At 61.9% G+C, this 53,485-nt stretch carries 62 protein-coding genes (1 of these 62 cut by a window edge); 28 read left to right on the top strand and 34 right to left on the bottom strand.

The annotated features are described in order from the left end of the window. Together AC1DCM_RS06230 and AC1DCM_RS06225 are read left to right on the top strand one after the other, a co-directional pair. Nucleotides 1–240, top strand: partial view of a GNAT family N-acetyltransferase gene (locus AC1DCM_RS06230; protein WP_477517680.1) — the final stretch only. The gene continues 264 nt to the left of window position 1, outside the view; the window shows 240 of its 504 coding nt (coding positions 265–504); its start codon lies off the left edge, out of view; it ends in the stop codon at nt 238–240. A gap of 84 nt (nt 241–324) precedes the next feature. Continuing rightward, nucleotides 325–759 (top strand): acyl-CoA thioesterase, encoded by a 435-nt coding sequence (locus AC1DCM_RS06225; RefSeq protein WP_224093181.1) that lies wholly within the window; start codon nt 325–327, stop codon nt 757–759. Nucleotides 760–895: 136 nt separating this feature from the next. Here AC1DCM_RS06225 and AC1DCM_RS06220 read toward each other — a convergent pair whose 3' ends face one another. The 5 genes from AC1DCM_RS06220 to AC1DCM_RS06200 all read right to left on the bottom strand — a co-directional run bounded on the left by AC1DCM_RS06220 (nt 896) and on the right by AC1DCM_RS06200 (nt 5,693). Beyond that, nucleotides 896–1,645: an SDR family oxidoreductase gene (locus tag AC1DCM_RS06220; protein WP_442019317.1), complete on the bottom strand. Its 750-nt coding sequence runs from the start codon at nt 1,643–1,645 to the stop codon at nt 896–898. Nucleotides 1,646–1,729: 84 nt separating this feature from the next. Further along, nucleotides 1,730–3,070 carry an MFS transporter gene (locus AC1DCM_RS06215; protein ID WP_442004401.1) on the bottom strand — a complete coding sequence of 447 codons (1,341 nt, stop codon included), beginning with the start codon at nt 3,068–3,070 and terminating at the stop codon, nt 1,730–1,732. 55 nt (nt 3,071–3,125) lie between these two features. Continuing rightward, nucleotides 3,126–4,139, bottom strand: coding sequence for a 5-oxoprolinase subunit C family protein (locus AC1DCM_RS06210; RefSeq protein ID WP_477517679.1), 1,014 nt, complete (start codon nt 4,137–4,139; stop codon nt 3,126–3,128). After that, nucleotides 4,136–4,903, bottom strand: coding sequence for a 5-oxoprolinase subunit B family protein (locus tag AC1DCM_RS06205; RefSeq protein ID WP_477517678.1), 768 nt, complete (start codon nt 4,901–4,903; stop codon nt 4,136–4,138). Before AC1DCM_RS06205 ends, AC1DCM_RS06210 begins: the two co-directional genes overlap by 4 nt. 1 nt (nt 4,904) lies before the next feature. Then, nucleotides 4,905–5,693 carry a LamB/YcsF family protein gene (locus tag AC1DCM_RS06200; protein ID WP_477517677.1) on the bottom strand — a complete coding sequence of 263 codons (789 nt, stop codon included), beginning with the start codon at nt 5,691–5,693 and terminating at the stop codon, nt 4,905–4,907. A gap of 298 nt (nt 5,694–5,991) precedes the next feature. Here AC1DCM_RS06200 and AC1DCM_RS06195 point away from each other — a divergent pair, with 298 nt between their 5' ends. Next, complete coding sequence (locus tag AC1DCM_RS06195) at nt 5,992–6,936, top strand: LysR substrate-binding domain-containing protein (protein WP_442019312.1); 945 nt, start codon at nt 5,992–5,994, stop codon at nt 6,934–6,936. Nucleotides 6,937–7,475: 539 nt separating this feature from the next. Here AC1DCM_RS06195 and AC1DCM_RS06190 read toward each other — a convergent pair. Continuing rightward, a complete protein-coding gene (locus tag AC1DCM_RS06190; protein ID WP_477517676.1) occupies nt 7,476–8,150 on the bottom strand; it encodes a 4-carboxy-4-hydroxy-2-oxoadipate aldolase/oxaloacetate decarboxylase in 675 nt (224 codons plus the stop codon). A gap of 11 nt (nt 8,151–8,161) precedes the next feature. Further along, nucleotides 8,162–9,370: an aspartate transaminase gene (locus AC1DCM_RS06185; RefSeq protein ID WP_477517675.1), complete on the bottom strand. Its 1,209-nt coding sequence runs from the start codon at nt 9,368–9,370 to the stop codon at nt 8,162–8,164. A 197-nt stretch (nt 9,371–9,567) separates the two neighbouring features. On the opposite strand from AC1DCM_RS06185, the gene AC1DCM_RS06180 reads away from it, so the two are divergent. Next, the gene (locus AC1DCM_RS06180) at nt 9,568–9,942 is read left to right on the top strand and encodes a nuclear transport factor 2 family protein (RefSeq protein ID WP_442019035.1); all 375 of its coding nucleotides are present in this window, start codon (nt 9,568–9,570) and stop codon (nt 9,940–9,942) included. Nucleotides 9,943–9,993: 51 nt separating this feature from the next. On the opposite strand, the gene AC1DCM_RS06175 is transcribed toward AC1DCM_RS06180, so the two are convergent. The 7 genes from AC1DCM_RS06175 to AC1DCM_RS06145 form a co-directional block, all read right to left on the bottom strand. Next, entirely contained in the window at nt 9,994–10,440 is a 447-nt protein-coding gene (locus AC1DCM_RS06175; RefSeq protein ID WP_442019034.1) for a hypothetical protein, read from the bottom strand. 51 nt (nt 10,441–10,491) lie between these two features. Next, a complete protein-coding gene (locus AC1DCM_RS06170) occupies nt 10,492–11,295 on the bottom strand; it encodes an HpcH/HpaI aldolase family protein (RefSeq protein WP_442004391.1) in 804 nt (267 codons plus the stop codon). Then, the gene (hpaH, locus tag AC1DCM_RS06165) at nt 11,280–12,065 is read right to left on the bottom strand and encodes a 2-oxo-hept-4-ene-1,7-dioate hydratase (protein ID WP_442019033.1); all 786 of its coding nucleotides are present in this window, start codon (nt 12,063–12,065) and stop codon (nt 11,280–11,282) included. The genes AC1DCM_RS06170 and hpaH overlap by 16 nt, the downstream gene beginning before the upstream one ends. A gap of 2 nt (nt 12,066–12,067) precedes the next feature. Further along, nucleotides 12,068–13,165, bottom strand: a complete 1,098-nt coding sequence (gene hpaD, locus AC1DCM_RS06160; RefSeq protein ID WP_477517674.1) for a 3,4-dihydroxyphenylacetate 2,3-dioxygenase — start codon at nt 13,163–13,165, stop codon at nt 12,068–12,070. A gap of 30 nt (nt 13,166–13,195) precedes the next feature. Further along, entirely contained in the window at nt 13,196–14,740 is a 1,545-nt protein-coding gene (gene hpaE / locus AC1DCM_RS06155) for a 5-carboxymethyl-2-hydroxymuconate semialdehyde dehydrogenase (RefSeq protein ID WP_477517673.1), read from the bottom strand. Nucleotides 14,741–14,825: 85 nt separating this feature from the next. Next, nucleotides 14,826–15,494 (bottom strand): GntR family transcriptional regulator, encoded by a 669-nt coding sequence (locus AC1DCM_RS06150; protein ID WP_442004387.1) that lies wholly within the window; start codon nt 15,492–15,494, stop codon nt 14,826–14,828. Continuing rightward, a complete protein-coding gene (locus AC1DCM_RS06145) occupies nt 15,487–16,983 on the bottom strand; it encodes a fumarylacetoacetate hydrolase family protein (protein WP_477517672.1) in 1,497 nt (498 codons plus the stop codon). Before AC1DCM_RS06145 ends, AC1DCM_RS06150 begins: the two co-directional genes overlap by 8 nt. Nucleotides 16,984–17,133: 150 nt before the next feature. Between AC1DCM_RS06145 and AC1DCM_RS06140 the strand changes: the two genes are divergently transcribed. Both AC1DCM_RS06140 and AC1DCM_RS06135 read left to right on the top strand, forming a co-directional pair. Further along, nucleotides 17,134–17,703 carry a YdeI/OmpD-associated family protein gene (locus tag AC1DCM_RS06140; RefSeq protein WP_477517671.1) on the top strand — a complete coding sequence of 190 codons (570 nt, stop codon included), beginning with the start codon at nt 17,134–17,136 and terminating at the stop codon, nt 17,701–17,703. 72 nt (nt 17,704–17,775) lie between these two features. Next, nucleotides 17,776–18,480 carry an alpha/beta fold hydrolase gene (locus AC1DCM_RS06135; protein ID WP_477517670.1) on the top strand — a complete coding sequence of 235 codons (705 nt, stop codon included), beginning with the start codon at nt 17,776–17,778 and terminating at the stop codon, nt 18,478–18,480. A 97-nt stretch (nt 18,481–18,577) separates the two neighbouring features. On the opposite strand, the gene AC1DCM_RS06130 is transcribed toward AC1DCM_RS06135, so the two are convergent. Then, a complete protein-coding gene (locus AC1DCM_RS06130) occupies nt 18,578–19,015 on the bottom strand; it encodes a hypothetical protein (protein WP_477517669.1) in 438 nt (145 codons plus the stop codon). A 185-nt stretch (nt 19,016–19,200) separates the two neighbouring features. Between AC1DCM_RS06130 and AC1DCM_RS06125 the strand changes: the two genes are divergently transcribed. The 4 genes from AC1DCM_RS06125 (at nt 19,201) to AC1DCM_RS06110 (ending at nt 21,364) form a co-directional block, all read left to right on the top strand. Then, nucleotides 19,201–19,389 carry a CsbD family protein gene (locus AC1DCM_RS06125; RefSeq protein WP_442004383.1) on the top strand — a complete coding sequence of 63 codons (189 nt, stop codon included), beginning with the start codon at nt 19,201–19,203 and terminating at the stop codon, nt 19,387–19,389. 328 nt (nt 19,390–19,717) lie between these two features. Further along, the gene (locus tag AC1DCM_RS06120; RefSeq protein ID WP_442004382.1) at nt 19,718–19,990 is read left to right on the top strand and encodes a GlsB/YeaQ/YmgE family stress response membrane protein; all 273 of its coding nucleotides are present in this window, start codon (nt 19,718–19,720) and stop codon (nt 19,988–19,990) included. Next, nucleotides 19,983–20,243 (top strand): hypothetical protein, encoded by a 261-nt coding sequence (locus AC1DCM_RS06115; RefSeq protein WP_477517668.1) that lies wholly within the window; start codon nt 19,983–19,985, stop codon nt 20,241–20,243. The genes AC1DCM_RS06120 and AC1DCM_RS06115 overlap by 8 nt, the downstream gene beginning before the upstream one ends. 218 nt (nt 20,244–20,461) lie before the next feature. Continuing rightward, entirely contained in the window at nt 20,462–21,364 is a 903-nt protein-coding gene (locus AC1DCM_RS06110) for an AraC family transcriptional regulator (protein ID WP_477517667.1), read from the top strand. Here AC1DCM_RS06110 and AC1DCM_RS06105 read toward each other — a convergent pair. The 4 genes from AC1DCM_RS06105 to AC1DCM_RS06090 form a co-directional block, all read right to left on the bottom strand. Beyond that, nucleotides 21,313–21,867 carry a cysteine hydrolase family protein gene (locus AC1DCM_RS06105; RefSeq protein ID WP_442004379.1) on the bottom strand — a complete coding sequence of 185 codons (555 nt, stop codon included), beginning with the start codon at nt 21,865–21,867 and terminating at the stop codon, nt 21,313–21,315. The genes AC1DCM_RS06110 and AC1DCM_RS06105 overlap by 52 nt on opposite strands. Before the next feature lie 26 nt (nt 21,868–21,893). Continuing rightward, the gene (locus AC1DCM_RS06100; RefSeq protein WP_442004378.1) at nt 21,894–22,823 is read right to left on the bottom strand and encodes an SDR family oxidoreductase; all 930 of its coding nucleotides are present in this window, start codon (nt 22,821–22,823) and stop codon (nt 21,894–21,896) included. A gap of 92 nt (nt 22,824–22,915) precedes the next feature. Then, nucleotides 22,916–23,719 carry a DUF1206 domain-containing protein gene (locus tag AC1DCM_RS06095; protein ID WP_477517666.1) on the bottom strand — a complete coding sequence of 268 codons (804 nt, stop codon included), beginning with the start codon at nt 23,717–23,719 and terminating at the stop codon, nt 22,916–22,918. 119 nt (nt 23,720–23,838) lie between these two features. Further along, nucleotides 23,839–24,042, bottom strand: coding sequence for a hypothetical protein (locus AC1DCM_RS06090; RefSeq protein WP_477517665.1), 204 nt, complete (start codon nt 24,040–24,042; stop codon nt 23,839–23,841). A 263-nt stretch (nt 24,043–24,305) separates the two neighbouring features. Here AC1DCM_RS06090 and AC1DCM_RS06085 point away from each other — a divergent pair, with 263 nt between their 5' ends. Then, nucleotides 24,306–24,641, top strand: a complete 336-nt coding sequence (locus AC1DCM_RS06085) for a hypothetical protein (RefSeq protein ID WP_442004375.1) — start codon at nt 24,306–24,308, stop codon at nt 24,639–24,641. Nucleotides 24,642–24,698: 57 nt separating this feature from the next. Continuing rightward, nucleotides 24,699–25,199, top strand: a complete 501-nt coding sequence (locus tag AC1DCM_RS06080) for a methyltransferase family protein (RefSeq protein ID WP_477517664.1) — start codon at nt 24,699–24,701, stop codon at nt 25,197–25,199. Nucleotides 25,200–25,275: 76 nt separating this feature from the next. On the opposite strand, the gene AC1DCM_RS06075 is transcribed toward AC1DCM_RS06080, so the two are convergent. Further along, nucleotides 25,276–25,791, bottom strand: coding sequence for a cyclophilin-like fold protein (locus tag AC1DCM_RS06075; protein WP_442004373.1), 516 nt, complete (start codon nt 25,789–25,791; stop codon nt 25,276–25,278). A gap of 148 nt (nt 25,792–25,939) precedes the next feature. Continuing rightward, the gene (locus tag AC1DCM_RS06070) at nt 25,940–26,404 is read right to left on the bottom strand and encodes a MarR family transcriptional regulator (protein WP_442004372.1); all 465 of its coding nucleotides are present in this window, start codon (nt 26,402–26,404) and stop codon (nt 25,940–25,942) included. A gap of 106 nt (nt 26,405–26,510) precedes the next feature. Here AC1DCM_RS06070 and AC1DCM_RS06065 point away from each other — a divergent pair, with 106 nt between their 5' ends. Then, the gene (locus tag AC1DCM_RS06065) at nt 26,511–27,767 is read left to right on the top strand and encodes an FAD-dependent oxidoreductase (RefSeq protein WP_477517663.1); all 1,257 of its coding nucleotides are present in this window, start codon (nt 26,511–26,513) and stop codon (nt 27,765–27,767) included. Here AC1DCM_RS06065 and AC1DCM_RS06060 read toward each other — a convergent pair. Next, nucleotides 27,716–29,092 carry an MFS transporter gene (locus AC1DCM_RS06060; protein ID WP_477517662.1) on the bottom strand — a complete coding sequence of 459 codons (1,377 nt, stop codon included), beginning with the start codon at nt 29,090–29,092 and terminating at the stop codon, nt 27,716–27,718. The two genes, AC1DCM_RS06065 and AC1DCM_RS06060, sit on opposite strands and share 52 nt — an antisense overlap. A 132-nt stretch (nt 29,093–29,224) precedes the next feature. Between AC1DCM_RS06060 and AC1DCM_RS06055 the strand changes: the two genes are divergently transcribed. Then, on the top strand, nt 29,225–30,451 hold the full coding sequence (locus AC1DCM_RS06055) for a GAF domain-containing sensor histidine kinase (protein ID WP_477517661.1): 1,227 nt from the start codon (nt 29,225–29,227) through the stop codon (nt 30,449–30,451). A gap of 66 nt (nt 30,452–30,517) precedes the next feature. Here AC1DCM_RS06055 and AC1DCM_RS06050 read toward each other — a convergent pair whose 3' ends face one another. Together AC1DCM_RS06050 and AC1DCM_RS06045 are read right to left on the bottom strand one after the other, a co-directional pair. After that, nucleotides 30,518–31,900 carry a serine/threonine-protein kinase gene (locus AC1DCM_RS06050; protein WP_477517660.1) on the bottom strand — a complete coding sequence of 461 codons (1,383 nt, stop codon included), beginning with the start codon at nt 31,898–31,900 and terminating at the stop codon, nt 30,518–30,520. 236 nt (nt 31,901–32,136) lie between these two features. After that, nucleotides 32,137–32,583 carry a MarR family winged helix-turn-helix transcriptional regulator gene (locus tag AC1DCM_RS06045; RefSeq protein WP_477517659.1) on the bottom strand — a complete coding sequence of 149 codons (447 nt, stop codon included), beginning with the start codon at nt 32,581–32,583 and terminating at the stop codon, nt 32,137–32,139. A 59-nt stretch (nt 32,584–32,642) separates the two neighbouring features. On the opposite strand from AC1DCM_RS06045, the gene AC1DCM_RS06040 reads away from it, so the two are divergent. The 4 genes from AC1DCM_RS06040 to AC1DCM_RS06025 all read left to right on the top strand — a co-directional run bounded on the left by AC1DCM_RS06040 (nt 32,643) and on the right by AC1DCM_RS06025 (nt 34,610). After that, nucleotides 32,643–33,011, top strand: coding sequence for a VOC family protein (locus AC1DCM_RS06040; RefSeq protein ID WP_477517658.1), 369 nt, complete (start codon nt 32,643–32,645; stop codon nt 33,009–33,011). 96 nt (nt 33,012–33,107) lie between these two features. Further along, the gene (locus AC1DCM_RS06035; protein WP_477517657.1) at nt 33,108–33,701 is read left to right on the top strand and encodes a histidine phosphatase family protein; all 594 of its coding nucleotides are present in this window, start codon (nt 33,108–33,110) and stop codon (nt 33,699–33,701) included. Nucleotides 33,702–33,810: 109 nt separating this feature from the next. Then, nucleotides 33,811–34,053: a hypothetical protein gene (locus AC1DCM_RS06030; protein ID WP_477517656.1), complete on the top strand. Its 243-nt coding sequence runs from the start codon at nt 33,811–33,813 to the stop codon at nt 34,051–34,053. Between the two features lie 8 nt (nt 34,054–34,061). After that, nucleotides 34,062–34,610, top strand: a complete 549-nt coding sequence (locus AC1DCM_RS06025; protein ID WP_477517655.1) for a DUF488 domain-containing protein — start codon at nt 34,062–34,064, stop codon at nt 34,608–34,610. Nucleotides 34,611–34,624: 14 nt separating this feature from the next. On the opposite strand, the gene AC1DCM_RS06020 is transcribed toward AC1DCM_RS06025, so the two are convergent. Continuing rightward, entirely contained in the window at nt 34,625–34,909 is a 285-nt protein-coding gene (locus tag AC1DCM_RS06020) for a hypothetical protein (RefSeq protein WP_477517654.1), read from the bottom strand. Between the two features lie 58 nt (nt 34,910–34,967). Between AC1DCM_RS06020 and AC1DCM_RS06015 the strand changes: the two genes are divergently transcribed. Next, nucleotides 34,968–35,579: a VOC family protein gene (locus tag AC1DCM_RS06015; RefSeq protein ID WP_477517653.1), complete on the top strand. Its 612-nt coding sequence runs from the start codon at nt 34,968–34,970 to the stop codon at nt 35,577–35,579. A 77-nt stretch (nt 35,580–35,656) separates the two neighbouring features. On the opposite strand, the gene AC1DCM_RS06010 is transcribed toward AC1DCM_RS06015, so the two are convergent. From AC1DCM_RS06010 to AC1DCM_RS06000, 3 genes are all read right to left on the bottom strand, one after another. Continuing rightward, the gene (locus AC1DCM_RS06010; protein ID WP_431117140.1) at nt 35,657–35,899 is read right to left on the bottom strand and encodes a DUF6458 family protein; all 243 of its coding nucleotides are present in this window, start codon (nt 35,897–35,899) and stop codon (nt 35,657–35,659) included. 145 nt (nt 35,900–36,044) lie between these two features. Next, entirely contained in the window at nt 36,045–36,950 is a 906-nt protein-coding gene (locus AC1DCM_RS06005; RefSeq protein ID WP_477517652.1) for an SDR family oxidoreductase, read from the bottom strand. A 153-nt stretch (nt 36,951–37,103) separates the two neighbouring features. Continuing rightward, a complete protein-coding gene (locus tag AC1DCM_RS06000) occupies nt 37,104–38,174 on the bottom strand; it encodes an NAD(P)-dependent alcohol dehydrogenase (RefSeq protein WP_477517651.1) in 1,071 nt (356 codons plus the stop codon). 94 nt (nt 38,175–38,268) lie between these two features. Here AC1DCM_RS06000 and AC1DCM_RS05995 point away from each other — a divergent pair, with 94 nt between their 5' ends. Both AC1DCM_RS05995 and AC1DCM_RS05990 read left to right on the top strand, forming a co-directional pair. Further along, entirely contained in the window at nt 38,269–38,946 is a 678-nt protein-coding gene (locus AC1DCM_RS05995) for a TetR/AcrR family transcriptional regulator C-terminal domain-containing protein (RefSeq protein ID WP_477517650.1), read from the top strand. Nucleotides 38,947–39,031: 85 nt separating this feature from the next. Next, nucleotides 39,032–40,948, top strand: coding sequence for a glycoside hydrolase family 15 protein (locus AC1DCM_RS05990; RefSeq protein WP_477517649.1), 1,917 nt, complete (start codon nt 39,032–39,034; stop codon nt 40,946–40,948). 12 nt (nt 40,949–40,960) lie between these two features. Here AC1DCM_RS05990 and AC1DCM_RS05985 read toward each other — a convergent pair whose 3' ends face one another. Continuing rightward, entirely contained in the window at nt 40,961–41,182 is a 222-nt protein-coding gene (locus AC1DCM_RS05985; RefSeq protein ID WP_442004358.1) for a hypothetical protein, read from the bottom strand. A 191-nt stretch (nt 41,183–41,373) separates the two neighbouring features. Between AC1DCM_RS05985 and AC1DCM_RS05980 the strand changes: the two genes are divergently transcribed. Together AC1DCM_RS05980 and AC1DCM_RS05975 are read left to right on the top strand one after the other, a co-directional pair. Then, nucleotides 41,374–41,811, top strand: coding sequence for a hypothetical protein (locus AC1DCM_RS05980; protein WP_477517648.1), 438 nt, complete (start codon nt 41,374–41,376; stop codon nt 41,809–41,811). Between the two features lie 92 nt (nt 41,812–41,903). Then, nucleotides 41,904–43,124, top strand: a complete 1,221-nt coding sequence (locus tag AC1DCM_RS05975) for an MFS transporter (RefSeq protein ID WP_477517647.1) — start codon at nt 41,904–41,906, stop codon at nt 43,122–43,124. Here the strand turns inward: AC1DCM_RS05975 and AC1DCM_RS05970 are convergent. After that, complete coding sequence (locus AC1DCM_RS05970) at nt 43,088–43,984, bottom strand: helix-turn-helix transcriptional regulator (RefSeq protein WP_477517646.1); 897 nt, start codon at nt 43,982–43,984, stop codon at nt 43,088–43,090. The two genes, AC1DCM_RS05975 and AC1DCM_RS05970, sit on opposite strands and share 37 nt — an antisense overlap. Before the next feature lie 192 nt (nt 43,985–44,176). On the opposite strand from AC1DCM_RS05970, the gene AC1DCM_RS05965 reads away from it, so the two are divergent. The 4 genes from AC1DCM_RS05965 to AC1DCM_RS05950 all read left to right on the top strand — a co-directional run bounded on the left by AC1DCM_RS05965 (nt 44,177) and on the right by AC1DCM_RS05950 (nt 48,272). Further along, entirely contained in the window at nt 44,177–44,641 is a 465-nt protein-coding gene (locus tag AC1DCM_RS05965) for a phage tail protein (RefSeq protein WP_477517645.1), read from the top strand. Nucleotides 44,642–44,765: 124 nt separating this feature from the next. Continuing rightward, nucleotides 44,766–45,326 carry a hypothetical protein gene (locus AC1DCM_RS05960; RefSeq protein WP_477517644.1) on the top strand — a complete coding sequence of 187 codons (561 nt, stop codon included), beginning with the start codon at nt 44,766–44,768 and terminating at the stop codon, nt 45,324–45,326. Nucleotides 45,327–45,328: 2 nt separating this feature from the next. Then, nucleotides 45,329–45,835, top strand: a complete 507-nt coding sequence (locus tag AC1DCM_RS05955) for a hypothetical protein (RefSeq protein WP_477517643.1) — start codon at nt 45,329–45,331, stop codon at nt 45,833–45,835. Between the two features lie 448 nt (nt 45,836–46,283). Continuing rightward, nucleotides 46,284–48,272, top strand: coding sequence for an HNH endonuclease signature motif containing protein (locus tag AC1DCM_RS05950; protein WP_477517642.1), 1,989 nt, complete (start codon nt 46,284–46,286; stop codon nt 48,270–48,272). A gap of 194 nt (nt 48,273–48,466) precedes the next feature. Here AC1DCM_RS05950 and AC1DCM_RS05945 read toward each other — a convergent pair whose 3' ends face one another. Then, nucleotides 48,467–49,654 carry a 4-hydroxybenzoate 3-monooxygenase gene (locus AC1DCM_RS05945; RefSeq protein WP_477517641.1) on the bottom strand — a complete coding sequence of 396 codons (1,188 nt, stop codon included), beginning with the start codon at nt 49,652–49,654 and terminating at the stop codon, nt 48,467–48,469. Between the two features lie 109 nt (nt 49,655–49,763). Further along, entirely contained in the window at nt 49,764–50,504 is a 741-nt protein-coding gene (locus AC1DCM_RS05940) for an IclR family transcriptional regulator (RefSeq protein ID WP_477517640.1), read from the bottom strand. Between the two features lie 177 nt (nt 50,505–50,681). Here AC1DCM_RS05940 and AC1DCM_RS05935 point away from each other — a divergent pair, with 177 nt between their 5' ends. Beyond that, a complete protein-coding gene (locus AC1DCM_RS05935) occupies nt 50,682–51,950 on the top strand; it encodes an MFS transporter (RefSeq protein WP_477517638.1) in 1,269 nt (422 codons plus the stop codon). 14 nt (nt 51,951–51,964) lie between these two features. Here AC1DCM_RS05935 and AC1DCM_RS05930 read toward each other — a convergent pair whose 3' ends face one another. Together AC1DCM_RS05930 and AC1DCM_RS05925 are read right to left on the bottom strand one after the other, a co-directional pair. Beyond that, nucleotides 51,965–52,387: an Hpt domain-containing protein gene (locus AC1DCM_RS05930; protein WP_477517637.1), complete on the bottom strand. Its 423-nt coding sequence runs from the start codon at nt 52,385–52,387 to the stop codon at nt 51,965–51,967. Next, a complete protein-coding gene (locus AC1DCM_RS05925; RefSeq protein WP_477517636.1) occupies nt 52,380–53,171 on the bottom strand; it encodes a signal peptidase I in 792 nt (263 codons plus the stop codon). The genes AC1DCM_RS05930 and AC1DCM_RS05925 overlap by 8 nt, the downstream gene beginning before the upstream one ends. Between the last annotated feature and the right edge of the window lie 314 nt (nt 53,172–53,485).

Raw genomic sequence — 53,485 nt, 5'->3', positions numbered from 1 at the left:
GCGCGGGGTTCAGGAGTCGCGAGCTCCATCCTGGCCGCGCTCGAAGCACAGGCCCACTCACACGGTTTCAGCGTGATAGCAGCTGAGGCAGGATCAGCCCAGTCTGATGGGCGGAGCTTCTACGTGAGTGCTGGATTCGCCGAAGTTCCCAATTTTGGACCATACATCGGTGTCAATGGGTCTTACTGCTACTCCAAGCGGATCAACTCCCACAGCGCCTCCCACACGGCGATGGCGTAGCCAACCGACAAGAAGCGTTGACAGAAACAACCAAGCGTCGCGCAACATCAAGCACACCCTGCGGTAGTCAGATAATCTCGGAAAATGGAAAAAGCAGACATCACCTTCCGCACCCGCAAATGGGTGCGGCCCGAGGACCTTAATGCCAACGGCACACTCTTCGGTGGAAGCCTGCTGAAGTGGATCGACGAAGAGGCAGCGATCTACGCCATCCTCCAGTTGGGCAATGGCCGCGCGGTCACCAAGTACATCTCCGAAATCAACTTCGTGAGCTCAGCGGTTCAGGGCGACCTCATAGAGATGGGGCTGACGGCCAAACGCTTCGGCCGCACCTCCTTGACCATGCGCGCCGAGGTCCGGAACATGATCACCCGGCAGAGCATCCTGACCATCGAGGAAATCGTGTTCGTGAACATGGGCGCCGATGGCCGCCCGCAGCCCCACGGTTACACGGAAATTACGTATGACCGGGACCGCATCCCCACGCATCACCTGACCGAAACCCTGCACGAGGACTGAACCACCCGCCGTCGGGCGTTACAGGTTAGACGAGTGTTGGCGAACGCCACGCAAACGGGTGCTGGCGGCCGCGAAAACGCGGCCGCCAGCTTGTATTTCCGGTGAGGGAGTGAATCACCGGAATCTGAGGGGCGCTTTAGCGCCGGTCGAACGTCAGGCCGCCGGGTACCTGGAACGTCGGCATGAGCTCAAGCATGCCCACGTTGACGTGGCGGGGCGTTTCGATAGCGTAGTCCAGGGCATTCACGATGTCGTCCGTGGTCAATGACTCGTAGCCCTCGTAGTACGTCTTCCAGGCTTCTTCCATGGCCTCGGGTGTGCCGCCCATATTCCGGCCGAAAATTTCTGTCTCCACGCGTCCCGGGCAAATCTCGGTGACGCGGATCCGCTTGCCGACGGTGTCGTTGCGAAGCTGGCGGGAGATCTGGTGCACGGCAGCCTTGGTGGCGTGATAAACGGTGTGGCCATAGAAGTTGTAGGTGCCGGCGATCGAGCTGATGTTGATGACGTGGCCAAGGTCCCGCTCCACCATGCCCGGCAGCACCAGGCGGGTGAGCTGAAGCAGGCCGCGGAGATTCACGTCCACGAGCTCGTCGATGTCCTCTTCGGACGAGTCCAGAATGTTCCCCGGCCGGGAAACCCCGGCGCAGTTCACCAGGACGTCCACGCTGAGGTCATTCACGACGGCGGCCAGCGCGGCTGTGTTGGTCAGGTCCACTACGTGCGGGATCGCCCCGGTGCGGTCGGCCAATTCGGCAAGGCGTTCCTCGTTGCGGGCCACGGCGTGAACCGTCAGGCCGCGCTTGGCGAGTCGTTCGGAAATGGCTGCACCCATTCCGGTTGACGCTCCGGTGACGAGAGCCGTGGTGTAGTCGGAAAAAGTCATTGGGTTCTCCAAACGTGGGGAATCGGTGGCGCTTCTGCGTCCGGCTGGGCCGGACGCAGAAGCCCAAAGGTCGGTAGGTAGTTGCTATGCGTCGCGCAGCGGCTCGTGGGCCCGGTCCTTGACCGTGCTGACGGCGATGAGCGTGCCGAGTGCCGTGATTACTGCGTAGAAGGCGGGCATGTAGATGTTGCCCGTGCTGCTGATAAGCCAGGTCATGAGAAGCGGAGCCGTGCCGCCGAAGAGTGCCGACGAGATGTTGTAACCCAGCCCGTAAGCCGAGTACCGGACCCGTGTGGGGAACAGTTCGACGATCAGGATGTGGATGACTGCGGTATGTCCAGCGAAGACGACTGCCATGATGCAGGCACCGAGGATTGCCAGGCCCATTTGGCCGGTTGCAATGAGGGCGTACGAGGGGATGCCGAGGGCTGCCATGGCGATGGCGGAACCGGCGATAACCTTCTTGCGCCCCACGCGATCCGACAGCGCACCCATGAACGGGATCGCGATGCAGATGACAACCAGGCTGCAGGCAGTCACCAGGAGCGCCTCGCCGATGGTGAAATTCAGCTGCTTGCCCTTGAGGAACGTGGGCATGTAGGAGAACAGGACGTAGTAGCCGGAGCCATTCATGAGCGGGATGAAGAGGGCCAGGAGCATGGCACGGCGGTGCTCGGCGGATTTGAAGGCTTCCTTCAGCGGGTTCTTGGAGAGTCCGCCCTCTTCCTTGAGCTTTACGAAGTTGGGGGTATCGGCGATGGCCTTGCGAATGTACCAACCAATGATGCCCATGGGGATGGCGACCAGGAATGGGATGCGCCATGCGAAGGAACCGAAGCCGCCTGCGTCAATGGCCGCCTGCGTGAGCCAGGGGGACATGGAGAACGCCACAAGCGTACCGGTGAGCAGTGCTGCGAAGGAGGCAATCTGCGCATAGGAGGTGATGATGCCGCGCTTACCCTCAGGGGCGTGCTCAGCGAGGAAGGTCATGGCACCGGCAGCCTCGCCGCCCACCGAGAAGCCCTGAAGCAGACGCAGGAGAACCAGCAGAATTGGAGCCGCAACACCAATGGCCGCGAATGGTGGCAAGAGTCCAATGCCGGCCGTGGCAACACTGATCAGGAGGATCACAAAGACCAGTAGCTTTTGCCTGCCGATCCGGTCTCCGAGGTAGCCACAAACAACAGCGCCGAGGGGCCGCACGAAGAACGAAACCGCGTATCCGGCGAACACGAAGAGCAAGGCGTTGTCCGGGTTTCCCGGGGCCAGGAAGACGAGCGCCAGCGTGCCCGCCATGAAGGCGAAAATGCCGTTGTCGTACAGTTCCACGAAGATGCCAACGCAACCGGCGGTGACAACTTTGCGGGTTTGGCGGCCCGTGAGCCGCTCATGCTGCGTGGGCGCAGCGTTGGTGCTTGCGGTCATGACTTTTCCTTACTAGATGAGCGTAGCAACGCCTACTGGTATGACGACAGGGTCTTTAGCTGCATGCCGCAACTGGTAGGTCCTGCCACTGGGGACGGCATCCGATGCCGAGGAGTCCGAAGACGGTGTTGACGGATTCGCGGAGGATTTCAAGCTGGGCCCGCGAGCGCCGATGGGCGGCAGTTGCTTCTGCCACTGTGGTTTTCCGAAAACGGACTTTGTCCCCTGGCCGTGCTTGGGCCAGGACATCCAGTCCGGCGCTGGTTACTACTGCGAGTACCGGATACCCGGCGGTGACGCCGCGTCCCCGGTGCAGTACCAGCAACTCTTCCCTTGAAGGAACCTCGACGGCGCCCACTGGCACGCCGCGGGAAAGCACCTCGCCGCTGGAGGTTCTTTCCGGAAGGTCTCCGCCAAGTCGCAGGCCGATGTGGTTGCTGCGGCCGCTGACGGTGTACTCCGAAGTGAAGAGCAGTTCACCGGATTCGCCAAACTCGGCGATGTCCGGTCCGTCGGTCACATCTACCGACAGGTCTGATCCCATCGTTGGCCGTTCAAGGCCCAACCGGAAAAGGGGGAGGTCGAAGTAAGGCTGGCGTACCGGCCCCACGCTCCGACGGATGGGAAGGCTGGTACCTTCCTTGAGCTGGAGTCCAAAGCCCACCACGGTGTCCGGGGCTACACTGCCAAGCAGCGTGTCTGCCTCGATGGAACCATGGATAGCGAGGTAGGCGCGCAGTCCGCCATGAAGTCGACGAACGGACACTGATTCTCCCGCCCTCACTGACACCGGTTCCCATTGGCTCGATGGGCGACCGGCGACGGTGAGCGTGAGAGGGGTTCCGGTGACTGCGATCAGGATGTCAGTGGTGGCTTTCATCCGAAAGTCGAGGGCCGTGATCTCCACCAACGGATCGTTGTCCAAATTGCCCACCAAAATGTTGGCCGCTCGGGCTGAGTACTGGTCCAAAGCTCCGTTAACCGGCAACCCGAAACGGGGGCCGCGTGTACGTCCGAGGTCCGTGACGACCGAGTTGCCGGGCTGCTGGATCAGGATTCCGCCGTTCATGGCCGCACTCCCGATCCCGAGGGAGCCAGCTCCAGCGGAGCCAACTCCAGCGGCTCCAATTCCAGGCCTGCGTAATTGTTGAAGTCCTCGGGACGGATCTCCCGGAAACGGAGGATGTCGCCCGGCTTGTACGGGACCAACGGTTCCCGGCGGATGTTCAGGACTGACAAGGGGGTTTGGCCAATGACACACCAGCCACCGGGGGCCACAGCCGGAGCGATGACGGCTTGGCGGCCGGCGACTGCAACAGCACCTGCCGGAACACTCAGCCTGGGATCTTTGAGGCGGGGTACGGGCTTGGGGAACGCGGGCCCGTCCATCATGGGCGAACCTGCAGGCGCACCCAGGCAACGAACCGTGTACGTCTTTTCGGTGTGGAGCCGGATGACTTCCTCGGTATCAATCCCCTGATACAGCGCAACGCACTCCAGGTCCGGCCCGTAATGGCCGCCATAGACCACGGGAACATCGAACTCGCGGGGAGCCGTTGCCGGTTCTCCCGCACGTCCAATTTCAAGCAGTCCGAGTTTCACGAATGCCCGTACCTGCCGGGCGGAAACCAGAACGGGATCGAATTCAACGAGTACCGAATCGTATGTGGGAACCGCACCGTGAAGGCCCTCGGCGCCGCAGCTTTCCAGCCAGTCTGCAAGGCGGTGAACGGTCAGCCAGTTGTCTTCACTGGCCTGCGAGATCGCGACTACACGCAGTGCGGAGTCTCCGGATTCGTAGACTTCGGTGGGGACCGCTGTAAGCACGGACATGTCAGGCCGCCTTCCTCTTGGCATCCATGACCTCGGCGAGCGGGGCGAGGCGGACACCTGCAGAGATGAGCTCCGAGCGGATCAAGCGGGCGAGTTTGACGGCACCGGGGTTGTCCCCGTGCAGGAGGACGGTGTCGACGTCGATATCCATGTCCACGCCGTTGGCGGAGCGGATCTTCCCGTCGACCACCATGCGCAGGGTCCGATCCAGGATCTCTACGGGATCATGCAATACGGCACCGGGCTGGCTGCGGGGTACCAACGTGCCGTTCTCCTGGTAGGCGCGATCCACGATACCTACGATTGCAACACCGAGTCCGGCGACACGGGCGGCGGTGGCCAGTTCACCTTCCTGCGCCACGACGATGAGTTCGCTATCCACCCGCGCTGCCGCCTCCGCAACAGCCTGGGCGTAGTCGGCGCGCACTGCCACCAGGTTGCCGAGCCGACCGTGCGGCGCGAGATGGGTGACCTTAGTGCCGTGGAACGCGGCGAAACCGTTGAGCGCACCCAACTGGTAGAGCACATCGTTCTGAACCTCGCTGGCGGAGAGGGCCATATCGCGCCGGCCGAAACCTCGCAGGTCCGGGAAGCTCGGATGCGCACCGATGCCAACCCCACGGCGAACACATTCAGCAACAGTGGTTGCCATAATGTCCGGATCACCTGCGTGGAACCCGCACGCAACATTGGCGCTTGTGACGATCTCCAGGAGGTCGGAGTCGTCGCCAATGGTGTAGGCGCCAAATCCCTCTCCGAGATCCGCTACAAGATCAATTGTCGGGTTCACGTGATTCTCTTTCCGTGATTGTCATTCGTAGGGAGAAAAGCGGGCAACTGTCTCCGCAGGGGATAAATGAATTCCAGGGAAATACCCTGCGATTTCTGCAATCAGCACCGCTGCCCTGAAGTTCTTCCAAAAGTCTCGCACCGCCCAACGACGTTGCACAAAGACCTAATAGCTATCCCGTAATAGCTCTCCGTTATGACGTGCACCACCCTGTACCGTGGCGTGGGTCCCAGTGCTGCCGGATAGAATTTCCTTATGGCATGCCACCCGGGGACGTGGCCCCTCCAGGAAGGCAGACATGGATACGCGCAAACTCGCATACTTCGTGCAAATCGTTGACTCCGGGAGCATCACCAAGGCAGCCGCTGCCCTCCATGTTGCCCAGCCGGCCCTTAGTCAGCAGGTGTCTGCGCTGGAAAACGACCTCAAGCAGCGCCTGCTGATCCGCAGCAAGCAAGGCGTTGAACCCACCGCAGCGGGACACACCCTCTACCGCCACGCCCAGTCGATTCTGCGCCTGGTTGAACAGGCCCGGCAGGACGTGGCCACCTCAGGCGCCGCACCCTCCGGCAGGGTTTCCATCGCGATCGCGCCCTACAGTATGGCGTCGAGCCTCACGCCCAGGATCATCAGCGAAGTCGGCCGACGCTACCCGGACATCGTGCTCCACCTGACCGAAATTTTCGGCGGCGTCCTGAGCGAGGCCATCAAGAACGGACGCCTCGACATGGCACTGATCTATGAGCCGGGAAAGATCCGGGGCGTGCAATTTACCACCATGATCGTCGAAGACCTCCACCTGGTGGTCCACCCTGATGTGGATGTCAACCACGGCAAGGACACAGTCACTCTTGCGGAAGCGAGCACGGTGGGCCTGTTCCTTCCGGAGAAGAACCACACTTTGCGCCAAATCATCGAGAAGGGCCTGGCAGATCACGAGCTACCGCTCCGCCTGGTGGGCGAAGTGGAGTCCGTACCCTCCTTGACCAGACTCATCCAGGCAAACCTTGGCGGCACGGTCCTGCCCAAGTCTGCAGCCGATGCCCTCTTCCCGGACCAGGACTTCAAGGTGCTGCGGATCGTTGAGCCCGGGCTGCAAAGCAAAATCGCCCTCTGCACTCCGGACCACGAGCCACTGTCCGAAGCCGCCTCGGCGGTGCTCTTGGTGGTCAAGGAGATGCTGCATCAACAACTCATCAGCAAGTACGGCGCCGACCCCGTGCAGTTGCCAGCCCATCCATAACAAACACTTATCCGGAGAGACAGCTTTGGTCTTATTCAGCAGCGTTTTAATTTCCTAGTATCGAATTAGCAAGAAATTCGAAGCAGCTCACGGATTCCGCGGGCAAGTTCAAAGGAAACAACGGTGAAAAGGATCAGCACAACCGGATGGGTTTCGAATCCAACCCGCGGAACGATGAGCGCACGAACAGGATTTCACTGCCCACGAAATGGCTTTTGGCGTCCGACCGGCGGCATTGGTGAACCACTGTTCGTCTTTGAGGGAAGCTTGATGCCCGCCCACGCCGGCAACAGCATCGAATGGCACTTGGTGGACACCCGCCCCGGACACGCCGGACTCGACTGAGCCCCTCAGGCCCAAGCCTCCCGCGAAACCCGGCCAGCCGCCGTCGTACGTCAACAAAGTCGTACATCAACCAAATCTGCAGCACCCCAAGGCGCCCTGCCACTGGCAAGGCGCCTTTCCCATGCCCGATTGCGGCGTCAAGAAGGGCCGGCCGCAACGCCTCTTACGACGCGCGACCGGCCCATTGCCGACGGTTAGTCCTCGACCAGGAGGCCCTTCTCCTTGAGCTTCTCCGCCAGGCCGCAGAGCTCAATGGTGTTGCCGCCATCGTGGTACAGCTTGATGAGTTCACGCTCATGGTCGTCGCGGGCCTGGGACAAAGCGATGACTTCCTCGGCCTCCTCACGGCGGACAACCACCACACCGTCGGCGTCACCGCGAAGGATGTCGCCCGGGTAGATGATTTCGTCGCCGAAGACGAGTGGATGATTGATCGGGCCGAGCGTTTCCTTGACTGTGCCCTTGATACTGATACTGCCCGAAAAGACGGGCAGGCCCAGCTCGATCAGGTCCTGCGTATCCCGCACACCGGAATCGGTGACCATCGCGGCAATGCCCTTGGCCTTCATGGCGTTGCCAAGAACATCGCCGAAAGTGCCGGCCTCAGCCATTTCCTTGGCACTCACAAGGACCACATCGCCGGCCTGCGCATAGTGGATGGCGACCTGGAGCATCAGGTTGTCCTGCGGTGCACAAGCGACCGTGACGGCCGGTCCGCAGAACGACATGGAGCGGTCGATCGGTTTGATCCTGGAGCTCAAAGCCCCTCGACGGCCCTGTGCCTCGTGAATGGTCGCCGAGGAAAAGGCAGCGAGGCGGCTAACGACGTCGGCGGCCGGGCGCTCAAACTTGGTCTTAACGTGGATCATTTCGGGTTCCTTCAGTTGAGGGCGTTAACGGCGTCGCGGATCGAGTCCACGCCGGCATTGATGGTCTCCAGCGAAGTCGCGAAGGAGATCCTGAAGTATGGGCCCAACCCGTAAGCCGAACCCTGAATGACAGCGACGCGGGCAGCGTCCAGCAAGTAAAGCGTGAAGTCCTGGTCGTTCTCGATGACGTTGCCGTTGGGCGTGGTCTTACCAATGACGCCCGAGCAGTTCACGTACGCGTAGAAGGCACCCTCTGCTGGAGAAACGGAAAGCCCATTGATGGCGTTCAAACCCTCGACGGCGGCGTCCCGGCGTTTGCGGTACACCTCCACACTGTCGCGGACGAAGGATTGATCACCGTTCAGCGCCGCTACGGCCGCGGCCTGGCTGATGGACGACGGGCACGAGGAGGTCTGCGATTGCAGTTTGTTCATGGCCGCGATCAAAGGGGCCGGGCCGACGCCGTAGCCAAGGCGCCAGCCGGTCATGGCGTACGCCTTGGATACGCCGTTGACCAGGAGGATCCGGTCCATGAGCGCCGGCACAGCAGTGACCAGACTGGTGACGCGGCCATCGCCGAAGTGAATTTCGTCGTAGATTTCGTCAGTGAGGATAAGGACGTGCGGGTGCTCCTCAAGGACGGCTCCGAGTGCCTGCAGTTCCTCGCGGGAATACACGGCACCGGTCGGGTTGGACGGAGCGTTGAGGATGAGCCACTTTGTTTTGGGGGTGATGGCTTTTCCCAGGGCAGCCGGGGTCAGTTTGAAGCCTGCATCCTCCCCGCACGGGACGATCACCGGGGTGCCATCGTTGGCGAGGACCATGTCTGGATAGGAAACCCAGTACGGCGCCGGCACGATCACTTCGTCGCCTGCATTGAGCGAGGCCATGAGCGCAACGTAGAGGACCTGCTTGGCACCCCCACCCACGGTCAACTGGTTCGGCTCGTAGTGGTGGCCAGTGTGACTTTCGATCTTGCGCAGGATGGCGGTCTGCAGCTCCGGCGACCCGGTCACCGAGGTGTACTTGGTCTCGCCGGCCTTGATCGCCTCGATGGCTGCGGCCTTGATGTGGTCAGGGGTGTCGAAGTCCGGCTCGCCGACGGTCAAGTCGATGATCGGGATGCCTTCAGCTTTTAGTTCGCGGACGCGGGCGGCGGCCGCAACGCTGGCTGAGGACTTGATGCGGGTGACCCTCGACGCCGGCAGGTAGTCGGACATGTCTCCTCCAGGAATGTGGAACCCAGGACGCGCGGATTCACGCATCCCCTTTTTCGAGACTAGGGATCCGCGAGCGCTGTGGATAAGACCTAATGTGCGTGGATCAATAAGGGACACTTATGACGCGCGGCCCCGACCCTGCGCTCCCGCGCAACTCAACCGTTGAGGGTCCGGCCTATAACGGGTAGAACGGAGGCATGACCGACGTGAACTCGTGGATGAGCCAATACATAAGCGCGTGGACCTCGAACGATCCCGACGACATCCGGGCATTGTTCACTGAGGACGCCATCTATTACGACAGGCCGAACACGGAATCCCCGTGGAACGGCCATGAAGAAATCGTTACAGCGTGGTTGGAGGCCGGGGATAAGCCCGATGACTGGACCTTCGAATGGACGCTCCTTGGCCAGGACGGAGATACGGCTTTTGTCCAGGCCGTGACGACGTACCTCAACGATCAGCCCACCTACGACAACCTTTGGGTCATCCGCTTTGCCGAGGACGGCCGTGCGCGCGAATTCACGGAGTGGTACATGGCCAGGAAAGACACTCCCGCGGAACCCAGCTAGTACGAAAGCAGTGCGGGTGAGGATGGCCAGCCCGCTCACCCGCCACCGGAGTCAGTAGCGGGATGGCTTGCTGATCAGGACATTCTCGTGGACCTGGGTCCAGCCCCGGTATTCCGGTCGGTTGGCGTCGACGCCGTCGTTGATGAGCTTCGCCTCTGTACCGTCCCCGCCGGAGATGGTGACGATCTGCTCGCTTGTCGCGACCGCTGCGCAACCCGCCCTCCACCGCTCCGGGAGTCCTACAGGTACCGCAATCAAGCAGACAGCCCCGGAAGTGGAACTTTTAGCTCCGAAGTACTTCACGTCGTCGAAGGTCGCCAGCAACCGGGCTGTCCCGGCCTCGACGTTCAGATCCACGCCGGTAAGGCTCACGGACTCCGGAAGCTTGTCCTCCGCCGTCGCTTCCCGGTTCAGAGCTTTCAACCCGGCCGGAGCCGAACAGCCAGTAAACGCAAGCGCGGCAACTACGGAAAACACAGCTATCGCACGACGATTCATAGCGCTGCCCCCTCAGGCTCTGGTTCGTCGAGCCTAACCCATCCGGGCAGGTCAGTAGCTGTCGCGATCCGCCGTTTCGGACACGGGAATGAACGTCGAAGCGAAACCTTCGGACGCCCGGGCCAGGACAGAAACATCGGCGCCGACCAGCACAAAGGAGGCCCCGGCGTCGAGATAGGCGCGCGCGGTGGACTCGTTGAAGGCGTTCACGCCTGCTGGCTTGCCGGCCGCTTTGGCGGCCTCGAGGCAATGCTCGACGACAGCCCTCACCAAGGGATTTTCCTGCTGTCCCAGCAAACCCATGGAAGCTGCGAGGTCCGAGGGGCCAAGGAAGATACCGTCCACGCCGTCGACGGCCAGGATCTCCTCCACCGCCGAAGCCGCTGCCTCTGATTCAATCTGAACCGTGAGGCTGATCGATTCTGAAGCCGCAGCAAGGTAGTCAGGAACGCGGTTCCAGCGCGAAGCCCTGGCCAATGCCGAACCCACACCGCGAACGCCCAGCGGCGGATAGCGGACGGCGGAAACTGCGGACGCCGCTTCGAACGCGGAATTCACCATGGGAATCAGGAGGTTCTGCACGCCGAGGTCAAGGTATTGCTTGATGACTACGGTGTCGTTGACCGGCGGCCGGACCATGGCCTGGACGGGGTAGCCACTCACGGCATGGAGCTGCGCGAGGATCGATTCCAGACCGTTGGGGCTATGCTCGGCGTCGATCAGAAGCCAGTCCAACCCGGATCCCGCACAGACCTCAGCCACCAACGGACTACCCGAACAGACCCACATGCCAGCCAACGGACGGCCGGCCTCTGAGAGTGCTGAATAGAAGGTGGGGCTCAGTCGAAATTGCATGTCACGACTCCCAAAGGTCCGTAGTCCGCGTGTACGGTATCACCTTTGTACACCCACATGGGGCGGGTAAACGAGCCCGCGAGGATAATATCTCCGGCCTTCATCGAGTCCCCGTGGGCGGCGATTTTGTTGGCCAGCCAGTGGACGCCGTTGGCCGGGTGATCCAGCACTCCGGCTGCCACTCCGGTCTCTTCCACGGTCTGGTTTTTGTACAGAATCGCGGAGACCCAGCGGAGGTCGACGGCGTCGGGACGCACTGGTCGGCCACCTATCACCATGGCCCCCATGGCGGCATTGTCCGAAATGGTGTCCACGATGGTCCGGCCCTCCATTTCGATCCTGGAGTCCAGGATTTCGAGGGCCGGAACAACGTAGTCGGTGGCGTTGAGGACGTCGAAAATGGTGCAGCCAGGGCCCTTGAGGCCGTCCTTCAGGACGAACGCGAGCTCCACCTCTACGCGAGGGTGCGTGTACTGGTCCCATTGCACGGAGCAGCCGGTTTCCAAGACCATGTCATCGAAGATCGCCCCGTAGTCCGGCTCGGTAATCCCGGTAGCGGCCTGCATTGCTTTGGACGTGAGGCCGATCTTGCGCCCCACCAACGTTCGCCCGGCTTCTTCGTTCCGTCGCCGCCACAACTGCTGGACGGCATAGGAGTCCTCCACCGTCATGTCAGGGTAGCGGGCGGTGAGGCGCGGGACCGGTTTGCGGTTCCGGCCGGCATCGAGCAGTTCGTCGGCAATGGCTTCGATCGTCTTCGCGTCCATCATGGTTAGACCTGCGCCCCCAATTTGAAACCTTCAGCGGCCTCGCCGGATGAACCTTCGGGGCGGGTGTAGGAGAAACCGTCAGCGCCTACGGTGACGGCCATTTCGGACTTCTCTTCGCGTTCGATGACGGGCTGCGGGTTGCCGTCGAGGTCCAGGACCAGGGAGGCCTCGGTGTACCAGGACGGGACCACTGGGTTGCCCCACCAGTCGCGGCGCTGGTTGTCGTGCACGTCCCAGGTGACGGTGGGGTTGTCCGGGTCGCCGGTGTAGTAGTCCTGGGTGTAGATCTCTACGCGGTGGCCGTCCGGGTCCAGGATGTAGAGGTAGAACGCGTTGGACACGCCGTGGCGTCCTGGGCCGCGTTCTATGCGGTCGGAGATGCGCAGGGCGCCCATTTTGTCGCAGATTTGGATGATGTTGTGCTTCTCGTGGGTGGAGAACGCGATGTGGTGCAGGCGCGGTCCGTTGCCGCCCGTCAACGCGGTATCGTGCACAGTCTGCTTGCGGTGCATCCACGCGGCGTACGTGACGCCGTCGGAATCCTTGATGTCTTCGGAGACGCGGAAGCCGAGGTCCTCCAGGTACTTACGGCCACGCGGGACGTCCGGGGTGACCTGGTTGAAGTGATCCAGGCGGACCAGTTCGCCGGCGGAGTAGAGGTCGTAGCGCTGGGTGAGGCGCTCCACGTGCTCCACGTCATAGAAGAACTCATACGGGAAGCCCAAGGGGTCTTCCACGCGGACGGAGTCGCCCACGCACTTGGTGAAGCCTTCCTTGCGGCGTTCAACCCGGCAGCCGAGTTCGCGGTAGTAGGCCTCGGCAGCGTCCACCTCGGCCGGGGACTTCACGCGGTAGGCGAAGGCAGCGGCGGCGGCGACGGGGCCTTTGCGGAGGACCAGGTTGTGGTGGATGAACTCCTCGAAGGAGCGCAGGTAGATGGTGTTCTCGTCTTCCTCGGTGACGTGCAGGCCGAGCAGGTCCACGTAGAACGCACGGGACTTGGCGAGGTCCGTGACCACGAGTTCAAGGTACGCACAGCGGACGATGTCCGGGGCCGGGACCGTGGGGGTGGGGATGGGGCCAGTGAAGGGGTTGCTCATGATGGTCTCTCTTCGTTGAAAGGGGAGGTGTTAGCTGTCGCCCGCGGAAGCGGAGTCGTCGATGCTGCCGAACTTGGGGGTGTGCACGGAGCCGAGGGTGATGTGGACGGCCTGCTGATCGGTGTAGAAATCGATGGAGCGGTAGCCGCCTTCGTGGCCCAAACCGGAGGCCTTGACGCCACCGAACGGGGTGCGGAGGTCGCGGACGTTGTGGCTGTTGAGCCACACCATGCCGGCTTCGACGTTCTGGGAGAAGTTGTGGGCCCGGGTCAGGTTCTGCGTCCAGATGTAGGCCGCCAGGCCGTACTTGGTGTTGTTCGCCAAGGCGAGGGCTTCGTCGTCGTTCTCAAACGGCGTGATGGCCACAACGGGCCCGAAGATTTCCTCCTGGAAGATGCGCGCATCAGGCGCGACGTCGGCAAACACCGTGGGTGCAATGTAGTTGCCTTCGGGCAGGTGGTCGGGTCGGCCGCCACCGGCAAGCAGCCGGCCTTCAGACTTGCCGATCTCCACGTACGACGCCACCTTGTCGTAGTGCTCGGGGTGGACCAGCGCACCTACCTGGGTCTTGGGATCGTGGGGATCGCCCACCACGATGTTCTTGGCACGGGCAGCGTACTTTTCGCAGAATTCGTCGTAGATGGCCCGCTCCACCAGGATGCGTGAGCCGGCGGTGCAGCGTTCGCCGTTGAGGGAAAAGACACCGAACAGGGCGGAGTCGATGGCGGCGTCCAGATCGGCATCGGCGAACACGACGCACGGGGACTTCCCACCGAGCTCCATGGACAAGCCTTTGAGGTTGGCGGCCGCATTGCGGAAAATCGTCTGGCCAGTGGTGGTCTCACCGGTGAAGGAGATCAGCGGCACGTCCGGGTGCTTTACCAGGGCATCGCCGGCTTCTTCGCCCAGGCCGTTGACCAGGTTGAACACGCCGTCGGGAAGGCCAGCATCCTTGAAGATCTGCGCCCATAGTGACGCGGACAAAGGCGTGAACTCGGCAGGCTTGAGGACCACGGTGTTGCCGGTGGCCAGTGCGGGAGCGAGCTTCCAGGACTCCAGCATGAACGGGGTGTTCCACGGCGTGATCAAGCCCGCGACGCCGATTGGCTTGCGGTTCACGTAGTTGATCTGTGAGCCGGGGACCTTCATGGCGTCATCGAACTGTGCCACGATCAGGTCCGCGAAGAAGCGGAAGTTCTCGGCTGAACGCAACGCCTGACCCTTGGATTGGGTGATCGGCAGGCCGGTATCAAAGGTCTCCAGTTCGGCCAGGCGCTCTTCCTGGGCCTCCACGGCGTCGGCGATTTTGTTCAGCACCCGGGCGCGTTCGCGCGGCTTCATCCTCGGCCACGGGCCATTGACGAACGCTTCACGGGCGGCGGCCACGGCGAGGTCGATGTCTTCCTTCTGGCCAGCGGCTGCTGTGGCGTAATTTCCGTTGGATACCGGGTCCAGGACGTCAAAAGTCTTTCCGGAAACGGAGTCTACGAACTCGCCGTTGATGAAGTGCTGGATGTGCGTGGGGAGGTTCTCCGGCACGTGATGCTTAGCTGATGTTTCTACAGGGGTCGTCATCGTTGTCTTCCTTTTTCATCCAACGCGGGGTCACTTATGGCCCATGTTGAGTGCGTTTGGGGGCCATAAGTGACCCCGCGTTGCTTTAGTTGGTAGTGGCGAGGTACGCGTCCAGTGTTGCGGCGCGGTGGCGGCGTGCGGCGTGTTCGATGGTGTCGGCGTCCGCTCCAGATTCGATGAGCTGCAGCAACGCCTCGTGTTCGCGCACCGATTCCTGCGCGCGGCCGGGAACGAAGCGGAACGTCGACGAGCGGAGCGACGCGAGCCGGTTCCAGCCCCGGTGGACCAGGTCAAGAATGTGCGGATTAGGGCAGTGTTCAAAGAGGACGCTGTGGAAGTCCTGGTTCAATGCAGTGAAACGAACGGGATCGAAGTGCTCCAGGCATTCACGCATTTCCTCGTTCACGGCGCGGGCCCGGGCAATCGCAACGGAATCAATCAACGGCGCGGACAACGCAGTGGCGGCACCCTCCACAATGCTCAGCGTCTGCATCGTGTACAGGTACTCCGTGGGGTCAATCCCGGAGACGGTGGCACCAACGTTCCGCTCGAACTTCACCAGGCCTTCGGCTTCCAAGCGGCGGATCGCTTCCCGCACGGGCACCACGCTGAAACCCAGGTCCTCAGCAATCTTTGCGAGCACCAGCCGGTAACCCGGCGTGTAGATGCCTTCCACGATCCTGGCCTTGACCGCGGTATACGCCTGCTGGGACTTGCTTTGTGCGGCGGCGCTTTCGACGGCGGTTTCAGTCACTTTGGGCTCCTTGCCGGCTCTGCCAATCAGTAAACCTGGCCTGCCACTCCTTGTTCATGGGGTACAAACCATCAACACTGTTGCCTTCCTTGACCATCTGGAAGATGAACGCTTCTTCCCTTTCCTGCTGGATGGAGTCATCCACCAGTTCCTCGGCGATGGCCGGCGGGATCACCAGGATGCCGTCGGAGTCGGCAACAATGATGTCTCCCGGCTGAACTGTTGCACCACCGCAGGCGATGGTGATGTCCGTATCCCACGGAATGTGGCGGCGGCCAAGGACTGCCGGGTGCGGATTCGCAAAGTACGTTGGCATCTCCAGATCGGCCACAGCGGAGTAGTCACGGACGCCACCGTCGGTGATGATGGCCGCTGCTCCACGGACCTGGGCACGCAGCGCGAGGATGTCGCCAACGGTGCCGGTGCCCTTCTCGCCGCGGGCCTCCATCACGAGGATTTCGCCTTCATTCACGGAGTCGATCGCGCGTTTCTGTGCATTGAATCCCCCGCCGTGGGTCTTGAACAGATCCTCGCGGTTGGGCACATAGCGCAGGGTCCGAGCCAGTCCAACCACCTTGCGGTCCGGGCGCGTGGCCTGCAGGCCGTCGATGCTCACGTTGTTCAGTCCGCGCTTGCGGAGCTGGGAAGAAAGCGTGGCTGTTGCGACGCTTTCCAGCTTCGCCTTCAGCTCTGGCGTCAGGACGGAGACGTCAGCAGGCAGGCCCGCCGCTTCACGCGATCCGAACGCCTCTTCCCGCTGGGTGTCATCAGTCTTGGGCTTGGCACCAAAGTCCGCGAACGGCGTCGTACCTTCCGTTACTTTGGTGGTCAGGCGGCCGCTGCTGAAACCGCCGCCACTGACCTCAATTTCGACGACGTCACCGGGCTTGGCAACCGACGCGCCGGCAGGGGTGCCGGTGAGGATAATGTCGCCTTCTTCGAGCGTGAGCAGCTGGGAGAGGTCCGCGACGAGTTGTGTGAACGGGAAGAGCAGGTCCTCGGTGGTGTCGTCCTGGACGAGGTCGCCGTTGTGCCAGGTGCGAATCCGCAACTGTGTGGGATCAACGGCATCGGCCGGAATGAGCGCGGGCCCCACAGGCGTGAACCCATCGCCGCCCTTGGACCGGACGTTGGAGCCCTTGTCTGCGTAGCGGAGGTCGTAGACACCCAGATCGTTCGACGCCGTGACCCATTCGACGTGGCTCCAGGCATCTTCCAAACCCACGCGGCGGGCCGACTTCCCAATGACGAGGGCGATTTCGCCTTCATAACCAAGCAGTTCGCAGCCGGCAGGGCGCTCAACGATGCCCGGAGCGTCCGTGGAACCAAGCGCCAGGGAAGATGGCGGCTTCAAGAAGTACGACGGCTGCCCTGGGGTGCGTCCACGCTGGGCAGCACGGCTAGGGTAATTGATATGGACGGCAATGACTTTGCGCGTACGGGCCAGCATGTCTTGGCTGACTTCCTCGGTCCGAAACTCCAATGTCACGGCGCCTCCTCCTGATCGAACGTCTATCGAGTACGAAATCGTATACGATAACTATTGCCCCTTGAAGAGCAAGCCGTCAACCCCTTTCCCCCAACACATTCGTCCGGCCATAGTGGTTGTTCTCAGCCCCAAAGCAGTGGAGGGAAGTACGTGCCGGAAAAGAATGAGCTCCAGCTGCTCAGGTTTGCCAACGGTTCCGAATGGGAGTCGTGGCTCGCCGCGCACCACCAAACAAGCGCCGAAGCCTGGCTCGTGATCGGCAAGAAGAACGCCGGTGCCGAACTACTCAGCATCCGGGAGGCCCTGGACGGCGCCCTGTGTTTCGGCTGGATCGACGGACAGCGCAAAGGAAATGACGAAGCGACATTCCTGCAGCGCTACTCCCGACGCCGGACACGGAGCTCATGGTCACAGGTGAACGTTGGCAAGGCGGAGGCGTTGATCAAATCGGGGCGCATGCATGCCGCAGGGTTGGCTGAGATCGAAGCAGCGAAGGCCGATGGCCGTTGGGAAGCCGCCTATGTTTCGCAGGCCAACGCGGAGGTCCCGGAAGACCTTGCAGCGGCGTTGGCCGGTAACCCAGCGGCCGGCGAGGCCTTCGAGCGCCTCGGGAAGACGGAGCGGTACCTCATCATCCTGCAGTTACTCAAGGCCCGCACTCCGGACTCACGGGCCAGGGCAATGGCACGTTCCCTTGGAAAGCTCACGGGGAAGGCGTAAATTCTGCTGGATCATCGCATGATCCAGCAAAAATGAGTGCATCCTTCCCGTGGACTCCCGTAGGGTACCGGCATGGACATCATCCTTGTACCTGGCTTCTGGTTGGACGCGTCATCGTGGGCGGGGGTCACGCCGCCGCTTGTGGCAGCTGGACACACGGTTCACCCCCTCACGCTTCCCGGACTGGAGTCCGCTGATGCCCCTCGCTCCGGGATTGGCCTTCGGACACACATCGACGCCGTCGTGGACAAGGTGGACTCCCTTGGCGGCAATGTGGTTCTGGTGGGCCATTCAGGCGGCGGCGCCATCATCCACGGCGCGGTTGACGCCCGCCCGGACCGCGTAGACAGGGCCGTCTATGTGGACAGCGGCCCGCTCGGCGAGGGCGGCGTGATCAATGACGAACTGCCCGAGGACGGCGACGAAATCCCGCTCCCACCTTGGGAAGGCTTTGAAGACGCGGACCTCATCGACCTGACCGATGAGCTCAAGGAAGCCTTCCGCGCACGGGCCATCCCGGAACCGAAGGGCGTTGCCTTCGATCAACAACACCTTCACGATGTCCGGCGCTACGATGTGCCGGCCACCATCATCGCCTGCCAGTTCCCGTCATCACTGCTTCAGGAATGGATGGACGCCGGGCACCCGTTCACGGCCGAACTCGCGCGGATTCGGGACGTGGACTACATCGACCTACCCACCGGTCACTGGCCACAGTTCACCAAGCCACGCGAACTTGGCGAAGCCATCCTGAAAGCCGTCGAGCGCACCAAATAACGCTCGACGCTCAACAAGCAACGCTCGACGGCGGGATGGGCCTTGCCGGCCAGAGGAACCGGCGGGAACGCGAACCTAGGGGCTTGCTGCCAGGGGGTCAGGGCTTGGCCGGCGTATTGGTCGCCGGCCCTTCCGGCGCTGCGCCGCCTTCGTCCGTCCAATCGCTTCCTGTGTTGTCATCGAGCGCAGGATCGGACACTACGTCCGACCTGATTGGTGGGGTTGAGGTAGAAGCAGAAGCAGAGGAGCCGGTGCTGGAGTTGGCGTGCGGCCCGGACTTCGAGTCCAGAATGCCAGGAAACATCGCCTCCGCCCTCTCCAGGAGCTTCTTGCCCGCTGCGTACAGATTGTCCAGGATGTCAGGGACTGATTCCTGGACGGTTTCAGTGGCCTGCTGGACGTTCTCTTGAACCTCCGGGTTCTTCCAGACCTTCTCGGCGCCTCCGCGAACGCGCCGATACACCTCCGGCCAGGACTTGGACCCCCATACGTAGCCAACAGCAATGCCGGCGGCGAACAATGCTTTCCCTTTCACAGGACCCACTCCTTTCGAGGTGCTTTTCCTACGACACTAGTCCGGCCTTGACCTGCTGTCACGTGCACATTCGACGCCGGATGGTTAATGGCCATTTGCTGAATTCGAAAAGAGGACTAAACTTTAATGCCAACCAGCGGAAAACCCGCAGGCACAACCACATGGCAACCCGAGGAGTGAAAACCATGGGACTGGATGACAAGATCAAGAACGCCACGGAAGAAGCAACGGGCAAGGTCAAGGAAAAGACCGGCGAAGCCACTGGCGACAGGGACCTCCAGGCCGAGGGCGCGGGCGACCAAGCGTCGGCCAATGTGAAGCAGGCTGGCGAGCACGTCAAGGACGCCGCGAAGGACGCCTTCGGCGATAAGTAGGCGGATTTCAAGGCCACACCACCCCCGTTCGAGGGGCAGGAACCCTAGACCGGCAAAATAGCAAGGTTACTTGCTGTTGTTCCCGGGACCAGCTAGCGTTGCTGTTGTAGTACTACGGTCCGACCCCTTGGACAGGAGTGCTTTTGGCTGCACTTAATAAATTCAACGACGTTTGAAACAGGCGTTTGCAAAATAACGTCCCGCCCCATATTCCACTGGGCCTCATATGGCCCTGTTACAGCACTTATCCGCTGGAACTGACAACCGATGAACGGAACCGCTTCACCGAGTTCATGGAATTTCCATCAACAAGAAAGTAGGAGCAAAAATGGGTTTCTTTGGTTTTCTTTTGCTCGGCCTTTTGGCTGGGGCTATCGCAAAGCTTATTCTTCCCGGACGCCAAGGAGGAGGCTGGTTCGTTACCTTGCTGCTCGGCGTCGTTGGCGCCCTGTTGGGCGGCTGGATCGGTGGCCTGATCTTCGGCGAGGGACTGACACAATTCTTCGCCATTCGGACGTGGCTACTGGCCATTGGCGGATCCATTGTCGTTCTGCTGATTTACGGCCTGGCCACAGGGGGACGTCGGGCCCACCATGGCTGACGAAACCACGCCCAACACCAACCAGGACGACCTTGAGGGTCAGTATGCAGAAGGCGATTACGGCGCTGCCGGTGCATCGCCTGAGGCCCTGAAGGAAGACGCTGGCGGGGACTACACCGCAGGCGACTACGCCGAGAAGACCGTCCCATCCGCGGACGCGGAGCTCGACGAGCGCAACACGGAAGACACCCCCGAGGACAGGCCGTTCTCGTCCGAGCCGGATGACGAAGCTTCCGGCTCAGGACACCCTTAACAGTCAGGCACCGCAAGGTCCTGAAAACCACAAGAACCCGGAGACTGCAGTTGCAGCCTCCGGGTTCTTCCTTTGCCGGGGTCCTGGTGTTTGCGAAATCCGTTGACCTGGTCCTGATCCTCGTGGGGTTGATATCGGAGCCTGATATTTTCGGGCATGGATAGTCGGGGCAGCGACTGAGCCGGCACCGTAGCGTGATGGTCAGGATTGGAGGGACAGTGCAGGAATGGACCAGGGCGCTTGAGCTCATCGAGCAGGACCTTACCGAATCGGTGGAGGTCAGCATGTTAGCCCGAACGGCATTGACGTCTGAATATCACTTCAGGAGGATGTTTGCCTCCTTGGCTGGCATTCCGATTTCGGAGTACATTCGTCGACGCCGCCTTACGTCCGCCACCGCAGAGATCATCGCCGGCGGAACGGTATTGGATGTTGCCCTCCGCTACGGATATGGATCGCCCGAGGCATTCGCACGTGCCTTTAAGGCCATGCATGGGCTGACTCCCTCAGAAGCACGGCAACCTGGCGCAGTCCTCCATTCCCAGCCTCAGTTGAGGTTCCACCTCCGCATTGAAGGGAATACTGTCATGAAGCACCGAATAGTCAACAAGGAGCCCTTTCATCTGATCGGCCTCAAAGCCCGGGTTCCGCTGGTCCACGAAGGTCCTAACGCTGCAATCATCGAATTTCAACGCAGCATTGACCCGGATGCGACAAAGCGTCTGATGGCGCTGGCCGACGTCGAGCCATCGGGGCCCCTGTCCGTAACGGACAAGATTGACGAAGAGCGCCGCGAAGGCAGTGAGCTGGACTATTGGCACGCGGTGGCTTCAACCAAACCCGCTCCGGAAGGTTTCGAGCGCTTGGACATCCCCGCTGGCCAATGGGTGGTGTTCGAAACGGAAGGAAGATTCCCGGATGTCCTGCAGCGCATGTGGGCGGACGCTGCTACTGAGTGGTTCCCGGCCAACCCTTACTTTTGGGCACGCGGCCCCGAACTGCTCAGTGTTAGGCCGGATCCGGATGGCACCCGCGGGAGCGGGCAACTGTGGATTCCCATCGAGTCCAGTCAGGGGCCCTTCAAGAGTTTCAGCACCTCGTCGAGTGGCAAAACCTTCTGACGATATTCACGGGTAAGAACCCGGAGGACTGCCTCGGCGGCCTCCGGGTTCTCTGTTGCCACGGCTTCAGCCGCGTAAATCACCCGGATGTTATGGGCGAAAGCGTCAGCAGCGGTCTGCGCGATGCAGTTGTGGGCCGAAACCCCAGCCAGAATGACGGTTTCCACACCCCAGTTCCTGAGGCGCATCCCTAAGTCCGTACCAACGAACGCGCTGTCGCGGGTTTTGACCATCTGCGGGAATTCGGCGGTCACCAGGCCAGGTACGAAGCTGGCCTGCTCACTTCCCCTGAAGATGAATCCTTGGTCATCGTCCAGCATGTTCAGGCTCCATGTGGATTTGTCCCGCTCGTGCTGGGTGCCAACCAAGAGGACGTTTGCCCCTGCCTCGCGCGCTGCGCTGGTCAACGAGTTGCAGGCGGCAACAACTTCTTCCTGACGCCGCTTCAGGGCCGGTTCCTCAAAAAAGGCGTTCTGCATGTCGATTACCAGTACAGCAATCATGCGCGCATACCCTTTCCTGTCCTGGGTCAGAGACCCTTGCCGCCGGTCACCGGCAGCACAGCTCCAGAAATATAGGAGCCTTCGTCAGATGCAAGGAGCACATAGGCCGGCGCCAGCTCAGCCGGTTGTCCGGCGCGACCCAGTGGCGTGTCCTGACCAAACGTTGGAAGCTTGTCCGGCCACTCGGTAGCGGGAATCAACGGCGTCCAAATCGGTCCCGGGGCCACGGCGTTGACGCGGATTCCTTTGGGACCGAGTTCCTCGGCCATGGCTTTGGTGAAGGCTACCTGGGCGGCCTTGGTCATGGCATAGTCCACCAGCTGGACGGAAGGATTAAAGGCCTGAATGGACGCCGTGACGATGATCGAAGCTCCCGGGCGGAGATGGGGAATCGCAGCTTGTGCAGTCCAGATCAGTGAGTACAGGTTGGTTTTGAAGACCCGATCAAATTCCTCGGTGGGGATGGTTTCCAAGCCCTCACGGTTCTTTTGGTACGCAGCGTTCAGGACCACGACGTTGAGCCCGCCAAGCTCCTGTACTGTGCGCTCCACAATCTCGGCCGCAAACTTTTCGTCGCGCGCGTCTCCTGGCAATAACAAAGCCTGCGCTCCGCACTCACGGATCCATTCCGCCGTCGACTTCGCGTCTTCCTCTTCCTCCGGAAGGTAGCTGATGGCGACGTCGGCACCTTCGCGGGCATATGCTATGGCCACAGCAGCGCCGATGCCTGAGTCACCCCCAGTGATCAGGGCTTTCTTGCCTTGGAGGCGACCGTGCCCAACATAGCTGGATTCACCGTGATCGGGCTGGGGGTTCAAGGGCTTGGTCAGGCCAGGCTGTTCCTGTTCCTGCTGGGGAAATTCCTCGGAGTGATATCCGCTCCGGGGATCCTTGGGCGCCGAAGTAAGGCGATGATCCCCGTTTGCTTGCTGTCCGCTTGGGTCGGCTTGAGTCATGGTTCTGGCCTTTCTCAGATGTCTGATTCCCGGCATTCGACGCTACCGTTGGCTGTACCCAGGCACTATCGACTCTAAACGCGCTGTGAGGGCTAGGTCCGCAGCGTTTTGGCCTTCACCATGAGGAACAGCCCATAGGCGATCAGGCCAACGGCAACCGCTGCCAAGAGGTACGGGCCATACGGTTGCTCCCTTAACGCCCGCAGGCTTCCATCAAGTCCTGTGGATTGCTCGGGCTGAACGCGCACTGCTGCAATGACCACCAGCAGGCCAACGAGCAACAGGGCTATGCCTTTGGCGACGTAGCCCACAACGCCAACACCCGACTGGAACTTTCGGGCCGGCTCTTTGTAGGACAGCGCCAGGTCCTTCTCGAAAGTCCTCATGAAGCCGCGCACTGCGAACACGATGCCGGTGATCATGATCCCGGCGCCAATTGCGACAAGCAGGACTATCCCGAATGGCGCTTTCATGAGGGTCACAGTCACATCGCTGGCCGACTCCCGACTGTTTTTTCCCTTGCCCATGGTGAAAGAGAGGATAGTGGCCGCCAGCCCCGCAAAGACTATCGCCTGGCCAACTGCGGAAAGCCGCTTGGAAGGCTTGTTGTCTGTCTTCCTGCGGTAGCCGAGGGTTGCGTTGCCCAATTGCCACAAGGCCAAGGCAGCGCAGGCGCCGAAGCACGCCCAAAGCAGGATGGGACCCACCGGTTGCGCGGCCAGTTGGGCGACAGCGCCACTGACGTCGGCTTCACCGCCTCGCCCAAAGGCGAGCTGAAACGCAATAACTCCGATGAGTAAGTGCAGGAGTCCGCTGACGGCATAGCCAGCCCTGGCAACAATCTCCAGGCCACGTGAGTTTGAGGCTTCCTCGGCCGCATCAGCGGCCTTCTTCATCTCCTCTTTGATGACAAGCCTCCTTATTATTTTGTGACTTGTCACCATGGTGCCACTCGAACGAGTACAAGACCACGGGCGGGCACCTTTGGTGCCCACCCGTCAAAGTTCAAATGCTCCTAGAAACCACACACCGACTGCGGCCAGATGCTCCGAAGCCCCATACCCAGAGGGTTGAAGTGCTCGCGGACGGACGTGACCGCACGGGCCTGGCCGGGGACTTCGCCGCCATGGCCGCCAGCCTCTGCTGTGTGCGGGAAGGGGTCGGATGTCACGTGGGCAGCTCCGGTATTCAGGGACGTGGCTGCGATCTGGTCAGGCATTTCGGTGGTCCTTCCTGAAAGTTCCCATCAACTCCATTGGCTGATAGTTCAACCATGGGACGGGGCCCTCAAGAAGGACGCCGGGTCATCTCAAGATTCAGTCAAGATTCCACGGCGCAGGGAAAGCACGTTCAGAAGGCGAAAATGACCTGGAGTTGCTGCCTGCTGGGGAGGAAGGTCACGTCGTGATGTTGCGCAGATCACATTTGCTGCCTACGCTGGGGTGGCTGCAGCGTGGCAGCGAACGGATGAAAGGCAGCATATTGACCAGCGAGAAGCTCTCTGTAGTTGTTCGAGTCGACCTTGACGGAGCACAGATCCAGATCGCAGCAACCGGTCACGTGACCACGTCCAATCTCCACGCGCTGTATCCAATCGTCCAACGCACCAACAGCCTGGCCGACGGCAGGGATGTCGAGATGGACCTTACCGGGGCCATGATTGAGCCGGATGCACTTGAACAACTCCAGGGCTACGCGATGCTCCACGAGTTGCCGGTTCGTGTTGATCCCGGCCCAGCTGATCCGGATCTGGTGTCCCTGCCCGCCCTGCCGGCCCTGGCAGGATCGAAAATGGCGGGGGCTTGGCTGGCGGCGTAACTTGCGCCGGCTGCGTGACTTGCGCCGGCCCTGAAGCCGAGGACTAACCTGACTGCCATGAGTCAGTCAACGCGCGCCTGGATTGGGACCATCGTCTTCCTTTTCCTCGCGCCCGGCATCGTGGCAGGTCTCATCCCGTGGCTCATCTCCAGATGGCGGCCCTACGATTGGGACGGCTTGGCGTGGCTGGTGGTGCCCGTCGTCTGGATCGCGATCACCCTAGGTGTGGCTTTCCTGCTCCACGCCTTCGCGCTGTTCGCCCTTCACCGGGGCACACCCGCACCGGTTGCGCCGACCCAGACGCTGGTGGTGACCGGGGTTTACCGATTCGTGCGCAATCCCATGTACCTGGCGGTGCTCTCAATTATCCTCGGACAAGCCCTGCTCTTCGGCAGTTGGTGGCTGGTGGTCTACGCCGGGGTGCTTCTCATCGCCGTCGTCACTTTCGTGAAGGGTTACGAGGAACCCACCCTCACTGAGACGTACGGCGAGCAGTACCTCGAGTACCGGCGCAACGTTCCGGGGTGGTGGCCGCGGCTGACGCCTTGGCGCGGATAACGGCGGGACGGGCATCGGGCTTCTGTGCTTCGCCCCTCCACGGATGCCATGAGCCAGTCCCATAGGCGGCTGGCGTTCAGTCCCTCAGGCTCAGGGTGGCTTCGAAACGTCCGCTGCGATCACGGATTGCCGCAAGGTCCTCGAAGTGTCCAATCCGTACAATTCCGGTGAAATGCCCCACAGGTTCGTAGTAGAGGACCAGGGTCTGGCCCGGCGCGTAGTAACCGATCGTCAGCGGATCAGCGTCATCGCCGGCCGGAACGCCGTCGAGGGACAAGGGCGCCGGTAGTTCAGCATGCTTCTCCTGCCCGCCAAAGTCAGTGAAGGACAGCGTCAGGGGAAACTGGTCAATCAGTGAGCGGGCGGTCGCGTTCCCTGACAGACTTCCGTTCACGGTCCGTCCGTCAATCTGGATGGTGATTGGAGTGTCTTCGGGGGTCTCTTTGGCTGTCATCGTTTGGGTTTCCTCCGTGCGGGCAGTTTCCTGCGGCGTCGTCGCTGTGTTTGTCGTGGCTGGACTGCCCGAAGCCGTCGTGCACCCGGTAAGGGCGAGGGTCAGCGCCGTGATCACGACCAGAGTTTGCGTCCTCATTCGCATGCAGAATGTCTCCTCGGCGGCAAAGTTCGATTCATTCCAGCAAAACAGCTGACGACGGCGAGCGGGAGCCCCTGCCGTTACAGGTACTGAAAGGGACCCTCTGAGAAGGCGACGGTCATGGTGGGGAAGTCCCCCGGCCAACTCACTGGCTCAGCCGAACGGCCGCCTCCTGCTGGACGCGGGCAGCCTTGCTTGAGTAGTCGGCGATGATCCGGAGTTCGTCGTCGCTGTAGCCTTCCAGCAGCGCGGCCATCCCGGCCATGAAATCGGTGAAGTAGGGTGCAGCGGCGGCAACCTGGTCACCGACGAGCTCGATCAGGACCTTCCGCTTGTCCTCGCCGTGCTTGACTCGCCGGGCCACGCCTTTGCTTTCGAGTCGCTGCATGAGTCCGGTGACCGATGCTGGGGCCAGCCCGGAGTGTTCACCGAATTCACCCGCCGTCATTGGGCCGTGGCGCAGCAGGATGTCGATCGCCTTGCCCTCAGTCGCCGACAGGCCCCGCAGTTCAGACAGTGTGGTGTGGAACATGATGGCGGCCGTGGACAGCTCCCTGCCCGAGGCATAAACAGCTTCCAGCAGAGCTTCGCGTTGCCCCTGATTCGTCATCCTCCGAGGCTAGCAAAGTCTTTCGCTTGACCGAAACGATTGACCTGCCCACCACTCAGGATTATATTTCTTTTAACCGAACGAAATAAATTACCCAGGAGCTCCCATGTTGAATTGTCTTGTCATCGGATCCGGCGTAGCCGGCCTTTCTACCGCTCTGTCACTCCAGAAAGCCGGCCACTCCGCCACCGTTTTTGAAGCGCACAGGGGGCCTTCTGAGGGTGTCGGCGCCTTCCTCACCCTCGCCGTCAACGGTTTCGACGCCCTGGACACTCTGGGCCTCAAGGAGGAAGCTTCGCAACTGGGCTTCAGCACCCCGCTCATGTCCATGTACCTGGGCAGCACGGGCCGCCACCTGATCGATTTCGATTTCGGCGGCACCCTCCCGGATGGCACCACGGCCCGGACCATGACCCGCTCGGAGCTATACGCCCTCTTGCACGAGGAGGCAGTCCGCCGCGGGATCCGGATCGAGCACGGCAGGCGACTGACAGCGGTGGAGGAACTGCCCGACGGCGTCACGGCCGTTTTCGACGACGGTACCTCCGTGCGCGGCGACCTGCTGGTGGGGGCTGACGGGCTGCGCTCGGCGGTGCGGCCGCTGATCGACCCCGCCTCGCCCGCACCCCGCACCATCCCGCTGCTCAACACGGGCGGCATCATTCCTGCCAACACTGCCGCCTTGGCGCTAAAGGATATGGATCTGGGCGTGTCTCCGGGGCGCATGAAGATGGTGTTCGGCAAGCGCTGCTTCTACTGCTTCATGCCCAGCCCGGACGGCCGGATCTGGTGGTTCGCAAATCCTCTGCAGCACTCCAGCTCCGATCCCTCATTGCTGGGCCCGGAGGAACTCAGGGATTGGCTGACCGGGCTGGTGGCCGGAGATCGGACACCGATGGCGGCCCTCATTCGCGCCACGGAAGACATCATCAAGCCCTATTCAACCTTCGATTTCCCCAGCGTTCCCCGCTGGCACCGCGGCAGGATGGTCCTGGTCGGCGATGCCGCTCACGCCGCCTCCCCGTCCTCGGGGCAGGGCGCGTCCATGGCAATCGAGGACGCCGTTACGCTTGGTCGGGCCCTCCGGGGAGCCACAAGGGACGACACAGAGGGAAGCCTCCCTGCCAGGTTTGCGGCGTACGAAGCGGAGCGCCGGCCGCGTGCCGAGACGGTGGTGGCATGGGGCCGCCGGAATTCAGAACCCAAGGTCAGGAATCAGTTCACCCGGGTGTTTCAGGACCTGGCGATGCGCGCTATTTTCCGGGGACTGGCGCGGAAGGCGGCCGACAACTTCGATTGGCTCTACGGCCATCACATCGACTGGGATGCCGTCTCCACGTACGACGCCGAGACCCTGCGGTAAACAGGCGTCAGGAACGCGATCAGTGCCGCGAGAATGAGAATGATGCCGGAGACCAGGAACACGAGGGCGATCCCGCGCGACGTACCTTGACCCAGCAGCGGTTCCAGTTGCGCGGCGCCCTCGGCGGAGCGGGCGTACGGGATGATCCAGAACTGGGCGAGCGGGGCGATGAGGAACGCGGTGATCGGCGCTGCGGCGGACTCGAAGGCCATGGCGAATCCGAATACCCTGCCCTGCCGGTTGAGGGGAACAACCTGTTGGATGACCGTCTGCTCGGCGGCTTCCACGATGGGAACCAAGGTCAGATACAGCCAGATGCCAGCCACATAGAGCCACGCCCATTCACGCAGGGTGAACACTGCGCCAAGGAAGCCCATGGCGGCGACAACGATGAGCATGGTTCGCAAGGGATTGGAGCCGAGCCCAAACTTTCCTACCAGTGCGCCGCCCACCAGGAATCCGGTGGAGCCTACGGCGAAGAACGTTCCCCACATCTCAACGGAGAACATTTCCAATCCGTACGGATCCATCAAAGCCATGTACACACCGCCCACGAAGTTGTTGAACGTGGAAAATATGATCAATGCAAACAGCCCGGAGATAGCCAGCACAGCGGCAAGCGAGCCACGGAAGTCGAAACCGCCCTTTGCGTCAGTGGCTGCCGCTTGCACCTCTTCGGGCATTCGCAAAATGAGTAGGTGTGCGAACGCCAACGCGGTGAAAACCAGTGAAGCCACAATGGTCCAGCCCATGCCCAGCAGGCCCACTGACAATCCGGACAGGACTGACGTAACAATGAACATGAGCCCCTGCACCATCCCCACCAAGCCATTGGCATTGGCCCGGCGATCAGGCTCGATAAGGATGGTGACGGTGGTGGAGAGGGCAATGTTGCGAAGGTTTTCCACGACGGCACCCACAAGGGTGATCAGAGTGAAGACCCAGAACCACGGCTGTGTCAGGTCCAGCAGAAGACTCGTGGGGGTGAGGAGAAACATCACTCCTGACAGCACGAACATCACCAGGGTGAACCCAGCGGCAAAGCGCATTATGGCAAGCTTCCGATACCTGTCCACGAACGTCCCGAAGCTGATGCTGGAGAGCGCAATCAGCAGCATGTAGGCTCCTCCGACTACCCCGGTGGCAATCACATTGCGCGTTTCCAGGTAAACCCAGAACGTCAGGGCGAACCAGAGATAGCTTGTGGTGATATTTGCCAGGGCGGTGTTCACCAGGATCCCCATGAAAGTACGGGATCGCTGGGCCGGAGTGCGCAGGGAGAGGTCGATAACTTCAGTAACCCCAGCCGGTTCCTGCTCGGTCATGCGTTCCAGTGTACTTACACCAATTGCCGCAGATAAGGGCCGGCGCCGACCCAAACCGTGTGACAATCCAACCGCACTAACCTCCCGGTAGGATCGGCAAGGAATCCTAAAGAAGCCTGGGGGAAATTCTTGATGAAAGGTGCAAAAGGCCAACTGGCCTTCACCGGAGACTTTAGCCGGGATCTGGAGTTGCGGGAGTACGGCCTGGACCCCGGCGAGGATTCCACCCTGCTTCCCAATGCCGCCATAATGAGCGCGCTGCAGAACCTCGTTCGCCTTGCCACTGAGCTTTGCGGCGCCCCTTTCGGGGTAGTCAACATCATCAGCGCCGAGTACCAATACCAAATTGGTGCGTGGGGCGTGGAACCGGGTATGTGCTCACGAGAAGATTCCATGTGTGCCAAGGTGTTTCTCTCCCGCGAGATCACCGTTATCCCCGACGCTTCGCTGGATCCACGATCCGCCGACAACCCATTCGTCACCGGTGAATTGGGCAGGGTTCGCTTCTACGCTTCGGTTCCACTGCAAACAGAATCAGGATTCGTTCCCGGTACCTTGTGCGTCTTTTCCGATAAGGCCATGGAGATACGGCCCGAGCAAGTCAGCATGCTGGAGGTCCTCGCCAAGCAGGTGGTGGAACTGTTGGAGCTGCAGCACCGCACCATCCAGCTGGATCGCACCTATGCCGAGCTGCGGGAGAGCAATGCCAAATTGGCTGGGTTCGCGGGCCGTGTCAGCCATGATCTTCGCATTCCGCTCACCACCATCCTGGGTTACGTGGAGTTGGTGGAGGATGATCCCGACGTCCAAGCAGACAGTGTGGCAGCTAAATACCTGAGCCGGATCGGGGCGAGTGGCCGCCGGATGCTGGGGATGCTGGAAGACGTCCTGAGTTATTCGAGGGTGGGCGGCGGCATCCAGCCGCAGCAGGTCTCACTTAAAGAGGCAGCAGGCGAGGTGGCCCGGGACCTGGGCATCGAGGACGACATCCTTGAAGTGCGGGACCTGAATCTCCAGGCGGACAAGGGCCAACTGCGCACATTGCTACAGAATCTGCTGTCCAACGCCATGAACTATCGCAGCCCCGAAAGGGATCTGCACGTCCGGATCAGCGGCGTCTCCAATTACCATGGCGCCACCATCTTCGTGGCCGACAACGGAAAGGGCATCCACGTGGCAGACCGGGCCAAGGTCCTGGAACCATTGGTGCGCCTGCGCCGCGAAGGTGACGGACCTGGCTCTGGCCTGGGACTCGCCACCTGCAGCAGCATCGCCAAGGCCCACGGCGGCGAACTCACACTCTCCGAGACAGCCGGCGGCGGAACCACGGTAGCGGTGAGCTTCCCGTCCGAACCATAGCGGCACGCCAGGCAAGAAAACGCACGACGGCGACCTGCCGCCGTCGCGCGTTTCCCACCTCAGGTGTTACCCCCGGCCGTTTCCCTTACCCTTTTCGGGCCTGCTCTCGCTCTTTCCGCCGCTCTTGGTGTCAGCGGTGTCTTGCGGCGCAGTGTTTCCAGCATCCTGGGCGGGCTGGGTGGCTTGAACGGCTGGGACCGGAACCGCTGGCTGATCTTGAACCTCCACCACCTCAACCGCAGGTGCGACCGCCGGCGGCGCCGTTTCCACGGGAGTCGTCGGCCCGCTCGGTTGGGATTCAATGACGGAGACCCCGGGATCAACCTGCCGCGTGGGTTCGGCTGAAGGTTCCGACGAAAAGACGCCATTGGTCAGCAATGCCAACGCGACCGGAACGGCGAGGGCGGCCGCAACCAGCCCGGCGAGCACCTTCGGGCGCCACGTGCCAAAAGTCCCGGTCTGGGAAGTGGACGCACGCCTTCCCGGGGTCGAAGCAACCGGCCCGGGACGTGAAACCGGGACATGCGGCGGCCGCGATGGCACAGCCGGCACGCCTGGCAAGACGGCCGTGCCCGTCGGCGCCAACTTCCGACGTCGGCCCGCCAGGACTTCTTCAACATCTCCGGCCGTCGGGCGCCGCTCCGGATCCATGTCCGTCATTGCCTGGAGGAGTCCGCGCAGCCCGTTGGGGAGGTCTTCCGGGATCTCGGGTGCCCGGTGAAGGCGTGCCGAGGCCGTCTCTACCGGGGTTCCTGGGTATTCGGCCTTGCCGGTGAGGCATTCCAGGAGCACCAAACCCAAGGAGTAGATGTCACTGGCGGGCGTCAGGTGCAGGCCTTGTGCCTGCTCCGGACTGAGGTACTGGGCTGTGCCGACAGTGAACCCAGTGGCGGTGAGGCGGTTGTCCTCCATGACCAAGGCGACTCCGAAATCAGCCAGTTTCACAGATTCGGCACCATCGGGCCCGTCGGAAACCAGGATGTTTGCCGGCTTGATGTCGCGGTGAATGACGCCTTGGGCATGCACCTGGGCAAGGGCGCCAGCCAGTCGCTCGCCAATGCGCGTGGTTTCGGGATGCGTCAGGGGCCCGTCGGACAATACGGCCTTCAGGTCACGGCCCCCTGCGAGTTCCATGACGAGGTAGGCGCGCTCTTCGTCATTGCGGGTATCAACACCCGCATCGAAGGCGGCCACCAGGCCAGGATGGTCAAAGCCGGCGAGCAGCCGCATCTCGGTTTCCTGACGGGCCCTGAACGAGTCGTCGCCAGAGCCAGGCAGAAAGATCTTGATTGCTACGTCCCGGCCAAGGAGCAAGTCCGCGGCGCGGTACACCGTGGACATGGCTCCCCGGCCCAAAACAGGTCCCAGCTGGTAGCGGCCATCGATGATGGTGGCAGCCGCACTGGAATCGGTCAAGTGGAACTCCACGGCCTCGTCATTGTTGCCCACGAATTGTCACGCCCTTCAGGCCCACCTTGTGTGCATCGGACCCTAACAGTGTCCGTTGCTACCAGGCAACGCCGCCGATCAAACTTTCACGAGAGCCGCGCGGCCGCCCTGTTCGGCGTAACCGCTACGGCTTGAGCAGTCCTGCGTCAAACAGCATCATCCGGATTCACCAGATAAGTCATCAGGATACTTAGTATTGGCTCGGAAGGGAAACGGGCCATCCGTGAGGACGTCGCTTAGTCTCCTCCGAGTTCCGCCAGCCGCGAGCCGAGCAGGGACCGCAAATGCTGCTGCTCGTCCGCCGTCAGGCCCTGCCGCAATCGGCCCTCCACTTCATTCGCGGCCGCACTGGCTGCCTTCAATCGCTTGCTTCCGAGCGGAGTTAGCTTCACGGGGAGTGCCCGCCCGGCAACAGGCTGCTCCGACCGGGAAACCAACCCGTCCCGCTCGAGCGCCTGGAGAAGCACGTTCATTGACTGCCGCGACACGAAGGCGCCGCGGGCAAGCTCGGAATTGGAGAGGCCGGGCCGTTGCGCCAGGAGTTCAAGGCATGCGTACTGCGCCACTGTCATCCCGAGGGGCCGGAGAGCAGCGTCCATTGCGCTCCGCAAAGCGCTGTGCACTTGCTTCAGGAGATAGCCCAGGGAGGTGTCCAGATCCACGCCACTGCCGTCTTGACTCATGTCAATATTCTGACATAGCTTGTTCATGTCAACATACTGACATAACTAGGAGAGCAAGCATGGCAACAATCGGTCCAGATTTCATTTCGCTGCAGGTCCGCGACCTTGAACGTTCGGCACTGTTCTACGAGCAGCAACTCGGGCTGACGCGCTCGGTGGCCGGTCCGCCACATGCAGTTGTTTTCGATACCAAGCCGGTCGCCTTTGCGGTGCGGGAGCCACTGCCGGAAACCGAGCTGGATTCGCTCCCGCAACCCGGCGAAGGAATTGCCTTGTGGCTGCAGGCAACGGACGCCCAGGAACTCCACGACGCGCTCTCCGCCCATGGCACGCAGATCACGGCAGCACCCATCGATGGGCCATTCGGGCGCACCTTCACCTTCGCAGATCCGGACGGCTACCGGATCACTATCCACGACGCCGCCTGACACCAACGGCAACAAGCGTCCGACGGCGACCTCCCGCCGTCGGACGTTTTCCTCACGTGACGCACGGAACTGCGGCTTGGACGGCGGGAAGGCACAATGGAAGGCATGACCCTTACTACCTTCGCCCTCGTCCGCCATGGCCAGACCAACTGGAACGCGGAGCGCCGGCTGCAGGGGGCCACTGACATTCCTCTGAACGACGTCGGACGCCAACAGGCGCGTGACGCCGTTGCCACTTTGGCCAGTTACCAATGGGACGCAATCGTTTCCTCACCTTTGAGCCGTGCGGCAGAAACCGCCGACCTGATTGCAGAAGGCCTGGGCCTTCGGGTCGCCCGGCGGGTTCCGGAGCTTATTGAGCGAAGCTTCGGACCGGCAGAAGGGCTGCAAGCCGGGCCGGAACTCGAAGCACTTCGCATCCCGGGCGGTTTCCGCGGGGGCGAGAGCGATGATGACGCAGCCAGCCGCGGCATGGATGCCCTGGAACAATTGGCACAGGAATTTTCGGGACAGCGCGTCCTGGTGGTAACCCACGGTACGTTGATCCGACTGTCACTGAGCCGCGCGATTGGACGCACGCTGGACAGCGTCCACAATGCCGTACTGAACCTCGCGCATCACCACGCCTCCGATGGCTGGAAGCTGGAGTACTTCAATGGTGAGCTTCTGACGGCCGACGTGGACAGCTGACACAACCCGGAAACTCCGCGAATGTTATTGACATTCCACATGCCAGTTTCTGTATGCTCAAGTGAGTCAAGCAGCTGGCGCCTTTCGCTCCGCTGCCCTGGAGGTCAGCTTGGCTCTCACACTTGTTGGCTCCCGACTAGTGACGACCGAAGCCTGCCGGGCCAACGCAATCACCCTGACCGCGAGAGTAACGCTGGCCACGGACGGCTGGTTTGAACTTCGCGTGGTGCAAATCCCCGGGCTGGTGCTTCACGTTTCCCGGCTGGAAAAGGCGGCCCAGGCCGTGCTCGACGCCGCAACGGCCTCGAGCGGACGGAAGCCGGAAGAGTTTGACGTCCAGTTCCAATGCTGAGCAAGCCGATGCCGAACGAGCAGAAACTCCTGACCGTTGGGCATGGCGCCACACCCCAGGCCGATTTTGAGGACCTTTTGGAGGCGGCTGGCGTGGAGTCGTTAGTGGACGTTCGGATTGGTCCGGGAAGCCGGAAATACCCTCACTTCGGAAGAACCCACATGGAGCAGTGGCTACCGGCCGCCGGCATCGCTTATCGCTGGGAACAGCGACTGGGTGGGTTCCGGAAGCTTCCACCCGGCTCCCCCGACACGTCCCTGCGCAACGACTCCTTCAGGGCCTACGCGGCGTACATGCGCACAGCTGAGTTCACTGCAGCCCTGAGTCAGCTTTTGGCGGATGCGGCTGACCAAAAGACCGCCATCATGTGCAGCGAAACGCTCTGGTGGCGCTGCCATCGCCGCCTCATCGCAGATCATTGCGTTCTGCTGGACTCACTGCCCGTCAGTCATCTCATGCCAGGAGCCAAGCTGGTCCCGCACGTCCCTACGGCCGGAGTGAGGGTGCACCGCGGGCATCTGCAGTACGACCTACCCGTGGACGAGTCAGTGGGTTAGGTCAGTGGGTTAGGTCAGCGTGCCTCAAGCCGGCTCCGCAGTTGTTGTGCGAAGTCGGGGTAAGCTGCGGCAATCTCTTCCAGGTCCATGGTCTGGGGGAAGTCGATCACGGGTTGGTGCTCGGCCAGAAAGTTGGCCGTCTCTTCAGTAATGAACTGCCCGTCCTGGCCGTCCAGCCCGGCCTCGGCCAGGAATTCAGGGGTGATCCGGAAGACGGATTCCCCGGTCTGCCCTTCGGATGCCCAGCGCACCAAGTACTCATCCTGATTTACGAGTTCTACGTCGAATGACTTCTCCATGTCAGCAGCCTACGTGGTGTTCAGCCGTGACCACTGGTTCTTCACTAGGATGACTGGCATGGCAGCCATCGAATCTGTAATTCTCGAGGTCGCTCCCGCCATTGAGGTGGCGGAGGCCTTCTACACTGACGTTTTCAGCATGGGCAGCGGGGTTCAGGTACGTTCATCCGAGGCGCCGACCACCGGCTTTCGCGGATTTACGATGTCGCTTGTCGTCTCCCAGCCGGCCACCGTAAACAGTCTTATCGGCAACGCCAATGACGCCGGCGCGACTGTCATCAAGCCAGCCGCCAAATCCCTGTGGGGGTACGGCGGAGTAGTCCAAGCTCCGGACGGCACGATCTGGACAGTCGCATCCTCGTCAAAGAAAGACACTGGCCCGGCCGATCTTCAGATCGATGCGATAGTGCTCCAACTGGGAGTCGCGGATGTGGCTGCCAGCAAACAGTTCTATCTCGACCGAGGCCTCACCATGGCCAAGAGTTTCGGCAGCCGGTACGTGGAGTTTGATACCGGTCCCATCAAGCTGACGCTCAACAAACGCGGGGTGCTGGCCAAGACCGCCGGCGTGTCACCTGACGGCACCGGGTCACATCGTCTCCTCATCAGCGGCGATGCAGGTACCTTCAACGACCCAGACGGATTCGCCTGGGAAGCTCCGCTGGGCTGAGGCCTTTGCGTTTGCACGCAAGAAAACGCACGACGGCGACCTCCCGCCGTCGTGCGTTTTTCTTGCTTTAGAGAGAGCTAAACTTCGGGACGCGGGCGCCGGTCGATGATGGTCTCTGGAGCATCACGCCGCTCCACGACATGGTCAGTACGCCGCGTGCGGCCTGCCATGATGATGGAAATAATCAGGCCCAATACGCCTACAGCCATGAGGATGTAGCCGATCAGGACTTGGTCCACGAAGGGGATGAGTCCGGGGGCAAGCGCAAAGGCCAGAATCGCTCCAATGGCGATCAGTGCTATGGAAGAACCTATTCTCATGTCGTGCTCCTCTCACTTCCGACCGGCCCGCGAACGGGTGATCACGGAACTGCGTCGATATCGTAAGCATACTTCTCAATTTGCGACGCGCGAAAGATTGTGCCCGTCATTGTTCGCCTACCACGCGTGCTCGGAGTGGCCCCGATCAGTGCCCGAAGCCCGCGGCGAACCGGGCGATGGCGTCCTCGGGAGTGGGCGGCGGACCAAAAACTTCGGCTTGCCTGCTCGTGTTGGCAACGTATCGGCCCGTCTCGAACCACGCCGACATGCTGGCCATATCGCTTACCAGCGGGGCAAAGCGCGAGGTGACTTTGCCCAAGCCCTTGAGCACCGGCGTCGGAACGGCCATGATCTTGATGTCCTTGCCGTCCGCCTCGCCATGCTTGGACAGGAGACCCGCCGCTTCTGACATGCTGACGGGCCGGGTCCAGCCGATGTCGATGCGTTCGCCATTAGCTATCTCCGCATCCACGGCATCCGCCAGGTAACCCGCGAGGTCGCTCGTGAGGACGAAGGTCAGCGGGGTGTCCTTCGAACCGATCCACATGACGCGCCCCTTCTCCAGAGGGTCGCCGCCCCTCCCAGCGGTCTGGTCGAAGAACGCACCCGGACGAAGCGCCACGAAAGGAACGCCCAGCTGTTCGAACGTGTCCTCGGCCTGTTTCTTGTGCCAAAAGTGCGGCACCTGGGGTGTCAGGTCACAGGTGAGGATGCTGATGAGAACGAACCTGGGAACGCCCGTTTGTTGGGCGGCGACGGCCAGGTTGCTGTACCCAAAGGTATCGATCGCGCTGGCGTTCTTGTCGTTCCGCGTATATCCGGCGGCCGTCGAAATGACGCCGGCTACACCTGTCATCGCATGGATCAAGGACGCAACGTCAAGCATGTCGCCCCGGACAATTTCGACACCTCTGGATTCAAGCTTGCCCGCGTTGGATTTTGCCCGGACCAGCGCCCGGACGCTCTTGCCGCGTTTGAGCAGTGCATCAACCACCTGACTGCCAAGGTAGCCGGTGGCACCGACCACGAGGACAGGCTTTTCTTCAGCCATAATTTGCTCCTTGGACTCGCCGGGTTCGCTCCCCGGAACAGTCGTAGCATGCGGGCCGCGTTGATTCCAGACTTCACGCAAACGCACGACGGCGACCTGCCGCCGTCGCGCGTTGTGGTCGCCTCACGGACAACCTTCGTTGCTACCGGAAAGTCACACGGTGATGGCAATCTTTCCGCGGGTTTTACCGGCGTCGAAGTACCGCATGGCTTCGGGAACCTGATGAAGGGGATAGCTTCGGTCGATGGCCGGGACGATGGTTCCGGCCTGGAGGAGCTCGGCGAGGGACTCAAGGTCCTCCGAACGCTCCGTACCAACGACCATGGTCAGCTTTTGACTGATGAAGGGGGACAGTGCCAATGCCCGGAACTGCCTGTCCATGCCACCAGTTAGCGGTCCACCCTCCTCACCACCAGTAAGAACTGCCGTTCCGCTGTGGGTGAGCGCGCGGCGAAGGCGTTTCAGGCTGGGGTTTCCCGCGAGATCGATGATCACCTCATAACGCTTCGACCCGTCGGCGAAGTCCTGTTTGGCGTAATCGATCACGTGGTCGGCACCGAGGGACAGTACATGGTCCATCTTGCCGTCACTGCAGACCCCGGTAACTTCAGCACCCGCGGCTTTGGCGAACTGCACCGCGTATCCGCCAACTCCGCCGGAGGCACCGGTGATCAGCACCTTGAGGCCCGTCGCGGTTTGCCCTGCTGGTGTCCCTATTTCCAGCCCACCTGCAATCCCACCTGCACGAAGCGCCTGGAGGGCGGTACAGGCTGAAACGGGAACCACTGCTGCTTGTTCGAAGCTGATGCCGGCAGGCTTGAGGGCGAGATGGTCTTCCCCGGCTACGGCGTACTGGGCAAAGGAACCCTTGCCCACGCCGAAGACGTGGTTGCCGACGGCGAAGCGGGTTACCTCCGGTCCCACGGCCTCGACCGTCCCGGCGAGATCGAGCCCAGGTACCGGATTCTTGGGTCCCCGGAACCCAAAGGCCAGACGCAGGGCGTAAGGCTTCCCAGTCATGATGTGCCAGGTCCCGCGGTCCAAACCCGCAGAATGGACACGCACCAGCACCTCATCGCCCGCAATCTCCGGCCTGGGGATCCGGGCCAAACGAAGGACGTCGGCCGAGCCGTAGGCATCCTGCACTACGGCCTGCATGGTGTCTTCCGAAGTGGGCGCTGCGTTGGATGCTGGCGTTTCCTTGGCTTGCTGACCAGTGGTCATGGCCGTTCCTTTCAGGGCTTCAGCGACTTTTCGTACGCTGTACTAATAACGCTACCGTACAATGTACTAAAACGGAACACCCAGAGGAGATCCAGTGCCCACCGCAAGCCCGGAGCGCCTTCCGCTCAGCCGCGAAAGGGTTCTCGCATGCGCCGTGGAACTCGCGGACGAGTCGGGGATATCGGCGCTGACCATCCGCTCACTCGCTCAAAGCATGGGCACCAAGCCGATGTCCCTGTACTACTACGTGGCCAACAAGGACGAGATCCTGGACGGCATCGTGGACATGGTGTTCAGCGAAGTTGAGTTGCCCTCCCCGTCCGGTAACTGGCGGGAGGAAATGCATGATCGGGCACATGCGATGCGCGCGGCCCTTGCCCGGCATCCGTGGGCGGTGGGGCTGCTGGAAAGCCGCTCCTCCCCTGGCCCCGCAACACTCCGACACCACGAAGCGACGCTCGCCACCTTGCGGGAAGCAGGATTCTCCATCCAACTGACCGCCCACGCGTACGCGGCGCTGGACAGTTACATCTACGGTTTCGCCCTCCAGGAGGCAGCCTTGCCGTTTGAAGGCCGGGATACCGCAGCCGAAATCACCGCCCCCATCATGGAGCGATTCTCAACCGGGGAGTACCCGCGGATGGTGGAGATCGCCGTCGAGCATGTCCTCAAACCCGGCTACGACTTCGGCGACGAATTCGACTTTGGACTGAACCTGATTCTTGACGGCCTCACCCGATTGATGGACGATGCCGGCGCAGCAGGCGAATGACCTCCGCAGCCGTTGAGGTGCGTAAGGCAAAAAGGGTACGGTCAGGGCATACTCGAGACGCCGTCCGATTTAAGGATCTGATGCCATGGCCAGAATTGAGGACTATGCAATCATCGGGGACTTGAACACGGCCGCCTTGGTGGCCCGCGATGGATCCATCGACTGGATGTGCCTGCCCCGTTTTGACTCCCCCGCGTGTTTCGCCGCCTTGTTGCACACCCCTGAAGCTGGTCGATGGCTCCTCGCGCCGGCAGATGCAGGGGCCCGGAACAGTGGAAACTGCACCCGGCGCCGCTACCGTCCGGACACCCTGATCCTGGAAACGGAATGGGAAGTGGACGGCGGCGCAGTCCGTGTCACCGACTTCATGCCCGTCCGGGATGACGCTGTAGATCTCGTTCGGATCGTGGAAGGCCTGTCCGGCGAGGTGGCCATGCGTGGGGAATTGATTCTCCGTTTCGACTACGGTCGCGTGGTGCCGTGGGTACGTCGCAACAAGCACGGAATCAGCGCCGTGGCGGGGCCCGACTCCGCCTATCTCACCACGCCCGCTCCGCTCAAGGGCCAGGACAGGCGCACGATCAGTGAGTTCACAGTGCGGGCCGGGGAACGCATCCCGTTCGTGCTTCGCTGGGCACCAAGCCACGAGCCGGAGCCCCGGCGTATCGACGCCGCCAAAGCATTTCACGCCACGGAATCCTTCTGGCGCGAGTGGATTGACCGAAGCGAGATGGAGGGCAAGTACAAGGATCCGGTGGAGCGATCCCTCATCACCCTCAAAGCCCTGACATATGCCCCGACGGGAGGCATCGTTGCGGCTGCTACAACGTCCCTTCCCGAGCAACTGGGCGGTTCCCGTAATTGGGACTACCGCTATTGCTGGCTGCGGGATGCAACCCTGACCCTGCAGTCGTTGCTTGCCGCCGGATACACGGAAGAAGCGGCAGCCTGGCGGGAATGGCTGCTCCGTGCTGTGGCGGGCGATCCTTCGGAGCTGCAGATCGTTTACGGCCTGGACGGCGCCCGCAGACTACCGGAGGCCGAGATCCCGTGGCTTTCGGGCTACGAAAATTCCATGCCGGTCCGCACCGGGAATGCCGCCGCCCCCCAGCTGCAATTAGACGTTTGGGGTGAGGTGTTGGACGGGCTCTCGCTGACCAGGGCAGCTTCCCCGCCGGGCACCGTTGATACGTCTTGGGACATCCAAGTGGCGTTGATGGAGTACCTGGAAGGGGCTTGGGACCAGCCGGACAACGGGCTGTGGGAGATGCGAGGCCCCCGCAGGCATTTCACGCATTCCAAAGTCATGGCATGGGTAGCTGCAGATCGCATGGTCAAGGCCGTAAGAACCTCGGGGTTGCCCGGTCCCGCGGACCGCTGGGCGGCGCTTCGCAGGCAAATCCACTCGGAGGTTATGACCCGCGGTTTCGATCAAGAGCTCAACAGCTTTGTACAGTCCTACGGCAGCAAGGAACTGGACGCCAGCCTGCTCTTGATCCCCCGCGTTGGCTTCCTGGGGCACCGCCACCCACGCGTTGCGGGAACGGTGAAAGCCATTCAGGAAGGCCTGACCGAGGACGGGCTGGTACTGCGCTACCGAACCGAGTCAGGCCACGACGGCCTGCCCGGCGAAGAGGGAGTCTTCCTTGCGTGCTCGTTCTGGCTGGTGGATGCGCTACTGGGCATTGGCCATACCGGCCAGGCAACGGCGTTGTTCGAGCGGCTACTGACGCTCCGTAACGATGTCGGGCTGCTCAGCGAGGAATGGGATCCCAGAACCCAGCGCCAACTCGGCAATACTCCCCAGGCGTTCAGCCACTTTCCCCTGATCCACTGCGCCCTGCAACTCCATCACGGCGAAGCCCACGGCAGCGACACGCCGTTGCGCAGCCCGAAACACCCGGAACAAGGTACCGACCAGCTCCCACAACAGGCCATCTCCGAAAGCGGCCCGGGCACTGATCATCCGGCGCCAAGAAAGCGTCCCGAACCCAGCCGCTGAAAAAAACTGCAGTTACGATTCCGTCTTTTGATCGTCCGGATCCGCGGCTTCAGCCTTGTGCTTGGCTTCCTCCAAATGTTGATCCAGCTTGCGCTCGGCCTCCCGCCGACGCTGGCCGATAGTCCTCATCTGTTGTGTGGTCGGAGATCCAGCGTCGGTATCCTGCCACTGATCGCGTTCCTCTGACCCTGCGCCCTCGGGCACGCCGGGGCTCTTCTTCTCTTCATCGCCCATAAGGAAATCGTCCCATCGCGTGGGCTTCTGCGGTAGGACCAGTGGCTGGATAAACGCCCGACGGCGACCTCCCGCCGTCGGGCGTTTTCACCCCGAACCCTTGTCATCCAGAGCCCGCGGCGTCTAGGCTCAAAGCGGAGAAATCGTACTTGTGCCCAAGGTATCCGGTCTCCACTTGTCACAGGATGATCATGCCTGCGCAATCAGCCCACCCTCCTTTTCCCCTCTCCCCCTTGCCTTCCGAGCCCTTCTGCGACCAGTGCGGAACGGATGAGCACCTCCTCATCGAAACCATCGAACTCATCCAAACCGGCGGTAAAGCCCCCGGATCTACCGCAGGGTTGATCCACGTGGAGTATCGGTGCCAAGCTTGCGGATTCTCGCGGTCCCACGCAGCGGAAGTGGCCGACGTCGCCGATGTCCTGATCCGCTCGGATGAATCCCTGGGCGTTCTGCAATTCGGACGCCACCGTCTCCACTGTGGGGTGCCTATGCACACGGGCCCCGGGAAACTCCACCTGATTTCCTCAGGCGCCACAGGCCGGGCAGATCCGGAGCTTGAGACCTACTTGAATACCCGGGTGCTGCATTGCGATGAGTGTGGGTTCCAGATGGAGATACCGGACTAGCGCACATTTTCCTGGCTGCCGAAAAGAGTCCCTCCGAGAACCCCCAACAACCGGGACTCCCTCAGGCCCGGCGCCTGTGATGGTCTGGAACCATGACCACTGATACCCGGCGCGCACCATCAATCCGTCGCCTGCCGCTTGTTACCTACGTGCTGGCTGCGGGCGTGTTCCTCATGGGCACCACAGAATTCGTGGTGGCAGGGATCCTTCCAGAGATCGCCCAGGATCTGGGTATCACGGTAGGAAATGCCGGGCTGATGATTACCGTCTTCGCGGTTGGCATGATCGTTGGAACGCCCACCATGTCGATCCTCACCCTCAAGATGCCGCGACGCGTCACGCTCAGTCTCGCGTTAGTGGTTTTCGCCGTCGGGCACGTCATCGTCGCGCTCACCACCGACTTCGCAGTGATACTCGGTGCCCGGTTCCTGACGGCTCTGGCCACTGGCGCGTTCTGGGCCGTCGCCGCCGTCGTGGGTGCGAAGGCGGCCGGTGCCGCTTCAGCCTCCCGCGCGTTGGGGGTGGTCCTGGGCGGCGGCATGCTCGCCAACGTGATCGGCGTTCCGTTGGGGGCGTTTGCCGGCCAGTCGATCGGTTGGCGGGGTCCATTCTGGATCCTCACCGTCCTGGCACTCATGGCGGCAATTGTTGTTTACCGTTTGGTCGGCGTCGAACCTTCTTCTGGCCCCATCCCCTCAGTCCGGGCCGAGATCGCGAGCATGCGTGACGCGCGGGTCTGGCTTGTGCTTGCAGGTTGCGCAATCGTGTGCGGATCCTCCCTAGCCGCCTACAGCTTCATCTCTCCGCTCCTGACACAGAACACCGGCATGGGGGCAGCAGCAGTTCCGCTGGTGCTCGTGGGCTACGGCGTCGGAGCGTTCATCGGCTCCAACCTCGGCGGCCATTTTGGCGCGCACCGCCCATTCACGGCGCTGTTTGTATCGGCAGCGATGACGTTTCTAGTGCTCGGCGCTCTCTGCTTGCTCTCTCGCAACGCCGTGCTGACGGTGATCCTGATCTTCTTGCTGGGCCTGTTCGGCATGGCAACCAACCCCGTCCTCATAGGCAAAGCCGTCGGTTATGCGCACCATGCCCCCACGCTCGCCTCGGCCCTCAGCACGTCCTCGTTCAACCTCGGCACCGCAGTGGGCTCGTGGATCGCAGGCTTCGCACTTGAGTCGGCGCTCGGCGCCACGGGTCCGGTGCTGGTGGGTACCTGCATAGCGGCACTGTATTTTCTCCCGCTCACCATTCTGTGGCGGAAAGAACGGTCACCTCAGCCGTCCGAGGCAGCCCTCTCAGGCTCAGCTTGAGCTGTGGTGCCGTACTCGCTGGCAGCCCACGAGGCGAGCAACTGCAGTCGCTCCGCCGAAGGCGATCCCGGTTCCGCACTGTAGATCGTGAGGGTCAAGCCGGGCTCAGCGGCCATCTCCAAGCCTTCAAAAGCAAGCGTCAGCTCGCCCACAACGGGGTGATTGAACGTCTTGAAACCCGTCCCATGATGGCGGACGTTGTGCGCACCCCAGCGTTTCCGGAACTCATCGCTGCGGGTACCCAACTCACCGATGAGGTCATGAAGTTCCTTGTTGTGGGGATCGCGACCGGCTTCGGTCCGCAGGATTGACACGGTCGCCTCGGCGAACGCATCCCAATCAGGATAGAAATCATGAGCGCGTTCATCCAAGAACGTGAAGCGCGCGATGTTCGGTGGTTGGCCTGGAATGTCATAGCAGTCCTTATAGAAGGCCCGGGCCAAGGGATTGACCGCCAGCAGATCCATCCGGCCATTTCGAACGAACGCCGGACCGGCGGTGACAGCATCCAGCGCCCATTGCAGGCTCTGATGCGGAACATAGGACCTGGAGTGGCGGCGGCGCGGCGGCCGGGCCACCGGACTGGCCGCGTGGGCGAGGTCGAATAAGTGGGCCCGCTCGGCGTCGTCCAGGCACAACGCCCTGGCGATACTCTCAAGCACCTGCGGGGAAGCTCCGCTGATCGCGCCACGCTCGAGGCGCGTGTAATACTCCACGCTCAAACCGGCAAGTGTGGCTACTTCACTTCGCCGCAAACCCTTCACACGCCGGTTCGTGCCGGCGGGCAGTCCAACCTGCTCAGGGGCCACCTGGGCACGCCGAGAGATCAGGAATTCGCGGACCTCCGCTCGATTATCCATAGGCTCCACGCTAGGCCAAAGGGGTATCAGGAGGGAGTCCCTCCCGATACCTGCTTCGACAAACGCACGACGGCGACCTCCCGCCGTCGTGCGTTTCCCGCACCCAATTCCGCGCCCAATTCCTCACCAAAGCGTGGCAGTGTCAGTGCGGAACGTTAGGGTTGGTCCCAAGACATCTGACGAGGAGAGCAATTGCCGTACATCGTTGACTTCAAGAACGTTTCCACCGAGGGCCTGGAGTCTTCTCCGGTTGCCGAGACGCTCGCAGGGTTGCGCGCCAACGAGGCCCGTTACTACAAGAACAAATACGACCACGACTTCACCGTGAGCCCCGCCAGTGAAGTCCCTGAAGTAGTAGATCGGGTAAGCCGGATCCTGAAGGAAGAGCGGGACATCGTCATCGAGTCCCGCCCTTTGGAGGCGACGGCCTTCGAAGTGGACGGTTTGCGCATGGATTACGTGTTCTACGAGTCAGGGCTGTCCATCAACGTCATGTACAGCATCGAGGACGGCGGGAAGCGGGCGGTCGGTTTCAAACTCGCTGAAGGGATGGACGTTCCGGAAGAACTGGAATCGCGCTTCAAGTTCGCCCGCCAGAAATCCAAGCTGGCAGGGGTGATCCGGGGTTCGTACTTCGTGATCAAGGGTCAATACTGACCGCTGGCTGTGAATTCGGGCCCTATGCCAACGGGCGGGGACCCTCTATTCTCTTGACATGGGCGTTTGGGGAGCGTTGAACCGAACCAAACCTGGTTGCAACGGCATCGGGCGCAGGTGACTCATGGATCCCCACAACAAGGTCCCTCCCCCGGACAATTACGCCGCGTTCCTTGCTCGGCTGGATGCGGCGACCACAAGCCTGAGCACCCGGGCGAGGGCCTTGGACAAGGCGTTGACTGCGGTCTCGCTGCTCTTGGGACGATATCAACGGGCCCTTCGCGGTTGGGAACGGAGATTGGTCCGCGTCAATGAGGAACTAGCCCGTCATTCCGGCGAGCCGCAGACGTCGGCGGCCCTCAATGAGCTCCAACGAACTGCTGTTCAGATGGAGTCAATGCACAGTGCACAGGTTCTGCGACTTACAAAGAAACTGTCACTCATGCAAGGGCGACTCGACGCCATCGGCCGGTCGGTCCGGGAGCTTGAAGTCAGCAGAGCCAAACTGGATACGTCCCGTAGGTTGTCACAGGACCGCGAAAACCTGAGCAAGGCCCTCTATGAACTTGCTGGTACCGGCGGTGGCGCCGCGAAGGTCCCCGATCTGGGATTGCGGAATGATCTTAGGGAAGCACGCGAGGCAGTAATTCTGGCCGAAGCACTCCTGGAAGTGAAGGAATCCTGACCATGGAGAACACGCCCGACGCTGTTGAAATCGTGCGTTGGATGAGGAAACCCGGCGACAAACCCATCATCAAATTTGTCACTTTCAGCATCCTTGCTGTGATCCTGTGGCTGGTCCTGATGATCTTCATGGCTGCCCTGAGAAGCTTCATCCCCGCGGCGATATTCACAGCCGTGTTCGCTGCGATCCTCACTATTCCGACCGTCGCCGCCCAGAGGAGCCTGATGCGCGGCTTGGCAAAACGGATCAACGACACCCTCGCGGAGCTAACCGGAAGCTCCGACGACACGGTCTCCACAAAGCAGCTACGGAAATTGATCACGAGCGGTGAACAGCTTCCACTGCTCATCAATGGGGTTCCCGGTTTGCGGCTGCACGTCAAAAGGGTCGCCAGTGCCAAGGAAGACGGCTCCGAGAAACTCCTCGCAGTCATAACCGTTGCTCCGGTGAGCATTGGAACTGCCAGCTTTGACCGGCTGCTCGAGGCGGCGTTGTACGGAGGACAGTAGCGCGGGAGCTGGCCGCCAGGAGGCTGCTGAATCAGTCGCGCCGTGGGGTGCGTCGGCTGGACTCGTGGGGCTGGTGGTTAAGACTGTTCCTATCCAACCGCAGGCACCGTCCGACGGGGCCATCGACAAAAAATCGCTGGATGAAGCCCGGGATCTGAGGCAGAATAAGGGTAAGCGGGCGGAACGACCCCGTTGTCGCACCCAAGGGTGCTGACCAGAACACGCCGCTAGACGGCCATTGGTGGCGTTCCGCCCGCCCCAACCACCCGCTTATTCAGCAGTCTCCTAGCCCTTGGGCACTAGAACGCGACTATCACGTCAGTCGGTGGGCTAATACTGTCCGACCCTGCCGACATGGTTGATGCATGGAAACGGTTGGAAATCTTGCGCACCGCGGCCAGCGGCTCTGGGTCCTAAAAATGTCAGACCCTGGTGAGAGGGTTTATTCATGGCAAGCATTGGGGAGATTGTGGCGCGACGGGCAGCGATGTCTGGTGCCACGTTGCGCCCCCGACGCGTTCCCCGAGCAAGCCACAACGTACCGGCCAACGAGCTGGCGGCCCATGAAAGCCCGACGGCGGTAGTCACCGATTCGGACAACCCCAGGGGCATTTGGCTGCTTCGCGGCATTAAACCAGGGCCCTTCTCTGCCCCTGATGGCGTCGAGACTAAAGTTGGCCCTGACGTCGAGTCTGTTTCCTCGGGGCTGAGCGTTTCCGCTGGGCTTGATAGTTCCAAGGGGCTTGAGGATTTGCCTGGGCCTAGCGTTTCCCGCGGGCTTGACCGTGCGCTGGCACTCGGGGATGCGCTGGCTGAAAGCGCTCAGGCGTTGGAATCTCTGCGTTCCGCCACGGTGGCCGRTGCGCTGACGTTCGGCTTTACCGAGGCAGCGGGATTCGCAGGGCGGCTGGAGGAGATCGCCCGGACCGTGGAATACCTGCAGGTCATCGCGGCACACGCCGTGGAACGGACCCGCACCCAAGCCCAGCAGGCACGGCCCTCAACCGCCGCTGGCACGGGATGGCAGACAGGCTGGACAGACCCCGGAACCACGGACCCTGACTCAGCCGGGGCTGTTACTGCGGCAGGCCTTGTTAGTGCGGCGGACGCTGCTGCGGTGGCCGATGATGGCTACCGGAACGCCGCGGAATTCCTCCGCGCGAGCCTGCGGATCAGCAAAAGCGAAGCCAACCGCCGCCTCGCCCTGGCCGCCGAGGTCCTCCCCCGGACCGGAATCGCCGGGCAACACATCCCGCCCCGCCGCGAAATCCTCGCCCAGGCCCTCGAAACCACGCACATACCCACCCGGTCCGCGACCATCATCAGCAGCGCTCTGGAAAATGTCCGGCAGCTCACCGATGACGACACCCTCACCCGGATGGAACACGCCCTCACCGCCACGGCCATTGAATCCGACCCGGACTTCGTCACCAAAATGGCCAAACGCTGGACCGACCGGATCGACCAGGACGGGCCCGAACCGTCCGAGGAAGTTCTCCGCCAGCTCCAAGGCACCTTCATCCGCAAACCCCGCCACGGACTGCACCACCTGGAAATCTTCGCCACGGCCGAACAATACGAAACACTCACCACCGCCATGAACGTCGCCACCAACCCCCGACTCACCACCGGAGACAGCGACATCACTGGCGTGGGCGGCGGGACGAACAATGCCACCGGCGAAGGCGACGAGAGCGGTGACGGGAGCGGCGGCGGGAATAACGACACCCGGAACAAACCAGCGGGCCCGGACCTGGACCGGCGTTCCCGGCCCATGAAACTCCTCGACGGACTCGTCGGAGCCTGCGCGGTCGCCATGACCACCGGGAAACTGCCAGCAAACGGCGGACTCCGCCCCCAAGTCACGACCACCATCAACGTGCGCGACCTCTTCCAACAACTCAACGGCGCGGCCAACACCACCACAACCGGCGCGGCAGCCACCACCCCGCCCGGCACGGCAGCCAACACGACCATAACCGGATCTGGCGCGCAACACCCCCGGCTCAGCTCCGGGACCGCGACGTTCGTCGGCCCGATGCACCCCAACACCATCCGCAAAATCGCCTGCGACGCGGACATCCTCCCCGTCCTGCTCGGAACCGACTCCCGCGTCCTTGACATCGGCCGCACCACCCGGATCTTCCCACCCCACATCCGCAAAGCCATCACCGCCCGCGACGGCGGCTGCGCCTTCCCCGACTGCACCATGCCCGCCCCCTGGTGCGAAGCCCACCACATCACCTACTGGTCACACGGCGGCACCACAGGAACCGAGAACGGCACGCTGCTCTGCAGCCACCACCACCACGTCATCCACAAAGAACAATGGCGGATCGACATGACCACCGGCGTGCCCTGGTTCACCCCACCGACACACATCGACCCCAAACAAACACCCCGACGCAACCACCACCACACACCCCTCAGAACATAGGAGTGTGTCGCGTTCAATCGCGCCCCGGCTGCCTGGCTAAACAGCAGTGGCCATCTAACTGACGCCAAAAGCTCACAGCCGAAGGTGACAGCCCGAAGGCGACTGACCGAAGTGACAGCGCGCCGTCGAGCGCTCGTAAACTAAGCCCCGGACGTAAGCTGAGCCGCGGCCCTAAACTCAGCCGCGCCGAAGCCTTACCGCGACGTCGGCCAGCCCGTGTATGACTCTGCCAAGTACGCCTTGGCGTGCTCGGACGAGACCACGGAATGCAGCTCGCCCAGCTGACGTGCACGGTCGAAGTCCCCTGCGCCGGGAACGGTATGCAGCATGGAGGTCATCCAGTAAGAGAAATGCTGGGCCTTCCACACACGGTCCAGGGCGCGGTCGCTGTAGGAATCCAGCAGCGCGGTGGAACCGTTGGAGTAGAAGGAGTCCAAGCCTTCGAACAGCACCTTCACGTCGTGTATCGCGAGGTTAAGGCCCTTGGCGCCGGTGGGCGGAACGGTGTGTGCGGCATCGCCGGCAAGGAAAAGATTGCCGTGGCGCATCGGAGTGTGAACGAAGCTTCGGAACGGCAGGACCATCTTTTCCAGGACAGGGCCTTCGTTGAGCTCAAAGCCGTTGCCGTTTACACGTTTGCGCAATTCGGACCAGATGCGTTCATCGTCCCAGTCGGCCACGTTTTCCTTGGGGTCGCACTGGAAGTACATGCGCTGTACTGTCTCGGTTCTCTGGCTGATCAAGGCAAAACCGTGCTCGGAGTTTGCATAGATCAGTTCGTCAGAGCTGCGCGGAGCCTCGGCCAGGATACCGAACCAAGCGAACGGGTATTCGTGGAAGAACCACTTCCGGTTGGCTTCGGGGATCTGGAAGCGGCAGTGGCTGCGGGACCCGTCAGCGCCAACGAGGAAGTCGGCCTGAATCTCGAACTCCCGGCCCTCGGAGTCAGTGAACCAGACTTTCGGCTGACCCTCGAGATCGTGAACCGTGGTGTCTGTGACGCTGTACCGAACGTCGCCACCGTCGGCCTCGCGCCGTGCGGCGAGGTCGGCGAACACGTCCGTTTGCGGGTACAACCATACGGACTCACCAACCAACTCTTTGAAGTTGATACGGTGACTTTCGCCGTTGAATCGCAACTCGATGCCATCGTGCCGGTCACCTTCGCGCAGCACCCGGTCTGAGACGCCGGAGTCCACAAGCAGGTTGACAGTGCCATGTTCCAGGATGCCGGCGCGAACAGTTTGATGGATCTGTTCGCGGCTGCGGACCTCCACCACCACGGATTCGATGCCTTGCTTGGCCAGCAAGTGGGAGAGCATGAGCCCGGCCGGTCCTGCGCCCATGATGGCGACTTGAGTAGTAACGGTAGTGCGTGCCATGGTGTTCCTCGCTTCGTTGCGGTCCCGCTGGGACGGGATGAGCCTGGAATCAGTGTGGCGCGTGGCGGGTGACCGACGTTACATGGATTCCGTTCAACGGAAACCCATATCAATCCCTAAGTTGTCTGCCTATGCCCCGGGCGGCGGTCTGTAGCGCCGGAACGAGGGCCTGCAGCCGCATCTCAGCCAAGGGCACCACCACGCCAAGGGCCGCTACAGTGCGCCGCTTGCCGTTCATCACCGGCACCGCGATACCCCAGGTGTCCGGATCGACGACGCCAGCCAACTGCGCATAGCCCAGCTGCGCGGCCTCCGCCAACAGGTGCCGTACGACGTCGGAAGTCGCCTTTCCAGCCGGGTCATGGAACTGTTCGAGGTACTCCGCCTGCAAGTCTCGGGATTGGTGTGCCATCAGCGCAAGGCCGGCGGAGGAAATGTGGACCGGCATTCGACCGGCGACGCGTGCTCGATTGGCAACCGAGCCTCGGCGCGAAAGACGCTCCACAAACAGCGCTTCCCACCCTTCAAGCACTGCGAGGTTTACGTTCTGGTTCAAGACTTGCTGAATATCCTCCATGAAGGGCATGGCCGCTTGACGGAGTGCGAGCGTGGGCGAATTTCTGTTGACGAGTTCCCACAATCGGAGCCCGAGCCGAACGTTCCCGCCAGCCCCAAGTTCCAGCAAGCCATGCCTGGAGAGTTGCCGGACCAGCCGGTGAGCGGAAGACAAGGGGAGGCCTGACCTGTCGGCGAGTTCGCTCAGTTGCAGCGAGGTGGCGCCTTCGGGGAAGGCCTCAATCACCCGAACTACGCGATCCACCACGGAGTCGCCAGATGCTGAGTTGGCCACGATGCGCTCCCTTGCTGCTGTTCCTATGTCAGACGCCTCTTCTACCAAACGTCAGTGCGCGTCTTCCATTCAATGGTAGAACGTGCCCCAGATTACTCCAGCCGGTGATACAACTCTCATAACCGACCGGCCGTTCTGCTGGCCACATCCACTTCAAGACGAACTCCCGAGGACACTATGCCAACGATGCCATCTGCCCGCCGCTCCCAATGGCCAGTCTGGCTTTGCTGGCTTGCCATGGTCTTGGACGGCTTCGACCTGGTGGTCCTGGGGACTGTGATTCCAACGCTCATCAAGACCGGCGACATAGGCTTTGACGCCGTTGGAGCTACCTTCGCTGCAACTATTTCCCTTGTAGGCGTGGGGCTCGGCGCACTCTTTATCGCCCCGCTGTCCGATAAGTTCGGCCGCCGGAAGCTCTTGATCGCCTGCGTAGCCGGCTTCTCACTCTTCACGATTGGAGTCGCTTTCGCGCCCAACGTGGCGGTCTTCTCCATACTGCGACTGCTGGCAGGACTTGGGCTGGGCGCATGCCTCCCCGCCGCCCTCGCGTACATGAACGATTACGCACCGGCAGGATCAGCCGGAAAGTCGACCACGCGGACAATGACCGGCTACCACGTAGGTGCTGTAGCGACGGCGTTCCTGGCCATCCTTGTGGTCCCCAACTGGCGCCTCATGTTTATCATTGGCGGCATCGCAGGACTGGCGCTCTTGCCATTCCTGTGGGCAAAACTTCCGGAGTCGCTCCCCGAAGCAGCAGCCGTGAAGGTGGGCCAAACAACAGAGGCGGCTCCCGGCGTCGTGCATTCCACAGACGGCAAGCAAAAGACCGGGTTCCGCGACCTCCTGCAGAAGCCGTATCCGCTGGTGGCTGTGGGCATTGGCATCGCGTCGTTCATGGGTTTGTTGCTGGTTTATGGCTTGAACACGTGGTTGCCGCAGTTGATGGCCGCTGCCGGTTACACCGTGAGCACTGGCCTGACGCTGCTGCTGGTCCTCAACCTCGGCGCCGTGGCCGGACTGGTTTTGGCCGGAATTCTTGCTGACCGGCATGGAACCAAGAAGATAGTGCTGGTGTGGTTCGGGCTTTCGGCAGTGTTCCTGGCCGTCCTCAGCGTGAAGATCCAGAGTGAGTTCCTGCTCAACGCCGCGGTGTTTGTCACCGGCGTCTTCGTCTTCAGCTCGCAGGTTCTGGTCTACGCATGGGTCAGTCAGCTGTTTCCGGCGCGACTCCGGGGAACGGCACTCGGGTTCGCTGCCGGCGTCGGACGCCTTGGCGCGATCGTTGGTCCTGCCGTGACTGGAACACTGGTGGCCGCAAACATTGCCTATCCCGCCGGCTTCTACGTGTTCGCCGCAGCGGGACTTTTGGCTGTCGCAGCGCTGTTCCTTGTGCCCGATCAGGTCAAAATTCCTGAGCCCGTGCCGGCGGGAGAACGGTAACCGCCGGCACGCCGCTAGGTGCTCAGCTGGCCGTCCAACTTTCCGGGCTGTGGGTGAAGCGACTCGCGGGCCTTGCCCAACAGCTGCGGTCCGGCCGCGTAGCAGCGATCGGTATATTGGCGGAGCGCCGGAAGTGCCTGGACGGCGTAGTCGAAGTGTTCCTCGCGGATCATCGACTCGATGGCCTTGCACTGGTCCTCAGTTTCAAGCGCGCCCACCATTGCCGAGGAGATCTTGAGGCTCAGCACAGCATCCATGCTGGCATCGGCGTCGTGTTGGCAGAGGCCGTTGGAGATCCTCAGTAGTCTGCCAGGCAACATCGAAAGGTAAGTGGAGAGGAAACGCAACGCCGGGGTGGGGTCTCCCATTTCATCGGCCAGGGCCTGCAACCTGCACGGTTCCAGAGCCGGAACCTGACCGTCTGCCTCGTCAGTCATGGCTGGCTGCTTGTGGCTGCGGGGCGTCTTCCAACGTCGACTTGCTGGGGTCCTTACTCCAGATGGAGGCGAGCATCCCGATGACCAGGATCCCGGGCGCTCCATACATCAGGATGTTCAGGACGAGCGGTTCACGGAGGGCACGAATGGCATTCCCGACGTAAGGGATGGTTGCGATCTGCTTATCCACCGTTTTGCCCTGCAGGGTGGCGATCCATGGATCGATGCCATTATTCGCATCGCCCTTGGTCTGGACGGCTACGCTGCCATCGGCTGTAGCGGTGATCTCAGTGATGCGATGAGTCTCCACCCGCTGGTCTTCAACGGGGATGTGGTAGGTGATGATGTCGCCCACCTTGAGGTCGACGATCGGCGTCGGAACGGTCACGACGACGTCGCCCGGGTTGATCAACGGCGCCATCGACCCTGTCAGCATCGTGGAGGTTTGGTAGCCCAGGATTCGCGGACCGATCGCCAGCAAGAGGAAAACCAAGGCCGCCACGGCCAGCATGGTGAAACCGAGGAATTTCATCGTCTTAGCAGCGATACGGCGGAACGCACCCGGGGCCGCGGCGGCATTGGCTGGAATCGCGGCTTTGGCGGGGGTCCCGACGGCTTTGGCTGGAATCGCGGCTTTGGCGGGGGTCTCGACGGCGGTTGTCGCGGGTGCCGCTTTGGGCTGCTTCACCCCGGCGGTGGCTAAAGTCATTGACGTTTTTGCAGGCTTTGCGGCTGAACGCCGGCCCTTGAGGGCGGCTCCGCTGATGCTGGTCAGTGCGCTCATGGTCCTGGCGTTCCTTCCTGTGTTGGTGATCTTCTGTTCGAGTCTGGGCTATCTGGCTCAGGTTTCCTGCCGGAAAGCCTCAAGTCTGGCTCAGGAAATACCGGCGGACCTGATCGGGCAGGGGGGCGCCCGACCAGGCCCGGCGGGGCTCTGTGGTGATGCTTAAGGTGGTGATGCTTGCTCTGGTGTTACAGGCCTCGTGTTACAAGGCCTGGTGCTACTTGATGGTTTCGGTGCGCTGGGTGCCGGTGAAGGCGAAGGCGATGGTGCTGGTGGCGCCTTGGAAGGTGTCGTTGGCCGTGGTGGGGAACGCG

The sequence above is a fragment of the Paenarthrobacter sp. 10N417 genome (assembly GCF_056394745.1).
The sequence above is the reverse complement of the archived record's forward strand: the minus strand, read 5'-3'. Positions and strand labels throughout refer to the sequence as shown.

Excerpts from the sequence above, each read along its gene's own strand:
- AC1DCM_RS06225 (WP_224093181.1), top strand. The coding sequence starts at position 325 with ATGGAAAAAGCAGACATCACCTTCCGCACCCGCAAATGGGTGCGGCCC.
- AC1DCM_RS06220 (WP_442019317.1), bottom strand. The coding sequence starts at position 1,645 with ATGACTTTTTCCGACTACACCACGGCTCTCGTCACCGGAGCGTCAACC.
- AC1DCM_RS06215 (WP_442004401.1), bottom strand. The coding sequence starts at position 3,070 with ATGACCGCAAGCACCAACGCTGCGCCCACGCAGCATGAGCGGCTCACG.
- AC1DCM_RS06210 (WP_477517679.1), bottom strand. The coding sequence starts at position 4,139 with ATGAACGGCGGAATCCTGATCCAGCAGCCCGGCAACTCGGTCGTCACG.
- AC1DCM_RS06205 (WP_477517678.1), bottom strand. The coding sequence starts at position 4,903 with ATGTCCGTGCTTACAGCGGTCCCCACCGAAGTCTACGAATCCGGAGAC.
- AC1DCM_RS06195 (WP_442019312.1), top strand. The coding sequence starts at position 5,992 with ATGGATACGCGCAAACTCGCATACTTCGTGCAAATCGTTGACTCCGGG.
- AC1DCM_RS06190 (WP_477517676.1), bottom strand. The coding sequence starts at position 8,150 with ATGATCCACGTTAAGACCAAGTTTGAGCGCCCGGCCGCCGACGTCGTT.
- AC1DCM_RS06185 (WP_477517675.1), bottom strand. The coding sequence starts at position 9,370 with ATGTCCGACTACCTGCCGGCGTCGAGGGTCACCCGCATCAAGTCCTCA.
- AC1DCM_RS06180 (WP_442019035.1), top strand. The coding sequence starts at position 9,568 with ATGACCGACGTGAACTCGTGGATGAGCCAATACATAAGCGCGTGGACC.
- AC1DCM_RS06175 (WP_442019034.1), bottom strand. The coding sequence starts at position 10,440 with ATGAATCGTCGTGCGATAGCTGTGTTTTCCGTAGTTGCCGCGCTTGCG.
- AC1DCM_RS06170 (WP_442004391.1), bottom strand. The coding sequence starts at position 11,295 with ATGCAATTTCGACTGAGCCCCACCTTCTATTCAGCACTCTCAGAGGCC.
- hpaH (WP_442019033.1), bottom strand. The coding sequence starts at position 12,065 with ATGATGGACGCGAAGACGATCGAAGCCATTGCCGACGAACTGCTCGAT.
- hpaD (WP_477517674.1), bottom strand. The coding sequence starts at position 13,165 with ATGAGCAACCCCTTCACTGGCCCCATCCCCACCCCCACGGTCCCGGCC.
- hpaE (WP_477517673.1), bottom strand. The coding sequence starts at position 14,740 with ATGACGACCCCTGTAGAAACATCAGCTAAGCATCACGTGCCGGAGAAC.
- AC1DCM_RS06135 (WP_477517670.1), top strand. The coding sequence starts at position 17,776 with ATGGACATCATCCTTGTACCTGGCTTCTGGTTGGACGCGTCATCGTGG.
- AC1DCM_RS06125 (WP_442004383.1), top strand. The coding sequence starts at position 19,201 with ATGGGACTGGATGACAAGATCAAGAACGCCACGGAAGAAGCAACGGGC.
- AC1DCM_RS06120 (WP_442004382.1), top strand. The coding sequence starts at position 19,718 with ATGGGTTTCTTTGGTTTTCTTTTGCTCGGCCTTTTGGCTGGGGCTATC.
- AC1DCM_RS06115 (WP_477517668.1), top strand. The coding sequence starts at position 19,983 with ATGGCTGACGAAACCACGCCCAACACCAACCAGGACGACCTTGAGGGT.
- AC1DCM_RS06105 (WP_442004379.1), bottom strand. The coding sequence starts at position 21,867 with ATGATTGCTGTACTGGTAATCGACATGCAGAACGCCTTTTTTGAGGAA.
- AC1DCM_RS06100 (WP_442004378.1), bottom strand. The coding sequence starts at position 22,823 with ATGACTCAAGCCGACCCAAGCGGACAGCAAGCAAACGGGGATCATCGC.
- AC1DCM_RS06095 (WP_477517666.1), bottom strand. The coding sequence starts at position 23,719 with ATGAAGAAGGCCGCTGATGCGGCCGAGGAAGCCTCAAACTCACGTGGC.
- AC1DCM_RS06090 (WP_477517665.1), bottom strand. The coding sequence starts at position 24,042 with ATGCCTGACCAGATCGCAGCCACGTCCCTGAATACCGGAGCTGCCCAC.
- AC1DCM_RS06080 (WP_477517664.1), top strand. The coding sequence starts at position 24,699 with ATGAGTCAGTCAACGCGCGCCTGGATTGGGACCATCGTCTTCCTTTTC.
- AC1DCM_RS06075 (WP_442004373.1), bottom strand. The coding sequence starts at position 25,791 with ATGAGGACGCAAACTCTGGTCGTGATCACGGCGCTGACCCTCGCCCTT.
- AC1DCM_RS06070 (WP_442004372.1), bottom strand. The coding sequence starts at position 26,404 with ATGACGAATCAGGGGCAACGCGAAGCTCTGCTGGAAGCTGTTTATGCC.
- AC1DCM_RS06065 (WP_477517663.1), top strand. The coding sequence starts at position 26,511 with ATGTTGAATTGTCTTGTCATCGGATCCGGCGTAGCCGGCCTTTCTACC.
- AC1DCM_RS06060 (WP_477517662.1), bottom strand. The coding sequence starts at position 29,092 with ATGACCGAGCAGGAACCGGCTGGGGTTACTGAAGTTATCGACCTCTCC.
- AC1DCM_RS06055 (WP_477517661.1), top strand. The coding sequence starts at position 29,225 with ATGAAAGGTGCAAAAGGCCAACTGGCCTTCACCGGAGACTTTAGCCGG.
- AC1DCM_RS06045 (WP_477517659.1), bottom strand. The coding sequence starts at position 32,583 with ATGAGTCAAGACGGCAGTGGCGTGGATCTGGACACCTCCCTGGGCTAT.
- AC1DCM_RS06040 (WP_477517658.1), top strand. The coding sequence starts at position 32,643 with ATGGCAACAATCGGTCCAGATTTCATTTCGCTGCAGGTCCGCGACCTT.
- AC1DCM_RS06035 (WP_477517657.1), top strand. The coding sequence starts at position 33,108 with ATGGAAGGCATGACCCTTACTACCTTCGCCCTCGTCCGCCATGGCCAG.
- AC1DCM_RS06025 (WP_477517655.1), top strand. The coding sequence starts at position 34,062 with ATGCCGAACGAGCAGAAACTCCTGACCGTTGGGCATGGCGCCACACCC.
- AC1DCM_RS06020 (WP_477517654.1), bottom strand. The coding sequence starts at position 34,909 with ATGGAGAAGTCATTCGACGTAGAACTCGTAAATCAGGATGAGTACTTG.
- AC1DCM_RS06015 (WP_477517653.1), top strand. The coding sequence starts at position 34,968 with ATGGCAGCCATCGAATCTGTAATTCTCGAGGTCGCTCCCGCCATTGAG.
- AC1DCM_RS06010 (WP_431117140.1), bottom strand. The coding sequence starts at position 35,899 with ATGAGAATAGGTTCTTCCATAGCACTGATCGCCATTGGAGCGATTCTG.
- AC1DCM_RS06005 (WP_477517652.1), bottom strand. The coding sequence starts at position 36,950 with ATGGCTGAAGAAAAGCCTGTCCTCGTGGTCGGTGCCACCGGCTACCTT.
- AC1DCM_RS06000 (WP_477517651.1), bottom strand. The coding sequence starts at position 38,174 with ATGACCACTGGTCAGCAAGCCAAGGAAACGCCAGCATCCAACGCAGCG.
- AC1DCM_RS05990 (WP_477517649.1), top strand. The coding sequence starts at position 39,032 with ATGGCCAGAATTGAGGACTATGCAATCATCGGGGACTTGAACACGGCC.
- AC1DCM_RS05985 (WP_442004358.1), bottom strand. The coding sequence starts at position 41,182 with ATGGGCGATGAAGAGAAGAAGAGCCCCGGCGTGCCCGAGGGCGCAGGG.
- AC1DCM_RS05980 (WP_477517648.1), top strand. The coding sequence starts at position 41,374 with ATGCCTGCGCAATCAGCCCACCCTCCTTTTCCCCTCTCCCCCTTGCCT.
- AC1DCM_RS05975 (WP_477517647.1), top strand. The coding sequence starts at position 41,904 with ATGACCACTGATACCCGGCGCGCACCATCAATCCGTCGCCTGCCGCTT.
- AC1DCM_RS05970 (WP_477517646.1), bottom strand. The coding sequence starts at position 43,984 with ATGGATAATCGAGCGGAGGTCCGCGAATTCCTGATCTCTCGGCGTGCC.
- AC1DCM_RS05960 (WP_477517644.1), top strand. The coding sequence starts at position 44,766 with ATGGATCCCCACAACAAGGTCCCTCCCCCGGACAATTACGCCGCGTTC.
- AC1DCM_RS05955 (WP_477517643.1), top strand. The coding sequence starts at position 45,329 with ATGGAGAACACGCCCGACGCTGTTGAAATCGTGCGTTGGATGAGGAAA.
- AC1DCM_RS05945 (WP_477517641.1), bottom strand. The coding sequence starts at position 49,654 with ATGGCACGCACTACCGTTACTACTCAAGTCGCCATCATGGGCGCAGGA.
- AC1DCM_RS05935 (WP_477517638.1), top strand. The coding sequence starts at position 50,682 with ATGCCAACGATGCCATCTGCCCGCCGCTCCCAATGGCCAGTCTGGCTT.
- AC1DCM_RS05930 (WP_477517637.1), bottom strand. The coding sequence starts at position 52,387 with ATGACTGACGAGGCAGACGGTCAGGTTCCGGCTCTGGAACCGTGCAGG.
- AC1DCM_RS05925 (WP_477517636.1), bottom strand. The coding sequence starts at position 53,171 with ATGAGCGCACTGACCAGCATCAGCGGAGCCGCCCTCAAGGGCCGGCGT.